Annotated in this window: 55 protein-coding genes and 1 pseudogene; 29 read left to right on the plus strand and 27 right to left on the minus strand. The window is 66.2% G+C overall.

Translation table 11 applies throughout. From position 1 onward, the window contains the following. Positions 1 to 11: 11 nt before the first annotated feature. The 7 genes from whiA to CI785_RS03415 form a co-directional block, all read right to left on the minus strand. On the minus strand, positions 12 to 992 hold the full coding sequence (whiA, locus tag CI785_RS03385; protein ID WP_105030694.1) for a DNA-binding protein WhiA: 981 nt from the start codon (positions 990 to 992) through the stop codon (positions 12 to 14). A gap of 10 nt (positions 993 to 1002) precedes the next feature. Further along, positions 1003 to 2028, minus strand: a complete 1026-nt coding sequence (locus CI785_RS03390; protein WP_105030695.1) for a gluconeogenesis factor YvcK family protein — start codon at positions 2026 to 2028, stop codon at positions 1003 to 1005. Next, positions 2028 to 2927 carry an RNase adapter RapZ gene (rapZ, locus tag CI785_RS03395; protein ID WP_105030696.1) on the minus strand — a complete coding sequence of 300 codons (900 nt, stop codon included), beginning with the start codon at positions 2925 to 2927 and terminating at the stop codon, positions 2028 to 2030. The genes CI785_RS03390 and rapZ overlap by 1 nt, the downstream gene beginning before the upstream one ends. A 94-nt stretch (positions 2928 to 3021) precedes the next feature. Further along, entirely contained in the window at positions 3022 to 5073 is a 2052-nt protein-coding gene (uvrC, locus tag CI785_RS03400; RefSeq protein ID WP_105030697.1) for an excinuclease ABC subunit UvrC, read from the minus strand. Positions 5074 to 5159: 86 nt separating this feature from the next. Further along, a complete protein-coding gene (locus CI785_RS03405) occupies positions 5160 to 5828 on the minus strand; it encodes a lysophospholipid acyltransferase family protein (RefSeq protein ID WP_105030698.1) in 669 nt (222 codons plus the stop codon). Positions 5829 to 5976: 148 nt separating this feature from the next. Continuing rightward, complete coding sequence (gene uvrA, locus CI785_RS03410; protein WP_105030699.1) at positions 5977 to 8886, minus strand: excinuclease ABC subunit UvrA; 2910 nt, start codon at positions 8884 to 8886, stop codon at positions 5977 to 5979. An 85-nt stretch (positions 8887 to 8971) separates the two neighbouring features. After that, on the minus strand, positions 8972 to 9349 hold the full coding sequence (locus tag CI785_RS03415; protein WP_205753550.1) for a GntR family transcriptional regulator: 378 nt from the start codon (positions 9347 to 9349) through the stop codon (positions 8972 to 8974). A gap of 108 nt (positions 9350 to 9457) precedes the next feature. On the opposite strand from CI785_RS03415, the gene CI785_RS03420 reads away from it, so the two are divergent. Next, a complete protein-coding gene (locus CI785_RS03420; RefSeq protein WP_105030700.1) occupies positions 9458 to 10108 on the plus strand; it encodes an MBL fold metallo-hydrolase in 651 nt (216 codons plus the stop codon). Positions 10109 to 10116: 8 nt separating this feature from the next. Here the strand turns inward: CI785_RS03420 and CI785_RS03425 are convergent, their stop codons facing one another. Beyond that, positions 10117 to 10890 carry a trans-aconitate 2-methyltransferase gene (locus CI785_RS03425; RefSeq protein WP_105030701.1) on the minus strand — a complete coding sequence of 258 codons (774 nt, stop codon included), beginning with the start codon at positions 10888 to 10890 and terminating at the stop codon, positions 10117 to 10119. A gap of 39 nt (positions 10891 to 10929) precedes the next feature. Here CI785_RS03425 and CI785_RS03430 point away from each other — a divergent pair, with 39 nt between their 5' ends. From CI785_RS03430 to CI785_RS03440, 3 genes are all read left to right on the plus strand, one after another. Further along, on the plus strand, positions 10930 to 13473 hold the full coding sequence (locus CI785_RS03430; protein ID WP_105030702.1) for a DEAD/DEAH box helicase: 2544 nt from the start codon (positions 10930 to 10932) through the stop codon (positions 13471 to 13473). Between the two features lie 40 nt (positions 13474 to 13513). Continuing rightward, positions 13514 to 13990: a GNAT family N-acetyltransferase gene (locus CI785_RS03435; protein WP_105030703.1), complete on the plus strand. Its 477-nt coding sequence runs from the start codon at positions 13514 to 13516 to the stop codon at positions 13988 to 13990. Positions 13991 to 14058: 68 nt separating this feature from the next. Then, positions 14059 to 15324: an alpha/beta fold hydrolase gene (locus CI785_RS03440; RefSeq protein WP_105030796.1), complete on the plus strand. Its 1266-nt coding sequence runs from the start codon at positions 14059 to 14061 to the stop codon at positions 15322 to 15324. Positions 15325 to 15416: 92 nt separating this feature from the next. Here CI785_RS03440 and CI785_RS03445 read toward each other — a convergent pair whose 3' ends face one another. The 3 genes from CI785_RS03445 to coaE all read right to left on the minus strand — a co-directional run bounded on the left by CI785_RS03445 (position 15417) and on the right by coaE (position 19908). Further along, positions 15417 to 16499, minus strand: a complete 1083-nt coding sequence (locus CI785_RS03445) for a TerC family protein (protein ID WP_105030704.1) — start codon at positions 16497 to 16499, stop codon at positions 15417 to 15419. Between the two features lie 270 nt (positions 16500 to 16769). Next, on the minus strand, positions 16770 to 18845 hold the full coding sequence (gene uvrB, locus CI785_RS03450) for an excinuclease ABC subunit UvrB (RefSeq protein ID WP_105030705.1): 2076 nt from the start codon (positions 18843 to 18845) through the stop codon (positions 16770 to 16772). Between the two features lie 82 nt (positions 18846 to 18927). After that, on the minus strand, positions 18928 to 19908 hold the full coding sequence (coaE, locus tag CI785_RS03455) for a dephospho-CoA kinase (protein WP_105030706.1): 981 nt from the start codon (positions 19906 to 19908) through the stop codon (positions 18928 to 18930). A 121-nt stretch (positions 19909 to 20029) separates the two neighbouring features. Between coaE and CI785_RS03460 the strand changes: the two genes are divergently transcribed. From CI785_RS03460 to CI785_RS03470, 3 genes are all read left to right on the plus strand, one after another. Next, complete coding sequence (locus CI785_RS03460; RefSeq protein WP_105030707.1) at positions 20030 to 21697, plus strand: RecQ family ATP-dependent DNA helicase; 1668 nt, start codon at positions 20030 to 20032, stop codon at positions 21695 to 21697. A gap of 67 nt (positions 21698 to 21764) precedes the next feature. Next, positions 21765 to 22007 (plus strand): hypothetical protein, encoded by a 243-nt coding sequence (locus tag CI785_RS03465; RefSeq protein ID WP_105030708.1) that lies wholly within the window; start codon positions 21765 to 21767, stop codon positions 22005 to 22007. 31 nt (positions 22008 to 22038) lie between these two features. Then, positions 22039 to 23187 (plus strand): class I SAM-dependent methyltransferase, encoded by a 1149-nt coding sequence (locus tag CI785_RS03470; RefSeq protein WP_105030709.1) that lies wholly within the window; start codon positions 22039 to 22041, stop codon positions 23185 to 23187. Between the two features lie 132 nt (positions 23188 to 23319). Here the strand turns inward: CI785_RS03470 and rpsA are convergent, their stop codons facing one another. The 3 genes from rpsA to polA form a co-directional block, all read right to left on the minus strand. Further along, positions 23320 to 24792, minus strand: a complete 1473-nt coding sequence (gene rpsA / locus CI785_RS03475; protein WP_105030710.1) for a 30S ribosomal protein S1 — start codon at positions 24790 to 24792, stop codon at positions 23320 to 23322. A gap of 256 nt (positions 24793 to 25048) precedes the next feature. After that, complete coding sequence (locus tag CI785_RS03480; RefSeq protein WP_105030711.1) at positions 25049 to 26347, minus strand: GNAT family N-acetyltransferase; 1299 nt, start codon at positions 26345 to 26347, stop codon at positions 25049 to 25051. 56 nt (positions 26348 to 26403) lie between these two features. Beyond that, positions 26404 to 29052: a DNA polymerase I gene (polA, locus tag CI785_RS03485; protein WP_240614988.1), complete on the minus strand. Its 2649-nt coding sequence runs from the start codon at positions 29050 to 29052 to the stop codon at positions 26404 to 26406. A 154-nt stretch (positions 29053 to 29206) separates the two neighbouring features. Here polA and CI785_RS03490 point away from each other — a divergent pair, with 154 nt between their 5' ends. The 3 genes from CI785_RS03490 (at position 29207) to CI785_RS03500 (ending at position 30654) form a co-directional block, all read left to right on the plus strand. Continuing rightward, positions 29207 to 29695, plus strand: coding sequence for a hotdog fold thioesterase (locus tag CI785_RS03490; RefSeq protein ID WP_205753552.1), 489 nt, complete (start codon positions 29207 to 29209; stop codon positions 29693 to 29695). A 288-nt stretch (positions 29696 to 29983) separates the two neighbouring features. Further along, positions 29984 to 30163 carry a hypothetical protein gene (locus CI785_RS03495; protein ID WP_105030714.1) on the plus strand — a complete coding sequence of 60 codons (180 nt, stop codon included), beginning with the start codon at positions 29984 to 29986 and terminating at the stop codon, positions 30161 to 30163. After that, on the plus strand, positions 30163 to 30654 hold the full coding sequence (locus tag CI785_RS03500) for a hypothetical protein (RefSeq protein WP_105030715.1): 492 nt from the start codon (positions 30163 to 30165) through the stop codon (positions 30652 to 30654). The genes CI785_RS03495 and CI785_RS03500 overlap by 1 nt, the downstream gene beginning before the upstream one ends. Positions 30655 to 30678: 24 nt before the next feature. Here CI785_RS03500 and CI785_RS03505 read toward each other — a convergent pair whose 3' ends face one another. The 4 genes from CI785_RS03505 to CI785_RS03520 form a co-directional block, all read right to left on the minus strand. Then, entirely contained in the window at positions 30679 to 31062 is a 384-nt protein-coding gene (locus CI785_RS03505) for a response regulator (RefSeq protein WP_105030716.1), read from the minus strand. A gap of 47 nt (positions 31063 to 31109) precedes the next feature. Next, complete coding sequence (locus CI785_RS03510; RefSeq protein WP_105030717.1) at positions 31110 to 31730, minus strand: hypothetical protein; 621 nt, start codon at positions 31728 to 31730, stop codon at positions 31110 to 31112. Positions 31731 to 31909: 179 nt separating this feature from the next. Then, positions 31910 to 32932 carry a non-homologous end-joining DNA ligase gene (gene ligD, locus CI785_RS03515; protein WP_105030718.1) on the minus strand — a complete coding sequence of 341 codons (1023 nt, stop codon included), beginning with the start codon at positions 32930 to 32932 and terminating at the stop codon, positions 31910 to 31912. Between the two features lie 326 nt (positions 32933 to 33258). After that, positions 33259 to 34218: a DMT family transporter gene (locus CI785_RS03520; protein ID WP_105030719.1), complete on the minus strand. Its 960-nt coding sequence runs from the start codon at positions 34216 to 34218 to the stop codon at positions 33259 to 33261. A 31-nt stretch (positions 34219 to 34249) separates the two neighbouring features. On the opposite strand from CI785_RS03520, the gene CI785_RS03525 reads away from it, so the two are divergent. Further along, positions 34250 to 34801, plus strand: a complete 552-nt coding sequence (locus CI785_RS03525) for a helix-turn-helix domain-containing protein (protein ID WP_240614979.1) — start codon at positions 34250 to 34252, stop codon at positions 34799 to 34801. Between the two features lie 544 nt (positions 34802 to 35345). Continuing rightward, entirely contained in the window at positions 35346 to 35699 is a 354-nt protein-coding gene (locus tag CI785_RS03530) for an iron chaperone (protein ID WP_105030721.1), read from the plus strand. 198 nt (positions 35700 to 35897) lie between these two features. Here the strand turns inward: CI785_RS03530 and CI785_RS03535 are convergent, their stop codons facing one another. Beyond that, entirely contained in the window at positions 35898 to 36824 is a 927-nt protein-coding gene (locus tag CI785_RS03535) for a DMT family transporter (protein WP_105030722.1), read from the minus strand. Positions 36825 to 36968: 144 nt separating this feature from the next. Here CI785_RS03535 and CI785_RS17440 point away from each other — a divergent pair. Together CI785_RS17440 and CI785_RS03540 are read left to right on the plus strand one after the other, a co-directional pair. After that, positions 36969 to 37142, plus strand: a pseudogene (locus tag CI785_RS17440) (LysR family transcriptional regulator); the annotation flags it as partial. 48 nt (positions 37143 to 37190) lie between these two features. Then, positions 37191 to 37871 carry a LysR family transcriptional regulator substrate-binding protein gene (locus CI785_RS03540; protein ID WP_240614989.1) on the plus strand — a complete coding sequence of 227 codons (681 nt, stop codon included), beginning with the start codon at positions 37191 to 37193 and terminating at the stop codon, positions 37869 to 37871. A gap of 146 nt (positions 37872 to 38017) precedes the next feature. Here CI785_RS03540 and CI785_RS03545 read toward each other — a convergent pair whose 3' ends face one another. Beyond that, positions 38018 to 38758 (minus strand): hypothetical protein, encoded by a 741-nt coding sequence (locus CI785_RS03545; protein ID WP_170068208.1) that lies wholly within the window; start codon positions 38756 to 38758, stop codon positions 38018 to 38020. 83 nt (positions 38759 to 38841) lie between these two features. Then, entirely contained in the window at positions 38842 to 39240 is a 399-nt protein-coding gene (locus tag CI785_RS03550) for a hypothetical protein (RefSeq protein WP_105030725.1), read from the minus strand. Between the two features lie 362 nt (positions 39241 to 39602). On the opposite strand from CI785_RS03550, the gene CI785_RS03555 reads away from it, so the two are divergent. The 4 genes from CI785_RS03555 (at position 39603) to CI785_RS03565 (ending at position 42603) form a co-directional block, all read left to right on the plus strand. Then, the gene (locus tag CI785_RS03555; protein WP_240614980.1) at positions 39603 to 40766 is read left to right on the plus strand and encodes a glycoside hydrolase family 26 protein; all 1164 of its coding nucleotides are present in this window, start codon (positions 39603 to 39605) and stop codon (positions 40764 to 40766) included. 485 nt (positions 40767 to 41251) lie between these two features. Next, the gene (locus CI785_RS03560; RefSeq protein ID WP_105030726.1) at positions 41252 to 41584 is read left to right on the plus strand and encodes a hypothetical protein; all 333 of its coding nucleotides are present in this window, start codon (positions 41252 to 41254) and stop codon (positions 41582 to 41584) included. A gap of 228 nt (positions 41585 to 41812) precedes the next feature. Then, on the plus strand, positions 41813 to 42193 hold the full coding sequence (locus CI785_RS16955; protein WP_157940139.1) for a hypothetical protein: 381 nt from the start codon (positions 41813 to 41815) through the stop codon (positions 42191 to 42193). A 173-nt stretch (positions 42194 to 42366) separates the two neighbouring features. Then, positions 42367 to 42603, plus strand: coding sequence for a hypothetical protein (locus tag CI785_RS03565; protein WP_157940140.1), 237 nt, complete (start codon positions 42367 to 42369; stop codon positions 42601 to 42603). 163 nt (positions 42604 to 42766) lie between these two features. Here the strand turns inward: CI785_RS03565 and CI785_RS16960 are convergent, their stop codons facing one another. Further along, a complete protein-coding gene (locus CI785_RS16960; protein ID WP_157940141.1) occupies positions 42767 to 42967 on the minus strand; it encodes a hypothetical protein in 201 nt (66 codons plus the stop codon). A 256-nt stretch (positions 42968 to 43223) separates the two neighbouring features. Here CI785_RS16960 and CI785_RS03570 point away from each other — a divergent pair, with 256 nt between their 5' ends. Beyond that, a complete protein-coding gene (locus CI785_RS03570) occupies positions 43224 to 43688 on the plus strand; it encodes a hypothetical protein (protein WP_105030728.1) in 465 nt (154 codons plus the stop codon). Positions 43689 to 43738: 50 nt separating this feature from the next. Here CI785_RS03570 and CI785_RS03575 read toward each other — a convergent pair whose 3' ends face one another. Beyond that, on the minus strand, positions 43739 to 44008 hold the full coding sequence (locus tag CI785_RS03575; RefSeq protein ID WP_105030729.1) for a ribbon-helix-helix protein, CopG family: 270 nt from the start codon (positions 44006 to 44008) through the stop codon (positions 43739 to 43741). 486 nt (positions 44009 to 44494) lie between these two features. Here CI785_RS03575 and CI785_RS03580 point away from each other — a divergent pair, with 486 nt between their 5' ends. Beyond that, the gene (locus CI785_RS03580; protein ID WP_205753553.1) at positions 44495 to 45430 is read left to right on the plus strand and encodes a 5'-nucleotidase; all 936 of its coding nucleotides are present in this window, start codon (positions 44495 to 44497) and stop codon (positions 45428 to 45430) included. Between the two features lie 70 nt (positions 45431 to 45500). Further along, entirely contained in the window at positions 45501 to 45791 is a 291-nt protein-coding gene (locus CI785_RS16965; RefSeq protein WP_157940142.1) for a hypothetical protein, read from the plus strand. 498 nt (positions 45792 to 46289) lie between these two features. Here CI785_RS16965 and CI785_RS03585 read toward each other — a convergent pair whose 3' ends face one another. Further along, a complete protein-coding gene (locus CI785_RS03585) occupies positions 46290 to 46835 on the minus strand; it encodes a hypothetical protein (protein WP_157940143.1) in 546 nt (181 codons plus the stop codon). Between the two features lie 272 nt (positions 46836 to 47107). On the opposite strand from CI785_RS03585, the gene CI785_RS03590 reads away from it, so the two are divergent. Next, entirely contained in the window at positions 47108 to 47794 is a 687-nt protein-coding gene (locus CI785_RS03590; protein WP_105030731.1) for a hypothetical protein, read from the plus strand. 224 nt (positions 47795 to 48018) lie between these two features. Then, entirely contained in the window at positions 48019 to 48378 is a 360-nt protein-coding gene (locus CI785_RS03595; protein WP_105030732.1) for a hypothetical protein, read from the plus strand. Between the two features lie 59 nt (positions 48379 to 48437). Here the strand turns inward: CI785_RS03595 and CI785_RS03600 are convergent, their stop codons facing one another. After that, positions 48438 to 49184: a hypothetical protein gene (locus CI785_RS03600; RefSeq protein ID WP_157940144.1), complete on the minus strand. Its 747-nt coding sequence runs from the start codon at positions 49182 to 49184 to the stop codon at positions 48438 to 48440. 236 nt (positions 49185 to 49420) lie between these two features. Here CI785_RS03600 and CI785_RS03605 point away from each other — a divergent pair, with 236 nt between their 5' ends. Genes CI785_RS03605 through CI785_RS03620 form a run of 4 tightly spaced genes read left to right on the plus strand, consistent with a single transcriptional unit; the run spans position 49421 to position 53501 of the window. After that, positions 49421 to 49948 (plus strand): PadR family transcriptional regulator, encoded by a 528-nt coding sequence (locus CI785_RS03605; RefSeq protein WP_105030734.1) that lies wholly within the window; start codon positions 49421 to 49423, stop codon positions 49946 to 49948. Then, on the plus strand, positions 49945 to 50652 hold the full coding sequence (locus tag CI785_RS03610; RefSeq protein ID WP_105030735.1) for an ABC transporter ATP-binding protein: 708 nt from the start codon (positions 49945 to 49947) through the stop codon (positions 50650 to 50652). The genes CI785_RS03605 and CI785_RS03610 overlap by 4 nt, the downstream gene beginning before the upstream one ends. Next, positions 50649 to 52919 (plus strand): ABC transporter permease, encoded by a 2271-nt coding sequence (locus CI785_RS03615; RefSeq protein ID WP_105030736.1) that lies wholly within the window; start codon positions 50649 to 50651, stop codon positions 52917 to 52919. Before CI785_RS03610 ends, CI785_RS03615 begins: the two co-directional genes overlap by 4 nt. A 48-nt stretch (positions 52920 to 52967) precedes the next feature. Then, positions 52968 to 53501: a GNAT family N-acetyltransferase gene (locus CI785_RS03620; RefSeq protein WP_105030737.1), complete on the plus strand. Its 534-nt coding sequence runs from the start codon at positions 52968 to 52970 to the stop codon at positions 53499 to 53501. 43 nt (positions 53502 to 53544) lie between these two features. Here CI785_RS03620 and CI785_RS03625 read toward each other — a convergent pair whose 3' ends face one another. Beyond that, complete coding sequence (locus CI785_RS03625) at positions 53545 to 54546, minus strand: hypothetical protein (protein WP_105030738.1); 1002 nt, start codon at positions 54544 to 54546, stop codon at positions 53545 to 53547. Next, entirely contained in the window at positions 54546 to 55334 is a 789-nt protein-coding gene (locus CI785_RS03630; protein ID WP_240614981.1) for an RNA polymerase sigma factor, read from the minus strand. The genes CI785_RS03625 and CI785_RS03630 overlap by 1 nt, the downstream gene beginning before the upstream one ends. A gap of 40 nt (positions 55335 to 55374) precedes the next feature. Here CI785_RS03630 and CI785_RS03635 point away from each other — a divergent pair, with 40 nt between their 5' ends. After that, positions 55375 to 55950 (plus strand): RNA polymerase sigma factor, encoded by a 576-nt coding sequence (locus CI785_RS03635; protein WP_240614982.1) that lies wholly within the window; start codon positions 55375 to 55377, stop codon positions 55948 to 55950. 10 nt (positions 55951 to 55960) lie between these two features. Further along, positions 55961 to 56434, plus strand: coding sequence for a hypothetical protein (locus tag CI785_RS03640; RefSeq protein WP_157940145.1), 474 nt, complete (start codon positions 55961 to 55963; stop codon positions 56432 to 56434). The last annotated feature ends 237 nt before the right edge of the window (positions 56435 to 56671 follow it).

The following is a 56671-nucleotide window of genomic DNA, read 5'->3' on the forward strand; positions in this document are numbered from 1 at the left end:
TATGCACTTCTTCACTCGTCGAGCATGTCCGCGGTCACATTCGCGTCCGTCCCCGGGATCCCGATGTCGGAGGCCCTCTTGTCCGCCATGGCGAGCAGGCGCCGGATGCGTCCGGCGATGGCGTCCTTCGTCATGGGCGGGTCGGCGAGACGGCCGAGTTCGTCCAGGCTCGCCTGCTTGTGCGCCACGCGCAGTTCACCCGCGTAGCGCAGGTGCTCGGGGACGTTCTCGCCCAGGATCTCGAGGGCGCGCTCCACCCGGGCTCCGGCGGCGACCGCCGCCTGTGCGGACCGGCGCAGGTTGGCGTCGTCGAAGTTGGCGAGGCGGTTCGCCGTGGCGCGGACCTCCTTGCGCATCCGCCGTTCCTCCCACACCATCAGTGCGTCATGGGCGCCCATGCGGGTCAGGAGCGCGGCGATGGTGTCACCGTCGCGGATGACCACGCGGTCGATGCCACGGACCTCCCGCGCCTTCGCGGAGATGTCGAGGCGGCGTGCTGCACCGACGAGCGCCAGGGCCGACTCCGGCCCGGGGCAGGTGACCTCCAGGGACGAGGACCGCCCCGGTTCGGTCAGCGAGCCGTGGGCCAGGAACGCGCCCCGCCAGACGGCTTCGGCGTCCGCCGTCGAACCGTTGACGACGGCGGAGGGAAGGCCCCGGACCGGGCGGCCGCGACTGTCGAGAAGCCCGGTCTGCCGGGCCAGGGACTCGCCATCGCGCACCACGCGGACCACGTAGCGGTTGCCGCGCTTCAGTCCCCCGCCGGTGACGACGATGATCTCGCTGTTGTGGCCGTAGACCTCGGCGATGGCCGCGCGGAGCCGCCGGGCGGTGGACGCGAGGTCCACCTCGGCCTCGATGACGATCCTGCCGGAGATGATGTGGAGGCCCCCTGCGAACCTCAGGAGCGCGGACACCTCGGCCTTGCGGACCGAGGACTTCTTGACGTCGAGGTGCGACAGCTCCTCTTTGACGTCGGCGGTCAGGGCCACAGATCCACTCCTAGTTCTCCGCAAACATGTCGTTGTAGGACGTCGCCAGCCGCAGCGGGTCGTGCACAGGCTTACCGGTCGAGACCCCCACTGTACCGAAGACGGCGCGTCCACCCATCTCCGCGACGGCTCGCTCGAACTCGTCCCGGTCGGCTATCACGGCCGGGTCCGCGAGTACGACGTCCACCGTGAAATCGGGCGCGTACCGCGAGATCACATGGAGGTGGTCGACCGCGCTCATGCCCTGGGTCTCCTTGGTGTCGTTGCTCAGGTTCATCGTGAGGCAGCGCCGTGCCGAGGTGCGGCACAGGGCGTCGCGGAGTTCCGGGAGCAGCAGGTGGGGCAGCACCGAGGTGTACCAGGAACCGGGGCCGAGGACCACCCAGTCGGCGAGCTCGATCGCCTCCAGCGCGTCCGCGCAGGCGGGGGCGACGGCCGGCAGCAGCCGGACGCTGCTCACGTTGCCGGACGCGGCGGCGACCGCGAGCTTCGCCTGCCCGGTGACGGTCGTGACCCGGAGGCTGCCGTCCACCTCGCTGAGGACGTCGCCCTCGATGGTCAGGGGCACGCTCGCCATCGGCAGGACACGCCCCCGCGCCCCGAGAAGGGCGCCGGCCCACTGCAGGCCCGCCACCGGGTCCCCGAGCAGTTCCCACAGCGTGACGATCAGCAGGTTGCCGAGGGCGTGGTCGTCGAGCGGGCTCTCGACGCCGTCGCGCGAGGCGAAGCGGTGCTGCATGACGTCGCGCCAGGTCCTCCCCCAGTCCGTGTCGTCGCACAGGGCGGAGAGGGCCATGCGCAGGTCACCGGGCGGCAGCACCCCGAACTCGTGCCGGAGCCGCCCGGAGGAGCCGCCGTCGTCCGCCACCGTGACCACCGCGGTCAGTTCCTGCGTCAGGTGGCGCAGGGCCGCGAGGGACGCCGAGAGGCCGTGGCCGCCACCCAGGGCGACGACGGAGGGCCCGGCGCCCGTCCCGTCGCCCTGCCGTCGGGCGGACGGAGGGACGAGGGGCAGGGGTCCGGAGAACAGTCCCACTACTCACGTCCGAGGTCGCGGTGATGCGCTGCGACCTGCACTCCCGGCAGCTGGGCCAGGCGCTGCGCGATCTCCTCGGTGACGGCCACCGAGCGGTGCTTGCCGCCCGTGCAGCCCACCGCGATGGTGGCGTAGTGCTTGTTCTCGCGGCGGTAGCCGTCGAGCACCGGCACCAGTGCGTTCACGTACCGCTCGATGAAGTCGCCGGCACCCTGGGCGGCGAGCACGTAGTCGCGCACCGGCTCGTCGAGTCCTGTCTGGGGACGCAGGGCGGGCACCCAGTGGGGATTGGGGATGAAGCGGACGTCGGCGACGTAGTTGGCGTCGGCCGGGAGTCCGTACTTGAAGCCGAAGCTCATGACGTTGAGCCGCAGGACGATCGGACCGGACTCGGAGAACAGCTCGGTGACCTTCGTGGCCAGGGCGTGCACGTTGAGGTCGGTCGTGTCGATGACGTCGTCCGAGGAGTGCTTGAGCTCCTTGAGCACCTCGCGCTCGGCGGCGATGCCGTCCAGGATGCGGCCGTCGCCCTGCAGGGGGTGCGGGCGGCGGCCCTGCTCGAACCGGCGGACCAGGACGGCGTCGTCGGCGTCGAGGAACAGCACGCGGTAGTTCACGCCGGCGGACCGGAGGCCGGCGAGGGAGGCCTTGATGTCGCTGAAGAGCTCCTTGCCGCGCACGTCGATCACCACGGCCAGCTTGGGCATCGACTGCGGCGTCCGCGCGACGAGCTCCGTCAGCATGGCGAGCATCTGCGGGGGGAGGTTCTCCACGACGTACCAGCCGTGGTCCTCGAGGGCGTTCGCGGCCGTGCTGCGGCCCGCCCCGGACATGCCGGTGACCACCAGCAGCTCGGATTCGGTGGGTTCGACCGGAGTCAGGCTCGTGGCCTCAGTCATCGTGGTGCATCCGTTCCGGCTCGACGGGGCGACCGGTGTCCCGGCCTGCCCTGGGGTGGTCTGCGCGGCGCCTGCGGCCGCGTCTTCAGCCTAGCTAATCTTCGATGATCTCGCCCGTGGTCATGTTCACGGCAGGAGCCGGGGCGTCCGCGACCGCGAGCGAGGTGCGGATGGTCTCGGCGAGGGCCGGGCCCACCCCCGGCACCTCCATCAGCTCCTCGACGGACGCCGCACGGATCCTCTTCACCGAGCCGAAGTGCTTGAGCAGGGCCTTGCGCTTGGCCGGGCCCAGGCCGGCGACGTCGTCGAGCGCCGAGGCGGTCATCGACTTGCCGCGCTTCTGCCGATGGAACGTGATCGCGAAGCGGTGCGCCTCGTCGCGGATGCGCTGGAGCATGAACAATCCCTCCGAGGCCCGCGGGAGGATGACCGGAAATTCGCTGTCCTGGATCCACACCTCCTCGAGGCGCTTGGCGAGGCCGATCACGAAGACGTCGTCGATCCCGAGGTCCTCGAGCGCGCGGGAGGCCGCTGCGACCTGGGGCGGGCCGCCGTCGACGACGACGAGGCTGGGCGGGTAGGCGAAGCGGTTGCGGGTGATCGCCGTCGTCGTGTCCTTCAGTGGCCCGCCCCCGGCCTCGGGGGCGCCGGGTGAGTCGACGGCGGGGTGCGCGAGGACCGACCCGGCGTCGTCCACCGGGTCCACCTCCGGGTCCGCGGCGGCGTCGACCTGGTTCCCCGCCTTCGCCGCGAGGTAGTTGCGGAAACGGCGGTGGATGACGTCGTACATGGAGGCGGTGTCGTCGCGTGCGGCGTCGCCGGTGATGGAGAACTTGCGGTACTCGGACTTCCGCGGCAGGCCGTCCTCGACGACGACCATGGAGGCCACCACGTTGGTGCCCTGCACGTGGGAGATGTCGAAGCACTCGATGCGCATGAGCGGCTGGGGCAGGTCGAGGGCCTCCTGCAGTTCCTGCAGCGCCGCCGACCGCGTGGTGATGTCACCGGCGCGGCGGCTCTTGTGCAGGCGCAGAGCCTCCGCGGCGTTCTGCTCGACGGTGCCCATGAGGGTCGCCTTGTCGCCGCGCTGCGGCACGCGCACGTCCACGCGGGCGCCCCGGAGCCCGCGCAGCCATTCGAGGATCTGCTCGGAGTTGCTGGGCAGGACCGGCACGAGGACCTCGCGGGGGATCTGCTCGTTGTTGCTGCTGCCCTCGCCGTAGACCTGCTGCAGCAGGTGCTCCACGAGGTCCGGCGTGTCCATGTCCTCGACCTTCTCGACCACCCAGCCGCGCTGCCCGCGGATCCGGCCGCCGCGCACGTGGAAGACCTGCGCCGCGGCCTCGAGCTCGTCCTCCTTGATGGCGAAGATGTCCGCGTCGGTGTCCTCGCTGAGCACGACGGTGTTGCGCTCGAAGACGCGGCGGAGCGCGGAGATGTCGTCGCGCAGGCGTGCCGCCGACTCGTAGTCGAGTTCGGCGACGGCCTCGGCCATCTTCTTCTCGAGCCCGGAGATGAACTTCTTCGCCTCACCGGACATGAAGTCGCAGAAGTCGCCGGCGAGGGCCCGGTGGTCCTCCGCGCTGATGCGTCCCACGCACGGCGCCGAGCACTTGTCGATGTAGCCGAGGAGGCAGGGTCTGCCGGTCCGCTCGGCGCGCTTGAACACGCCGGCGCTGCACGTGCGTACGGGGAAGACGCGAATCATCGTGTCCACCGTCTCGCGGATGGCCTTCGCCGGGTAGAACGGGCCGAAGTACCGCGTGTCCTTCTTCTTGTCGCCGCGCAGAACCTGGACGCGGGGGTACTTCTCCCCCATCGTCACTGCGAGGTACGGGTACGTCTTGTCGTCCCGGAACATGATGTTGAACCGCGGGTCGAATTCCTTGATCCACGTGTACTCGAGCTGCAGCGCCTCGAGCTCGCTGCCCACCACGGTCCATTCGACGCTCGCGGCGGTGAACACCATGCTGCGGGTCTTGGCGAGCAGGCCCTGCGGGTTCGCGAAGTATGAGTTCAGGCGCGAGCGGAGGTTCTTCGCCTTGCCGACGTAGATCACCCGGCCGTGCTCGTCCCGGAACCGGTAGACCCCCGGGTCTACCGGGATCTCGCCGGTCTTCGGCCGGTACGTTACTGGGTTCACCACGCCCTCAATCCTAGGGCTGGGCGGTGACGGAGCCCGACGCCGAGCACCGCTTTCCGCTGACCGCTGACGGCGCCCGTGCGGCGGCGCTACTCGGCGGCGGGGCTCTGGTTGTAGGAGGGCACCCGTTCCTGGCCCGTGAGGGCCGCAATGCCGTCCATGATCGCGTCCGTGGCCTGACGCCGCGCCGGCAGCGGGTGCCCGGGGCCGGTCTTCTCGAAGACGAGGGGTTCGCCGATCCGCACCGTGAAGTGCTGCGGCCGGATGCCCTTCTTCCCCGCCGGCTGCAGTGCGTCGGTGCCGACGAGCCCCACCGGCACCACGGGCGCCCCGGTGGTGAGCGCGAGCCAGCCGACGCCGGTCCTGCCACGGTAGAGCCTGCCGTCGCGCGAGCGGGTGCCTTCCGGGTAGATGCCGACGCCGTCGCCCTGCTCCAGCAGGCCCAGGAGCGTCCGGAGGGCCTGTACGCTCGCGGCCTGCTGGCCCCGCTCGACGGGGATCGAGCCGACGCCCTCGAAGAACTGCTTCATGAGGGCGCCCTTGACGCCGGTGCCCGTGAAGTACTCGGCCTTCGCGAAGAAGGCGACCGGCCGGGGCATGAGGGCCTGCACTAGGACGCTGTCGAGGAAGGAGAGGTGGTTCGGCGCGACGATGAACGGGCCGTCCGCGGGCACGTTGTGCAGCCCCTCCACGGTCGGACGGCAGAGACCCGCGATGAGCCCGCGGGTCGTGCTGCGTGTCAGGTCATAGACGCCCACGGATCACACCTGCGGGGTCGACGCGCGTGCGGTCGGGCTGGAGGAGTATCGGCGAATGCATGGGGGACACCGAGCAAGCTTGCCATAGCACCGCGAGGGCATGCATCATGCATGCCCTCGCGGGTATATCCGGTCCGCTTCCGGCGGGCTACACGGCCTTGTCGAAGATCTCCTTCAGGAACGTGCCCGTGTAGCTCTCCTCGTTGCGGGCCACCTGCTCGGGCGTGCCCGTCGCGATGATCTGCCCGCCGCCCGAACCGCCGTCCGGACCGAGGTCGATCACCCAGTCGGCGCTCTTGATGACGTCGAGGTTGTGCTCGATCGTGATCACGGTGTTGCCCTTGTCCACGAGGCCCTGCAGGACGAGCAGGAGCTTGCGGATGTCCTCGAAGTGCAGGCCGGTGGTCGGCTCGTCGAGCACGTAGATGCTGCGCCCGTTCGACCGCTTCTGCAGTTCACTCGCGAGCTTCACGCGCTGTGCCTCGCCGCCGGAGAGCGTGGTGGCGGGCTGCCCGAGGCGGACATAGCCCAGACCCACCTCGACGAGCGTGTTCAGGTGCCGGGCGATCGGGCTGAAGGCCGCGAAGAACTCGGCGCCCTCCTCGATCGGCATGTCCAGCACGTCGGCGATCGTCTTGCCCTTGTAGTGGACCTCCAGGGTCTCGCGGTTGTACCGCGCCCCGTGGCACACCTCGCAGGGGACGTAGACGTCCGGCAGGAAGTTCATCTCGATCTTCAGCGTGCCGTCGCCGGAGCACGCCTCGCAGCGGCCGCCCTTGACGTTGAAGGAGAACCGGCCCGGGAGGTAGCCGCGGACCTTCGCCTCGGTGGTCTCCGCGAAGAGCTTGCGGATGTTGTCGAAGACGCCCGTGTAGGTGGCCGGGTTGGACCGCGGCGTGCGACCGATGGGGCTCTGGTCCACGTGGATGACCTTGTCGAGGTGCTCGAGGCCGTCGATCCGCTTGTGCCGTCCGGCGACCTGCTTCGCCCCGTTGAGCTTGTTCGCGAGGACCTTGTACAGGATGTCGTTGACGAGGGTGGACTTGCCGGAGCCGCTCACGCCGGTGACCGCGGTCAGCACCCCGAGGGGGATGGTCGCGTCGACGTTCACGAGGTTGTGTTCCCGCGCGCCGACGACCTTGAGCTGCCGGGACCGGTCGATCTTGCGGCGCTTCGCGGGGATCTCGATCCTGCGGCGCCCCGAGAGGTAGTCACCGGTGAGCGACTCCTCGTTGGTCAGCAGGTCCTCGAGGAGGCCCGAGTGCACCACCTGGCCGCCGTGCTCCCCCGCGCCCGGTCCGATGTCCACGATCCAGTCGGCCTCGGCGATGGTGTCCTCGTCGTGCTCGACGACGATCAGCGTGTTGCCGAGGTTGCGCAGGCGCGTGAGCGTCTCGATCAGGCGGCGGTTGTCGCGCTGGTGCAGTCCGATGGACGGCTCGTCGAGGACGTAGAGCACGCCCACGAGCCCCGAGCCGATCTGCGTGGCCAGGCGGATGCGCTGGGCCTCGCCGCCCGAGAGCGTGCCGGAGGCGCGCTCGAGGTTCAGGTACTCGAGGCCCACGTCGAGGAGGAATGTCAGGCGCGCCTGGATCTCCTTGAGGACCTGGTTGGCGATCTGGGCCTCTCGGCCGGTCAGCACGAGATTGTCGAGGAACTCGGCGCAGTCGCGCATCGGCATCGCGGAGACCTCGGCGATGGAGCGGCCGTTGATGAGCACCGAGAGTGACGCCGGGTTGAGCCGTGCGCCGCCGCAGGTGGGACACGGGATCTCCCGCATGTACTCCTCGTAGCGGTCGCGCGCGTTGTCGGACTCCGTCTCCGCGTGCTTGCGCTGGATGTACTGGATGGCTCCCTCGAAGCCGGTGCTGTACTTGCGCTCGCGACCGAAGCGGTTCTTGTACTGCACCACCACCTTGTGGTCCTTGCCGTACAGCGCGGCCTCGCGGGCACGGTCCGGCAGCTTCCGCCAGGGGGTGGTGATGTCAAACTTCAGCTCGGACGCGAGCCCCTCGAGCAGGCGCGTCCAGTACTCCAGCGTCGCCGTGCCGAGCGACCACGGGGCGATCGCACCCTCGGCGAGGCTCAGGTCCTGGTTGGGGACCACGAGCTCCTCGTCGACCTCTAGCTTGCTGCCGATCCCGGTGCAGGCCGGGCAGGCGCCGAACGGGTTGTTGAAGGAGAAGGACCGCGGCTCGATCTCGTCGATGGCCAGCGGGTGCTCGTTGGGGCAGGCGAGGTGCTCGGAGAAGGCGTGGAGGCGCTTGGCGTCGTCCTCGGGGAGGTCGACGAACTCGGCGAGCACCCGGCCGTCGGCGAGCTTGAGCGCGGTCTCGACGGAGTCGGTGAGGCGCTGCTGGATGCCTCCCTTCACCACGAGGCGGTCGATGATGACCTCGATGGTGTGCTTGTACTGCTTGCCGAGCTTGGGCGGGTCGCTGAGCTGGATGAGTTTGCCGTCCACGCGGGCACGCGAGTAGCCCTTGGCCGTGAGTTCCTGGAAGAGGTCCACGAACTCGCCCTTGCGGGCGCGGACCACCGGGGCGAGGATCTGGAAGCGCGTGCCCTCGTCGAGCTCGAGGAGCTGGTCCACGATCTGCTGGGGTGTCTGCTTCGCGACGGGCTCGCCGCAGACGGGGCAGTGGGGGCGGCCCACGCGCGCCCAGAGCAGGCGCATGTAGTCGTAGATCTCGGTGATGGTGCCCACGGTGGAGCGCGGGTTCTTGCTCGTGGACTTCTGGTCGATCGAGACCGCGGGTGAGAGCCCCTCGATGAAATCGACGTCGGGCTTGTCCACCTGGCCGAGGAACTGCCGGGCATAGGCCGAGAGCGACTCGACGTAGCGGCGCTGGCCCTCCGCGAAGATGGTGTCGAAGGCCAGCGACGACTTCCCCGAGCCCGAGAGGCCCGTGAAGACGATCATGGCGTCGCGCGGCAGGTCCAGGTCGACATTGCGCAGGTTGTGCTCACGCGCGCCCTTGACGATCAGCCGGGACAGGTCCTGGGGAGCCGGCTCCGGATTGTGGGCATGCTGCTCGAGGGAATTTGCTATAGACACTCATCCACTGTAGGGGAAAAGGGCTTCGAAGACATATTCGAATTACGCCTCTTCCGCGTGGTTTCCGCGCCCCGCAGCGCGTCGTTCACGCTCGGCGCAATGCCGCCCGGATGATGGCGACAGCCTCGCCCTCAGCCACTCCCGTAGAACGCACGACGGCGGCAAAGTCACCCGCCGCTTCTGCGACGCGGCGACGGGCCTCGTCCCCTCCTGCCGTGATGATTGTCCCAGCTCGGCCCTTGGTCTCCACCGCTCCTGCCTGCTCCAGTTCGCGGTACGCGCGGGCTACGGTGTTAGTCGCGATACCGAGGTGCACTGCGAGCGCCCGCACCGGGGGTAGCCGAGTACCTACTGCAGCCTCACCGGAGTTGGCTGCCTCGAGAATCGCCTGCTTGATCTGCTCGAAGGGCGGCGTCTTACTTGCAGGATCTATTTGCAACCACCACTTGATGTCCTGCTCCACGCCCTGTTCCTTCCGGGATCCGACGCCGGGACCGGCGGGTCGCGGCGTACACGAACCCTACCTGCCGGGTCCGAGTCCCCGTCGGGCGCGCACGCCTACACTGTGCTCATGACCAGCCCCCTGCACAGCCTCACCGAGATCACGATCCGCCGTATCTCCGTGTCCGAGATGGACAACAACGTATACGTGCTCACCTCGAAGTCGACCGGCGCGCAGGTCCTCGTCGACGCCGCTGACGACGCCCCGGCGATCCTCGCGCTGCTTGCCGACGCGCAGGAGGACACCGACGCCGAGGCCCGCGTGGCGCTGATCGTCACCACGCACTCGCATTGGGACCACGTGCGGGCGCTGGCCGAGGTGAAGGACGTTACGGGGGCGCGCACGGCCGCCGGGGCCGACGACGTCCCGGACATCGCGGTCGCCACGGACGTGCCGCTGCAGCACGGCGACACGGGCTCCTTCGAGGGCTTCGAGCTCGAGGCGATCCACCTGCGCGGGCACACCCCCGGCTCCGTCGCACTGCTCTACGAGGATCCTCACGGGCCGGCGCACCTGTTCACGGGCGACTCCCTGTTCCCCGGGGGCATCGGTAACACGCAGGGTGATCCGGCGCGTTTCGCCTCCCTGTACGACGACGTCGTGACACGCCTCTTCGACCGCCTGCCGGACGACACCGTGGTCCACCCGGGGCACGGGAAGGGCACGACGCTCGGCGCCGAGCGGGGCTCCCTCGAGGAGTGGAAGCAGCGCGGCTGGTAGGGCGCCGGCTACGGGGACCGGTGGCCGACGGCGAAGATGCGCCGGAAGCCGAAGACGGTGCCCTGCCCGCCCCGGGGGTACGCCGTCCGCAGCAGCTCGCCGTACCCGGCCTCGAACTCGTCGGCCTCCTCCGCGGACAGTACCTCCAGGACCGGCCGCAGGGCCGTGCCGCGCACCCAGCCGAGGACGGCGTCCTCCCCCGGCAGCACCTGCTGGTACGTGGTCTCCCAGACGTCGGCCTCGAGCCCGGCGGACAGCAGCAGCTCGGCGTAGTCCGCCGGTTCGGCCACGGCGTCGTCGTGCCGCAGCACGCCGCGGAGCGTCTCCGCCCAGCGGGGGCTCGCCGCGTGCTCGCGCATCAGCGCGTGGGACGGCGCCGAGAAGTTGCCGGGCACCTGCAGTGCGAGCCACCCTCCCGCGGGCAGCGCTCTGGCCCATGCGGCCACGAGGTCCTGGTGCCCGGGGACCCACTGGAGCGCCGCGTTCGTGACGACGACGTCGTCGGAGCCGGGGCGGTAGGCGCGGAGGTCGCCCACCTCGAAGGCCAGGTTCGGCGGTGCGGGACGGCGCCGGGCGGCGTCGATCATGTCCGTGCTGGAGTCGATGCCCCGCACCGTCGCCCCTGGCCATCGCAGCGCGAGCGCCTCCGTCAGCTCACCGGGTCCGCACCCGAGGTCGACGACCGTGCGCGGCGCGTCGTGGCCGACGCGTCCCACGAGGTCGAAGAACGGACGGCCGCGGTGACCGGCGTGACGGGCGTAGAGTCCAGGGTCCCAGCGCATGATCCACCCTAAGGTCCCCACCGGTACGCTGGAAGGACCATGAGGATCCAAGAACACCTGCCCCGGCACGACGACGGCGAACTCCCCGCGGACGCGGTCTACGAAGCCTTCACGGGATGGGCGACGGCGCGCGGGCTGGCGCTCTACCCGGCGCAGGACGAGGCCGCGATGGAGCTCGTCTCGGGCAACAACGTGATCCTCGCGACGCCCACCGGGTCCGGGAAGTCGCTGGTGGCCGTCGCGGCGCACCTGAAGTCCTTCGCCGAGGGCCGGACCAGCTACTACACCGCGCCGATCAAGGCGCTGGTGTCCGAGAAGTTCTTCGCCCTGTGCGAGATCTTCGGCGCGGAGAACGTCGGCATGATCACGGGCGACTCCGGCGTGAACCAGGACGCGCCGATCATCTGCTGCACCGCCGAGATCCTCGCGAACCTCGCCCTGCGCGAGGGCGCGCAGGCCGACGTCGACACCGTGGTGATGGACGAGTTCCACTTCTACTCGGACCCGCAGCGCGGCTGGGCCTGGCAGGTGCCCCTGCTCGAACTGCCCCAGGCGCAGTTCCTGCTGATGTCCGCGACGCTCGGCGACGTGACGCGGTTCGAGAAGGACCTCACCGACCGCACCGGTCGCGCGACGGCGACGGTCACGTCCGTGGAACGGCCCATCCCGCTGCACTACTACTACGTCGAGACACCCGTACAGGAATCCCTCGAGGAACTGCTCTCCACCCGCCAGGCGCCCGTGTACGTGGTGCACTTCAGCCAGGCCGAGGCCATCGAACGGGCGCAGAACCTCATGAGCGTCAACGTCTGCACGCGTGAGGAGAAGGACAGGATCGCCGAGCTCATCGCGACGTTCCGGTTCTCCGCGGGCTTCGGCAAGACCCTCAACCGGCTCGTACGCCACGGCATCGGCGTGCACCACGCCGGCATGCTGCCCAAGTACCGCAGGCTCGTCGAGCAGCTCGCCCAGGCCGGCCTGCTCAAGGTCATCTGCGGCACCGACACGCTCGGCGTGGGCATCAACGTGCCCATCCGCACCGTGCTCCTCACCGCGCTGAGCAAGTACGACGGCGTGCGCACGCGGCTGCTCAACGCGCGGGAGTTCCACCAGATCTCCGGGCGCGCCGGGCGCGCCGGATACGACACCGCGGGCACCGTCGTCGTGCAGGCGCCCGACCACGTGGTCGAGAACACCAAGGCCATGGCGAAGGCGGTCTCCAAGTTCGGCGACGACCAGAAGAAGCTGCGCCAGGTGGTGCGCAAGAAGCCGCCGCAGGGCTTCGTGTCCTGGGGCAAGCCCACGTACGAGCGGCTCGTCGAGAGCGTTCCGGACCCCCTGACGTCGTCGTTCTCCGTCAGCCACTCGATGCTGCTGAACCTCCTCGAGCGGCCCGGCGACCCGTTCACCGCGGTGAAGCGGCTGCTCACCGAGAACCACGAGACGCGGGCATCCCAGCTGCGGCTCATGCGCCGCGCCATCGGCATCTACCGCGAACTCGTCACGGCCGGGATCGTCGAGCGGCTGCCCGTCCCCGAGCCGGACGGGCGGCAGGTCCGGCTCCGCGTGCATCTGCAGGCCAACTTCGCCCTCAACCAGCCCCTCTCCCCCTTCGCCCTCGCGAGCCTGGAACTGTTGGACCCCGAGGCGCCGGGTTACGCGCTCGACGTCGTCTCGGTCATCGAGGCCACGCTCGAGAAGCCCCGGCAGGTCCTCAACGCGCAGGAGAAGAAGGCGCGCGGCGAGGCCGTGGCCGCCATGAAGGCCGAGGGGATCGACTACGACGCGCGGATGGCACGGCTCGAGGAGGTCACCTACCCGAAGCCGCTCGAGGAGCTGCTGCAGCAGGCCTTCGACGTGTACCGTGCATCAGCGCCATGGCTCGGTGACTTCGAGCTCGCCCCCAAGTCCGTGGTCCGCGACATGTACGAGCGAGCGATGAGCTTCGGCGAGTACGTGGCGTTCTACTCGCTCACGCGCTCCGAGGGCATCCTCCTGCGCTACCTCGCCGACTGCTACAAGGCGCTGCGCCACACGGTGCCGGTCGAGGCCCTTCGCGAGGACCTCAGCGACATCCTCGAATGGCTCGGCGAGCTAGTCCGGCAGGTGGACAGCAGTCTCCTCGACGAGTGGACCCAGCTGACCGCCGGGATCGTTCCGGGGGCGCCCGCGGATACCGTGGAACTCCCGGAGAAGCCGCCGTCCGTCACCTCCAACGAGCGCGCCTTCCGCGTGATGGTGCGCAACGAGATGTTCCAGCGCGTGAAGCTCTTCGCCGACGAGCGCGACGAGGCACTCGGCGCCCTGGACGCGGACTCCGGGTGGACCGCCGACCGCTGGGCGGAGGCCCTCGACGGGTACTTCGCGGACTACGAGGACATCGACGACGGCCCCGAGGCCCGCGGACCGGCGCTGCTGATCATCGTGAAAGTCCCTGGCCTCTGGAAGGTGCGGCAGATCCTGAAGGACCCCGAGGGCAACAACGACTGGGGCATCAACGCGGAGATCGACCTGCCGGCGTCGGACGAGGCGGGCAGCCCCGTGGTGCGGATCCTGAGCGTCGGAGCCCCCGTCGCGGCCTGACCGCGCCGTTCGACGGCGGGAGCTTGGCTACGCTGGGGACATGTCGACTCTTCGCGAAGCACGGCCGGCGGACGTCCCGGTCATCCTCCAGCTCATCCACGACCTGGCCCTCTACGAGCGTGAGCCGGACGCCGTGAAGAACACCGCGGAGTCCCTCGAGGCCGCCCTGTTCGGCGACTCCCCCGCGATCTACGCGCACGTCGTCGAGGCCGAGGGGCAGATCCAGGGATTCGCCCTGTGGTTCCTCAACTACTCCACCTGGGAGGGCGTTCACGGCATCTATCTCGAGGACCTGTACGTGCGCCCCGAGGCGCGCGGCGCCGGACACGGCAAGGCCCTGCTCACCAACCTGGCCAGGATCGCCGTCGAGCGCGGCTACGCCCGGGTCGAATGGTCGGTGCTCGACTGGAACGAGCCGTCCATCCGCTTCTACGAGCAGCTCGGCGCCCGACCGCAGTCCGGTTGGAGCACCTTCCGGCTCACGGGGAGCGCCCTCACCGACGCCGCCGCGCTGTGACCGCCGTGTCGCCCGCACCGGTGCCCCTTCCCCACGCCGACCTGCATGAAATCGGCCGGACCGTCGTCATGCGCGGACTGCGCGCCACCGGCCACACCTTCAACGTGCCCCTCGACCACCGGGACACGACCTCGGAGCGGATCGAGGTGTTCGCCCGCGAGTACTCGTCCCTCGAGCACGACGACGATGCCGTCGCCCGCCTGCCGTGGCTGCTGTTCCTGCAGGGCGGGCCCGGTGGCCGGGGCGTGCGGACCACGCAGCTCTCGGGCTGGATGAAGGCCGCCGCCCGTGACTTCCGTATCCTCATGCTGGACCAGCGCGGCACGGGGCGCTCCACCCCCGCCGACGCCGCCACACTCGCGGCGCTGCCGACGCCGCAGGCCCAGGCGGACTACCTGTCCCACTTCCGCGCGGACGCGATCGTGGCCGACGCCGAGCTGATCCGCGCGCGTCTCGGCAGCGCGCCCTGGACGGTGTTCGGGCAGAGCTACGGAGGCTTCTGCACACTCACCTACCTGTCGAACGCACCCGCGGGCATCGAGCGCGCCCTGATCACCGGTGGCCTCGCCCCCCTCGCGGGAGCGCCGGACGAGGTGTACCGGGCCACGTTCGCCCGGGTGGAGGAACGCAACCGCGAGTACTTCTCCTGGTACCCGGAGGACCGGGAGCTGGTCACGCGCATCGCCCGCCACCTCCGGGAGGTGGAGGAGCACCTGCCCGACGGGGAACGGCTCACGGTGCGGCGCTTCCAGATGGTCGGCTCGTTCCTGGGCGGGAACACCCGGGTCCACGCCCTCCACTACCTCCTCGAAGACGCGTTCACCACCACGCCCGACGGCCCCCGGCTGTCCGCGACGTTCCTCGAGCAGGTCCAGGGGATCGTCAGCAGGGCCTCGCAGCCGCTGTACGCGCTGATGCACGAGTCCATCTACTGCCAGGGCGGCGCGTCCTCGTGGGCCGCCCGGCGCGTGCTCGACGAGTACCCGCAGTTCCGCGACGACGCCGCTGAGATCCTGTTCACGGGCGAGATGGTGTACCCCTGGTACTTCGAGGAGGATCCCGCGCTGCGGCCGCTCCGTGCGGTCGCGGACGTGCTCGCGGCGAAGGAGGACTGGGGTCCGCTGTACGACGCGGACGTCCTGGCGACGAACGTCGTGCCGGCCGCCGCCGCCGTCTACCGTCACGACATCTACGTCGACCGGAATCTCTCCCTCACCACGGCCGCCGGCATCAGGAACCTCGCCGTGTGGGAGACGGACGAGTTCCACCACGACGGGATCGCGGATGACGGCGAGGCGATCTTCGAGCGGCTGCTCGGCATGACCCGCCCCTGACCCGGTGCCGCCGGCTCGACCGGACGACAGAGGGACCCCGCACACTGTGCGGGGTCCCTCTTCTGCTGTCGGTCCTGGCGTGCCGGCGGAGCCTAGTGGCGGGGGTTCTTGGTGCCGGCCTCGTCCGCGGCCTCGTCGAGCCCGTCGGTGACGGCGGGAGAGGACGCCTTGTGGTCGGCGCCGCCCGAGCGCACCGCTGACTTCTCGACGGCCTTCGACTTGATGAGGCTGGCGACGACCGCGATGACGATCGTCGCGACGATCACCGCGAGGGACAGGAACGTCGGGATCTCCGGAGCCCACTCGATGTGCTCGCCGCCGTTGATGAACGGCAGCTCGTTGACGTGCATCGCGTGGAGGATGAGCTTCACGCCGATGAAGGCGAGGATGACGGAGAGGGCGTGCTTCAGGTAGATGAGGCGCGTCATGAGGCCGCCGAGCAGGAAGTAGAGCTGGCGCAGGCCCATCAGGGCGAAGATGTTCGCGGTGAAGACGATGAACGCGCTCTGCGTGAGTCCGAAGATTGCGGGGATGGAGTCGACGGCAAAGAGGAGATCGGTGAGCCCGATCGTCACGAAGACGATGAGCATGGGAGTGAACACCTTCTTGCCGTCGACGACGGTCCGCACCTTGTTGCCGTCGTAGGACTCGGACATCGGCAGGACCGAGCGCAGCTTCGCGATCAGCTTGTTGTCGCCGGCGTCCTCCTCGTCCTCACCCGAGTCCTTGGCCTGCTTGTACGCCGTGTACAGGAGGAAGGCACCGAAGATGTAGAAGATCCAGCTGAAGTTCTCGATCACGGCGGCACCGAGCGCGATGAAGATGCCGCGCAGGATCAGCGCGATGATGATGCCCACCATCAGCACCTCCTGCTGGTACTTCCTCGGGACCGAGAAGCGCGCCATGATGATGATGAAGACGAACAGGTTGTCGATGCTCAGGCTGTACTCGGTGATCCAGCCGGCGATGAACTGGCCGCCGTACTCGGGCCCCGTGAACACGAACATCAGCGCTGCGAACGCGAGCGCGAGTCCCACGTAGAAGGCGACCCACAGGCCCGCCTCCTTCATGGACGGCTCGTGTGGCCGCTTGACGACGAGGAGCAGGTCGAAGAGCAGGATGATCCCGAGCACGACGAACGTGCCGATCTCGAACGCCAGGGGCAATGTGGGCATGAAGGGCCTTCCGCAGGGTGGAATGGATCGCCGTAAGTCTCTCCGCCGCGGCATGGTGCCGACCGACCGCTATGCCCGGCGGAGCAACAATGCCCTGCGTGCTGACGTCCATAGCGCTTGGGATACTCCCCTACGTCCGCCCAATGCTACCCGAGCCGCGGAGCACCCGTTGAAGTCACGTTCCCCGGATGCGGAGCGCGGACCTCCTTGACGTGGCGGCCGTCGTCCCTCCCGGAGGTTTCACCGGTCATGGAGGTCATGGCGCGACCCTCAGGCGTGGCCGGCCGACTGCATCTGCCGCAGCTCCTTCTTGAGGTCGCCGACCTCGTCGCGCAGCCGTCCGGCCAGCTCGAACTGCAGCTCGGCGGCCGCCGCGTGCATCTGGTCCGTCAGCTGCTGGATGAGGTCGGTCAGGTCCTCGGCCGGGACGGACGCCAGTCCCTCGTGGCGCCCGGCACCCTTCTTCGGCTTCCGGCCCTTCGCGGCTTCCTCCAGGAGTGCGCGCGTATCGGCGTCCTCCCGGTTGATGGTGTCCGTGATGTCGGCGATCCGCTTGCGCAGTGGAGTGGGATCGATACCGTGCTCGAGGTTGTGCGCCACCTGGATGGCACGGCGCCGGTTGGTCTCGTCGATCGCGCGTTCCATGGAGTCCGTGATGCGGTCCGCGTACATGTGCACCTCGCCCGAGACGTTGCGGGCCGCACGCCCGATGGTCTGGATCAGCGAGGTGGTGCTCCTGAGGAAGCCCTCCTTGTCGGCGTCCAGGATGCTCACGAGGGACACCTCCGGAAGGTCGAGGCCCTCACGGAGCAGGTTGATGCCCACCAGCACGTCGAACGTGCCCATGCGCAGTTCGCGCAGGAGTTCCACGCGCCGCAGCGTGTCCACGTCCGAGTGGAGGTACTCCACCTTGACCCCGTGCTCGAGGAGGTATCCGGTGAGGTCCTCGGCCATGCGCTTGGTGAGCGTGGTGACGAGGACGCGCTCGTTGACGGCGGTGCGCTTGCGGATCTCACCGAGGAGGTCGTCGATCTGCCCCTTGGTCGGCTTGACCACCACTTCGGGGTCGACGAGTCCGGTGGGCCTGATGATCTGCTGGACGAACCCGTCGGCCTTGCCCAGCTCGTACTTGCCCGGCGTCGCCGACAGGTAGACCGTCTGCCCGATGCGGTCCTGGAACTCGTCCCACTTCAGCGGCCGGTTGTCCATCGCTGACGGGAGCCGGAACCCGTGGTCCACGAGGGTCCGCTTCCGCGAGGAGTCGCCCTCGTACATGGCGCCGATCTGCGGGATGGTCACGTGCGATTCGTCGACGACGAGCAGGAAGTCGTCGGGGAAGTAGTCGAGCAGGCAGTGCGGTGCCGAGGCCGGATCGCGTCCGTCGATGTGCCGCGAGTAGTTCTCGATGCCGTTGCAGAACCCCATCTGTTGCATCATCTCGAGGTCGTAGGTGACGCGCATGCGCAGGCGCTGCGCCTCGACCAGCTTGTTCTGCGCCTCGAATTCCGCCAGGCGCTGCTGCAGCTCGTCCTCGATGTCCTTGATCGCGCGCGTCATCCGATCCTCGCCGGCGACGTAGTGGGAGGCGGGGAAGACGTACATCTCCTCCTCCTCGCGGATGACGTTCCCGGTGAGCGGGTCGAGCGTGTAGATGTTCTCCACCTCGTCGCCGAAGAACTCGATGCGCAGCGCGTGCTCCTCGTACATGGGGATGATCTCCACGGTGTCACCGCGGACGCGGAACGTCCCCCGGTGGAAGTCCATGTCGTTGCGCGTGTACTGCATCCCCACGAACTGGCGCAGCAGCGCGTCGCGGTTCATCTGGTCGCCCCGGCGCAGCGTGACCATCTTGTTGATGTACTCCTCGGGCGTCCCCAGCCCGTAGATGCAGGACACGGTGGCGACCACGATGACGTCGCGACGCGTGAGGAGCGCATTGGTGGCCGAGTGGCGCAGGCGCTCCACCTCCTCGTTGATGGAGGAGTCCTTCTCGATGAAGGTGTCCGTCTGCGGGACGTAGGCCTCGGGCTGGTAGTAGTCGTAGTACGAGACGAAGTACTCGACGGCGTTGTTGGGCAGCAGCTCCCGGAACTCGTTCGCGAGCTGCGCCGCGAGGGTCTTGTTCTGCACCATCACCAGGGTGGGGCGCTGCACCTGCTCGATGAGCCAGGCCGTGGTGGCGCTCTTGCCCGTACCGGTGGCACCGAGCAGGACGACGTCCTTCTCGCCCGCATTGATCCGCTCGGCCAGCTCCTTGATCGCGGTGGGCTGGTCGCCCGCGGGCGTGTACTCGCTGATGACCTCGAAAGGGGCCACGACACGCTTGATATCCTGCGCAAGACTCATGTCTTAACGGTAGACCCTGCCGCTGACACTCCTGCCCTGATCTGCTGGCGGCTGAACGCCGCGGGAACCGCCCCTGCCGGGCTCAGGACGGTGCCGGCGCGGACGCCACCGTCACCGTGACGTCGAGTGCGGGATCGGCCGCGCGATGCACGGCGGGAAGGCCGGCGTGCGCCTCCCCCCGACCCCTCCCGCTGTCCCGGTCACGGGGGTATCCTGCGGCTGCGAGGGCGCTCGTCACGGGCGCTGGATCCGTGTCCTCCTCGACCGTCACCCGCACGCTCGCGACGACGACGTCGTCCTCGTCCCGAGCGGCGCCCGGGGCGCCCCCCGACCCGACGGAGGCTCCGGGTGGGAGTGCCGCGGCGAGCCTGGCGCGGGTGCGCCGGGCGAGCCCGACCGTGCCCGGCAGTCCTGCCGCCGACGGGCTGGAGAGCAGGCCGCTGCCAGGTGCGCCAGCCACCAGGTTGTCGCGGAACGGGACGATGCGCCGGTCCCACAGGGCGTCGGCCGCCGCGAGGAGGTCCTCGAGGGCCCGGTCGTTGGGGAGTACGGCGTCGGCCTCCCGCAACCGGTCCGCCCGCGGAGCCTGCGCCGCGATGCGCCGTCCGGCCTCCCCGGGATCCATGCCGCGCTGCCGGACCATACGGTCGACGCGGACCTCGTCCGGCGCGTCGACGACGACGACGAGGTGGAAGCGGGCTGCCTGCCCGCTCTCCACCAGCAGGGGGATGTCCTCGACGACGATGGCGTCCTCGGGGGCGCCGTCGACGAGTGCCGCTGCCCGTTCCCGCACACGAGGATGGACGATGGCGTTGAGGCGCTCGCGCGCTGCCGTGTCCGCGAAGACCAGTCGTCCCAGGGCAGGCCGGTCCAGGGCACCGTCGACTCCCACGAGGTCCGCACCGAATGCCGCGACGATCTCGTGCAGCGCCGGCGAGCCGGGCTGGACCACCTCGCGTGCCAGGACGTCGGCATCGACGAGAACGGCGCCGAGTTCGGCGAAGCGGCGGGCCACTGCGGACTTCCCCGCGGCGATGCCCCCTGTCAGTCCTATGCGCAGCATGGGCCAACCCTAACGCGGGCTCGTCCGCCGGCTGTCAAGCGGCACCCCTCCCAGCGGCTGCCCGGAGGAACTGTCAGTGGCCCTGAATACCCTAAGGGGACTTATCGTTTTGAGGAGCACCGTGACCATCACATTGCAGGACCTTCGATCGACTGCCGCGTCGACATTCGGCTGGGACACCCTGCGTCCCGGCCAGGAGCTCGCCATGGAAGCGGTACTGGAGGGCCGCAGCACCCTCTGCGTCATGCCTACCGGTTCCGGCAAATCGGCGATCTACCAGGTGCCGGCGATGGCACTGCCCGGCGTCGCCGTGGTCATCTCACCGCTGATCGCGCTCCAGCACGACCAGGCCGAGTCGATCAACGAGAGCGCGGGCTCCCCGCGTGCCCATGTCATCAACTCCGGGATGAAGAAGAGCGAGCTCGCCGCGGCGTGGGAGGCGGCAGCGGGTGAGGACGAGTCCACCCGTGCGAAGTTCCTCTTCCTCGCACCCGAGCAGATCGCGCGCGACGACGTCGCCGCCCGCCTGCGGTCCCTCGACGTCTCGCTCGTGGTCGTCGACGAAGCTCACTGCGTCTCCTCCTGGGGCCACGACTTCCGGCCCGACTACCTGCAGCTGGGCCACCTCCTGAAGGACCTCGACGTGCCCGTGATCGCCCTGACAGCGACCGCCTCACACCCCGTGCAGAACGAGATCGTGGAACGGCTACGCCTGACGGACCCGACCGTCATCGTGGAGGGCTTCGACCGCCCGAACCTGTCCCTCGAGGTCGTCCATCACGTCGAGAGCGCCGACAAGGAACGAGCCGTCCGCGATCAGGTCCTCTCCCTGCAGGGTCCGGGACTGGTCTACGTCGCCACGAAGAAGGCAGCGAATGCCCTCGCCTCCGAACTGCAGGAGCGCGGACGCAGCGCCGACGTCTATCACGCCGGCAGGCTCAGGAACGAGCGCCAGGCGGTGCACGACGGTTTCCTCGACGGCACGATCGACGTCGTCATCGCGACCACGGCGTTCGGCATGGGCATCGACAAGCCGGACGTGCGCTTCGTGCTGCACGCGGACATCTCGGACTCCCTCGACAGCTACTACCAGGAGATCGGCCGGGGAGGACGTGACGGGCTCGTGTCGCAGGCAATCCTGCACTACCGGCCCGAGGACCTCTCCCTGCGCCGGTTCTTCGCCGCGAAGTCCGTCAACCGCACGCAGCTGAGGCAGCTGTTCGTGCTCCTCATGGTCGCGGGCAGGCCCGTCAAGACCAAGAAGCTCAGGGAGCTGTCCGGCCTCTCCCCGCGGAAGCTGACGGGGCTCCTCAACCTCCTCGAGGCCTCCGGCAGCGTGGGCGACAGCGTGAAGGGTTACCGGGCCAGGAAGATCTCCCCTGCCGATGCCGTGGAGCGGGCTGTCGAGCAGGCGGAGACCCGTGAACGCATCGACCAGTCGCGCGTGGAGATGGCCCGGCGCTACGCGGAGACGAGAGGCTGCCGGCGACAGTTCCTGCTCTCGTACTTCGGCGAGGAGCTGCCCGGGGCCTGCGGGAACTGCGACAACTGCAGCCGGGAGGAAGCGACCGCGTCCTTCGAGGACGCCGTCGCGGCAGGCACCCCTGACGCGGACCAGCCCTTCGACGTCGAGACCCTGGTCGAGCATCCGGAGTGGGGACGCGGAACGGTGATGGGCTACGAGGAAGGGATCATCACTGTGCTGTTCGACTCCGTGGGCTACAAGACGCTCTCCACCGAAGTGGTGGAGGCGAAGGAGCTGCTGGCGCCCGTGCCGGCCGTCGGCTGACGCGGACGGAACGGACGGCACGGACGGCACGGACGGCTGTCGCCGGGCAGGGTAGGACCAGCGCGGCATGGCCGGATTCGTCGGATTCCTCGAATCGCCGTGTGACGGCGGATCAAGGGGCGGGCCGGAGGTCGCGGATGTCACGGAACGGCACGGCCTCGATGCGGACGAGGCCATGCGGCGCATGCTGTCAGCGGCGTCCGGACCCGGACCGCGCGGCACCGGGGACGGACCCGTCACGCCCGGACGCCCGGAGGACACCGACGGCCACGACAGCGACGGCATCCGTCCCGACCCCGCGGCGACCTGAGCGCACGCGCGACGCCACCTAGGATGTGCAGATGAGCCCGTTCGACCTCGATCTCCTGCGCCGCCGTCCCGACGTCGAGGCCCGGGAGCTGGTGGCCGTCGATGCCGCCGACCGTCTGCTCCTCGACACGGCCGCCGATCGCCTGCGGTCCTCGGACGCGATCGCCACTGTCAACGACGCCTACGGAGCCCTCACGCTCGGAGCTGCCCACCTGTCCGGCCGGGACCACATCCGCGCCTTCCAGGACGGCATCGTGCACGAGCGGGCCCTCGCGCTGAATGCCGCCGACCAGGGACTGCAGGGGGCCTACCGGTCGTGCCGCCTCAATGCCGACCTCCTGACCGGCGCCACCACCGTCCTGATCCGGCTGCCGCGTTCCCTGGACGAGCTCGATGAGGTCGCGTGGACGATCGCCACCCATGCCCGCCCCGACGTCCAGGTGCTGGCAGCGGGGCGGATCAAGCACATGTCCCTGTCGATGAACGAGGTGTTGAGTCGCTACTTCACGGACGTCACAGCGACCCTGGCCCGGCAGAAGGCCCGCGTCCTCGTGGCGTCGGGACCACGTCCCCCCGCCGCGTCGGCCTTCCCGCGGAGCGCCCGGCACGATGTCGGCCTCGACCGGCCCCTGGAGTTGCGCGCCTACGGCGCGACCTTCGGCGGCGCAGCGCTCGATCCCGGGACCCGACTGCTGCTTCCCCACCTGCGAGGGCTGACCGACCCGCCGGCGGGCCCTGCCCGGCAGCCCCGGGTCATCGACCTGGGGTGCGGGAACGGAGCCATCGCCGCGTACCTCGCGCTCGCGGACCCCCGGCTGGCCGTCCACGCGACGGACCAGTCGGCGTCGGCGGTGGCCTCCACCATGGCGACCGCGACGGCCAACGGCGTCGCCGACCGGATCAAGGTCACCAGGGACGACGCCCTGGCGGCGGTACCCGACGCCTCGGCGGGCGTGATCGTCCTGAACCCTCCGTTCCACATCGGCAGCACCGTGCATGCAGGGATTGCCCACCGGCTCTTCGAGGACTGCGCCCGCGTCCTTGCACCAGGCGGCGAGCTGTGGACGGTGTGGAACAGCCATCTCCGCTACCGCCCGGTACTCGAACGGCTCGTCGGTCCCACGCGTCAGCTCGACCGTTCTCCGCGCTTCACGGTGACGGTCTCGTCGAGGCGGCGGTAGCGCCGCCGTCGCGCGCCCCGGCCGCCCTCCCTCGCCGGCTGCCCGGCGCCCCACCCGGTCAGAGGCCGCACACGCCAAGGACCCCCGCCGAATCGACGGGGGTCCTCCGTGTACCTGCTGGAGTGCTGGAGCCTACGCTCCGGTCAGCTTCTCGCGCAGTGCGGCGAGTGCCTCGTCGGAAGCGAGCGTGCCGGAACCGGAGTCCGTGGCGACGGGCTCGGACGAGTAGCTCGTGGCGTTCGACTCGACAGGCTCGTTCGCTGCAGCGGCGTCGTCGGACGCGTGCTGCACGACCTGCTTCTTGTGCGACTCCCAGCGTGACTGGGCCTCGGCGTACTGGGCCTCCCACGCGGCGCGCTGGGTCTCGTAGCCCTCGAGCCATTCGTTCGACTCGGGGTCGAAGCCCTCGGGGTACTTGTAGTTGCCCTCGTCGTCGTACTCGGCGGCCATGCCGTAGAGCGCGGGATCGAACTCGGTGCTGTCGGCGTCGACGCCCTCGTTGGCCTGCTTGAGGCTGAGGGAGATGCGGCGGCGCTCGAGGTCGATGTCGATGACCTTGACGAAGAGCTCGTCACCCACGGAGACGACCTGCTCGGCCAGTTCCACGTGGCGGACTGCGAGCTCCGAGATGTGCACGAGGCCCTCGATGCCGTCCTCGACGCGGACGAACGCACCGAAGGGAACGAGCTTCGTGACCTTGCCGGGGACGACCTGGCCCAGCGCGTGCGTGCGGGCGAAGGTCTGCCAGGGGTCTTCCTGCGTGGCCTTCAGCGAGAGGGAGACGCGCTCGCGGTCGAGATCGACCTCGAGGACCTCCACGGTGACTTCCTGGCCGACCTCGACAACCTCGGACGGGTGGTCGATGTGCTTCCAGGAGAGCTCGGAGACGTGCACGAGGCCGTCGACGCCGCCGAGGTCCACGAACGCACCGAAGTTGACGATCGAGGAGACGACGCCCGGACGGACCTGGCCCTTCTCGAGCTTGTTGAGGAACGTGGAACGCACCTCGGACTGGGTCTGCTCGAGCCATGCACGACGCGACAGAACGACGTTGTTGCGATTCTTGTCGAGCTCGATGATCTTCGCTTCGATCTGCTGGCCGATGTACGGAGCCAGGTCGCGGACGCGACGCATCTCGACGAGGGACGCGGGCAGGAAGCCGCGCAGGCCGATGTCCAGGATGAGGCCACCCTTGACGACCTCGATGACGGTGCCGGTGACGACGCCGTCCTCTTCCTTGACCTTCTCGATGTCGCCCCAGGCACGCTCGTACTGAGCACGCTTCTTGGAGAGGATCAGTCGGCCTTCTTTGTCTTCCTTGGTGAGGACCAGAGCCTCGACCTGATCGCCCACGGAGACGACGTCCCCGGGATCGACGTCGTGCTTGATGGAAAGCTCGCGGGAAGGAATGACACCCTCGGTCTTGTAACCGATGTCGAGCAGGACCTCGTCGCGGTCGACCTTGACGACGGTACCCTCGACGAGATCCCCGTCGTTGAAGTACTTGATGGTCGCGTCGATCGCTGCGAGGAAGTCCTCAGCGGTGCCGATGTCGTTGATGGCGACGACGGGGGCACCTTGCTTCTCGGTGGTGGTGATGGTCATGTAGTTGGGGCTCCGTTGTGGATGATGACTTGCTCCGGTCATGACGGACACCACGATTCCAGCTGGGCCGGGAGCGGTTCCGATGTCCGGATGTGGACGAATGGGAAAGAACCTCGAGAGGTTCAGGAGTGGTACGGCTCAGGGGTTGCCGGTTGCACCGGATACCACCAGAGCGCACCACGCGCCCGTTCAGTCTAGCCGCGGGGTCCAACACCGTCAAAGCAGAGCGGCACCTCCGCGGCGCAGGAGCCCGGGCCTAGAAGTGGGTGATGCAGTACGGCTCCTGTGCACGCCCGAAGAGCGCATCGAGCACGCCGACGGCGTCGTCGGCGTGGGCGGTCAGGCCTCCGGCCGCAGCGAGCGTGGACGCCTGCACTCCCCCGAGGTACAGGGATCCGAGCGCGTTGACGGTGAGCGTGGCGTCGGGTGCGGCCGTCGCGTCCACCCGGTCGATCTGTGCGGCGCCGTCGACGACGGTGAGGGCGTAACGTCCGCCGCTGATCCCGAGGTCGTCCAGGACCTCCAGCACGATCCTGCCGCTGCCCCGGTACGAGCGCTTCCCGAGGGCCGCCGGCACGTCGAGCAGTCGGACCCAGAGGACGTCGTCGGTGCCCTTGACCTCGTAGCAGCGCCGGTCGCGGAGCGCCCAGGGCAGGGCGTCGTCACGTCGTGCCCCGTCCCACGTGATGCGCTCCACGAGATCGAGGGATCCGAGGTAGCGCCAGAGCTCGAGGTATGCGGACGGTGTGGCGGCGACGAGGTCCACGATCTTCATCGTGTACGGCGTGGTCTCCCAGCCGGCGAACCGGTAGCTGACGTAGCCTGCCGGCTCTCCGGCGGCGTCGTAGTGCACCGCCAGGCGGACGGCGCGGTCGACCACCGGGCGCTCACGGCCCCATTCGCCCGATGCGCGGCGGGGATAGGCGTACTGCCGGCCCACGGAGCCGAAGGTCGACGCCTGGAAGCGCTCGAAGATCGTCTCGGCGAGGGCCACGGCGTGGTCGCGTGCCACGAGCGTCGTCGTCCCCGCCTGCGGAGCAGTGACCTCGAAGCGCTCCCGCACGTCGACCTCGATGCTCTGCGTGAAGGTCGCGCACCCGAACCCGAAGCGGCCGTAGATGGTGGCCTCCGACGCGGTCAGGATGGCCAGCGGACGTCCGCACTGCGCCGCCTCGCGCAGATCCCGCACCATCGTCGCGCGGAGGATGCCCCGACGCCGGTGGCTGGTGCGGACGGTGACCGCGGTGATCTGGTGGGCGTCGATCTGCGCTGCACCGACGTTGAGCGGGTGGACCATGGTGCCGTAGGTGGCTACGGGGTGGTCGGCGCCGAGGGCCTCGGCGGGCTGGGCGCTGTCATGGACGCCCCACAGCACGCGCTCGTCCGCCCGGTAGGCCGCCAGGTAGCGCGGGAGGTCCTCGGGGTCGAACGTGCCCTCATGGAAGCCGATCCCCTCGGCGTCGAGCCATTTCGCGAAGCGGCCCTCGGTCGAGGCGTCCTCGTCGGCGCCCGGGGTGAAGGTCTCGGTACTCAGTTCGGTTGTGTAGTGGCTCACGTCTCACCACCCTAGCGGCGGTGCCCCTGCCCGGCCAGCGGAACAGGGGCCCCGACCTAGTGCGCGGCGTCGTGCCAGCTGATTCCCGTTCCCACCGATACGTCGAGCGGGACGGAGAGGTCCGCGGCACTGCCCATCTGCTCGCGGACCAGCGCCTCCACCTCGGCCGACTCGCCCTCGGCGATCTCGAGGACGAGTTCGTCGTGGACCTGCAGCAGCATGCGGGAGGCCAGCCCGCGGCGCGTCAGGGCGTCATCCACCCCGAGCATCGCCTTCTTGATGATGTCGGCGGCCGATCCCTGGATGGGGGCGTTCAGGGCTGCACGCTCGGCCATCTCCCGGAGCTGGCGGTTGTCGCTGGAGAGGTCCGGCAGGTAGCGGCGTCGGCCCTCGATCGTGGAGGTGAAGCCGTCCTTGCGGGCCTGCTCCACGATGCCGCGCAGGTAGTCACGCACCGCGCCGAAGCGCTCGAAGTAGTCGCGCATCAGGGTGCGTGCCTCGTCCACGGAGATGTTCAGCTGCTTCGAGAGACCGAAGGAGCTCAGCCCGTAGACGAGGCCGTAGGACATGGCCTTGACCTTGGATCGCATGGCGTTCGTGACCTCCTCGGGGGCGACCCCGAAGATGTGCGAGCCGACGAAGCGGTGGAGGTCCTCGCCCTCCTGGAACGCGGAGATGAGGCCCTCGTCGCCGGACAGGTGCGCCATGATGCGCATCTCGATCTGCGAGTAGTCGGCCGTCATGAGACTCTCGTACCTCTCGCCGTTGCGGCCCTGCCCGACGACGAACACTTCGCGGATGCGGCGCCCCTCGTCGGAGCGGACGGGGATGTTCTGGAGGTTCGGGTTGGTGGAGGATAGGCGCCCGGTCGCCGCGATGGTCTGCAGGTACGTGGTGTGGATGCGGCCGTCGTCGCCCACGGCCTTGCGGAGCCCCTCGACGGTCTGGCGCAGCTTGGTCGCGTCACGGTACGCGAGAAGCTGCTCGAGGAAGGGGTGGCCCGTCTTGGTGATGAGGTCGGTCAGGGCATCCGCGTCCGTGGAGTAGCCCGTCTTGATCTTCTTGGTCTTCGGCAGCTCGAGCTCGTCGAACAGGACGGTCTGGAGCTGCTTGGGGCTGCCGAGGTTGATCTCCTTGCCGATGATCCGGAACGCCTCGGAGCCAGCGGCGCTGATGGTCTTCGAGAAGTCGTCGTAGAGCCGGTCGAGTCCGTCTAGGTCGACGGCCACCCCCGTGAGCTCCATGCGGGCGAGCACCTCGGCGAGCGGCAGTTCGAGGCCGCCGAGCAGCTGGTTGGCGCCCTTCTCGACGAGCTGGCCCGCGAAGTGCTCGCTGAGCTGCAGCGCGGCGTAGGCGGCCACCACCGCGGGGGACGCGACGTCGTTGCCGCCGAGGTCCAGCGCCTGCTGGCCGGAGGAGTCGTTCGCCGACGCGGTGATGGACAGGCGCAGGTGGTACTGCGCGAGGTCCGCCAGTTCGTAGCTGCGGCGGTCCGGCTGGATGAGATAGCCGGAGATCGCGGTGTCGTCCACCTCGCCCGCGAGCGGGAAACCGCGCGCGGACAGGAGCTTGGACACCGCCTTGAAGTCGTGGACGATCTTCGGTGCGTCCGGGGCGGCCAGCCAGTCCCCCAGGACCTTCTCGGCCTCCGCGTCGAGCGGCTCGAGCGGGATGAACGCGGCGTGGAGACTAGTCACGACGGCGATGCCGACGACGTCGGTGGTGCCGGCTGTCGTCTCGGTCGCCAGGGCCACGGAGGCGGAGGCCTGGTTCGTGGAGCGGAACCACTGCGTCAGCCCCTCGGCGTCGTCGAGCAGCACGTGTGCGGGCGCGCTCTGCTCGTCGCCCTCGTCCTCGATCTCCTCCTCGCCGAACAGGTCGAACAGGCGCTTGCGGAGTGTGTTGAACTGCAGCGAGTCGAAGAGGTCCTCCACGGCCGGGCGGTCCGGGTGCTGGGACACCATCGCTTCGAGGTCCACCGGCAGGTCCAGATCGGTCAGGAGGCGGTTGAGGCGGCGGTTCCGCTTCACGTCGTCGATGTTGGCGCGCAGCGAGTCCCCGACCTTGCCGCCGATCTTGTCGAGGTTCTCGAGGATGCCCTCGAGGCCGCCGTACTGCTTGATCCACTTGGCCGCGGTCTTCGGACCCACGCCGGGCACGCCGGGCAGGTTGTCGGCGCTCTCGCCCACCAGAGCGGCGAGGTCGGAGTACTGGTGCGGGGGCACGAAGTACTTCTCCTCGATGGCCTGGGCGTCCATCTGCGGGATGTTGGTCACGCCCTGCTTCGGGTAGAGGACAGTCACGCGGTCGTTGACGAGCTGGAACGCGTCGCGGTCACCGCTGACCACCTGCACGTCCCAGTCGGCCGCGGCGGCCTGGTGCGCGAGGGTCGCCAGGATGTCGTCGGCCTCGTAGCCGTCGAGGGAGATCGTCGGGATCCGCATCGCCTCCATGACCTTGATGATCAGGTCCACCTGACCGTGGAACTCCTCGGGCGTCTTGTTACGGCCGCCCTTGTACTCCGTGTACTCCTCCGAGCGGAACGTCGGGGTGTCGAGGTCGAAGGCCACGGCGACGTGGCTGGGCTTCTGGTCCTTGATGAGGTTGATCAGCATGGCCGTGAAGCCGTACACCGCGTTGGTGTGCTGCCCGGTGTCGGTGGAGAAGTTCTCGGCCGGCAGGGCGTAGAAGGCACGGAACGCCATGGAATGCCCGTCGATCACGAGGAGCCTGTTGCGGGAGCCGTCGCTGCGCCGCGCCGGTGCCGGGGACGCCTCGGAGCCGGCATCGGTCGGAGGGGTCATGGTCAGGGTGGCGGCTGGCTTGGCTGATTCACTCACAGGTGCCAGCCTAGTTCCCATGACAGACGACCGCACCCGCTCCGACGCCCCCTCCGCCCCATCCGAGGAGCGGCTCGCCGAACTCGTGGCGGCCGGCGTCCCCGCCGAGATGCACGCCTGGCTGGGACGCTACGGCGTGGGTGCGCTGGCCGTGAAGATGGGCATCGTGTTCTCCGAGATGAGCGCCGAGCGCATGGTCGCGACCATGCCGGTGGAGGGCAACCAGCAGGTCGCGGGGATCCTCCACGGCGGCGCGCACGTGGTGCTCGCGGAGACCCTCGGTTCGTTCGCGGCCGGCATCCACGCCGGGCCCGGACGGCAGGCCGTGGGGATCGAGGTGGGAGCCACCCATCACCGCAGTGCGGACGCGGGCCTGGTGACCGGCACCGCCACGGCCATCCACCTCGGACGCACGCTGACCACGCACGAGGTGGTGATGACCGATGATCAGGGCCGTCGGCTCTCGACGGCGCGGATCACGAACATGATCCGGGACGTCCGCGGCTGAACGGTCGGCCGACGGATCCCACGAGCCCTGGGCGCGTCGGTGGACTCCGCGGACATCCCGGATCGCGGGCCTGCGCGCGCAGGCCGCCGCGGTGGGACGCCGCGCTCCTGTGCCCAGGAGGGGTGGCACCGACCCGATCCGCGCTGGACCGGGCGAGAACCGACGGGGCGGGGATTGCAAGCCCTGGCGCCGATCCGCGCACCGGTTGCCCGCGCCCGAGCCCCCTGCCTACCGTGAGAATGGACGCCGGCACCGGCGTGCGCATGCTCTCCACCGGACGGAACCGCCTTGGCCGACAAGAAACTGAAGATCATCGCCTCCCTCGCTGCCGCCAGCGCCCTCTTCCTCGGCGGCTGCGACCTCGGCAACAAGGACAGCGACAACTCCGGGACCGACACCGGGAACTACGACGACAACAACGGGATCGACACCGACCTCGACGACGACGCACGAGGGGACGACGACTGATGGCAGGTCGTGGGTCCGGTCTCGCACGGGCAGCCCTGCGTGGCATGGCCGCAGGTCTTCTGGGGACGGCCGCCATGACGGTCGGCGAACTCGTGGAGCAGCGGCTCACGCATCGGCCCGACTCGCACATCCCCGGACGGACGCTGCGGACACTTTTCGGCCGGCCCACCAGCAACACCGCCCTGTATCCCGGCTGGAACCATGCAATGCACTGGGCCACCGGCGCGAGCCTCGGTGCACTCCGCGGCATCTGGTCCGTGACGGGTATCCGCGGCCCCTCCGCAACGGCCGCGCACGGTGTGGTCCGCCTCGCCTTCGACCAGACCCTCGAGAACGCGACCGGGGCCGGCGCCGCGCCGGCTCTATGGCCGGCGAGTGAGAAGGCGATCGACTACCTGCATAAAGGCACCTACGCCGTCGTGACGGGGCTGGTGTCCGATGCCTTCAACCCGCCGGTGCTCACGACCCGCGCAGGAGCGCGCTCGCACTGAGGTCCTGGCCCGACCGACCCGACGTCAGGCGTCCGCCGTCGCCGTCCCCTCCAGGATGAAGCGGCGTAGCTCGGCAGGCCGGAAGGGCTTGCGCAGGTAGCGGTCCGCCCCGGCAGCGAGTCCCCGCTGCTCGTCGGACAGGTCGGCCCGCGCTGTCAGCATCACGATGAACGTGGTCGAGAAGCGGCGGATCCGCTCCGCCACCTCGAAACCGTCGATATCGGGGAGACCGACGTCGAGGGTGACGACGTCGGGCATCAGGCGCCGGACCATCTCCACACCCGCGAGTCCTGCCGGCGCCGTGTGCACCCGGAACCCGGTACCGGTCAGCACGGCGTGCAGCAGATCCCGCACATCGTCATCGTCCTCGATGACCACCGCGGTGCGGGTGTGCTGGGTGCTCGGCATGCGCCCAAGTTTACTCCGCGGCAGGGGCCCGAGCGCCGGGCCGGAGACTACGACTCGGGCCTGACCGTGGCCTCCACCGGCTCGCCGCCGCCGGCCGGCTGCAACATGACCCGCTGCACCGTCTCGGGCACCTGGGGGAAGGCCCCGATCATCAGCAGCTCGCTCGTCTGCCCCGGCAGCGCACTCCCGCTGTACTGCTCGACGAGCCCGACGACCTCGGGTGAGGACTGCCCGCCGTTCGCGGCGACTCCCCACTCCTCGATCACGCTCGATGCCGGCCGGAACTCGATGTCCTGGCCCTCGGGCGTCGAGACGGTGACGGTCTCGAGTTCGAGGGGCCTACTCCCTTCCGGGTTCTGGACGGTGACGAGCGCGTAGGTCACCGTGTCCTGGCCCAGCTGCGTGCGCAGTCCCTCGACGTCCTCCGGAGCCTCGGCCGGCAGGAGGATGTCACCCCTCGCGGAGTCGATCAGGAACGCGAAGGACCCGCTGTTCGCATCCCGGAGGCCTTCCACGGACGGCGCGCCCGACGGCGCGGCAGCCTGCCCGGTGCCGGTCTGAGCGGGATCCGGGGTGGGACCCGCCGACTCCGGGCCGGTGGCAGGATTGCCTCCGCAGCCCGTCACGAACAGCAGCACGAGGGTGGCGGACAGGACGGTCTTCTTCATAGGTCTCCCGGGGGCCGGCAGCGGGGCCGACCCGGAGTCAGGACCGGCGTCGGCCGGATCGTGGCGAGGTTCCCTCCTGTTGTACCAGTGCGGACAGGAGCACCGGCAGGATGCTTCCCCCGCAGCCGACGGATTGACAGGGCGGGCCCTCAGCGGGGCTGGTTCGTCGTCGGTACGCCTCAGGCGCGGTTGCGCGCGCGGCTCGGCTGCACCCTCATCGGTTCGCCGGGCATCTTCGGGAAGTCCGGCGGGAAGGGCAGCTCCCCGAGGCCGTTCTGGACGTCGCGGTCCCACCACTCGCGCAGCACCTCGATGGTCCCGGGCTTCGCGTGGAGGTCCTCCCATGGATCGCCCACCGTCCGCAGCCGCTCCGGCACCGTGACGATGGTGAAGGCGGCCGGGTCCACGCCGTCGAGCTCCTCCCACGTGACGGGGCAGGACACCGGGGCGTGCGGCAGCGCCCTCGGGCTGTAGGCGCCGGCCATCGTACGGTCGCGGTTCGCCTGGTTGTAGTCCACGAAGATGCGCGCCCCGCGTTCCTCCTTCCACCACGCCGTCGTCACCCGCTCCGGCATGCGGCGTTCGAGCTCACGGGCGGCGGCGATGACGGCGCGGCGGACCTCGAGGAACTCGTGGGCCGGCTCGATGGGTGCGAAGACGTGCAGGCCGCGGTTGCCGGACGTCTTCACGAAGCACTCCAGACCGGCCTCGACCAGGACGGCTCGAAGCTCGTGCGCGGCTGCGACGACGTCGGCGAAGGTGGTGCCCGGCTGGGGGTCGAGGTCGATCCGCAGTTCGTCGGGCAGGTCGTGCGCTTCCGCCCGGGACGCCCAGGGGTGGAAGACGATGGTGTTCATCTGGATCGCCCAGACGGCCGCGGCGGGTTCGTCCAGCACGAGCTGGGGGTGCGAGCGACCGCTGGGATAGGTGACGGGCACACTGCGCAGGTAGTCCGGCGCCCCCTTGGGCGGATTCTTGCTGAAGAAGAACTCGCCCTCCACGTCCCCGCCGAAGCGCTGCAGCGACACCGGCCGGTCGCCGTTGGCGCGCAGGAATGCGGGGGCGACGTCGAGCAGGTACCTGGCGAAGTCCAGCTTCGTCAGGCCCACCTGGGGCCAGAGGACGCGGGACGGGCTGGAGAGGCGGACCGCCCGGGGTCCGTCCGGTCCGTCGACATCGAGGATCATCGCTTCGCTGGCCATGGGCTCAATGTACCCCGGCGGTGCGGGACCGCGACGGCGCGGCGGCCACACGCACCCAGTGGGTGATGGACCTGCCTCGGTACGGTGTTACTCCGCGGGGCGTGCTGCTCGAACATCGCTGCTGCGAGGTATATCGACAAGCTGTAGTTTTCTGAGACACCCAAAACAGGTAGGCAATCAGGATCGACGGTTCACGTGTGGCACCCGTGAGCGCACTTTCACCATCTACGGTCAGCGCCCCTCCCGCGATTTGACGCGGTTGGCAGTTCCGTAGCTCCTGCACAGGGTCGGTGGACGACCGTCTTACGGGAGCTGCCTGCGCTTCGCTAGTCCGTTCGCTCAAACTGAGGGGTCAAGGCCGCTGTGTCGGCGGCGTCGCGTGTGCGGTCGTCGGGTGCGATGGCGTCGGTGCCTTTGCGGGGGTTCAGTTCGCTGATCAGGGCACCGGCGACGATGAACCCGGCGCCGACGATCGCGATCGGGGGGAGGCGTTCACCGGCGACGCGGCCGATGAGGGCGGCCCACACGGGTTCCGCGGCGTAGATGATCGTGGCTCGGGTCGGCGAGACCGACTTCTGCGCCCAGTTCATGGTGAGCTGAATGAGGCAACTCGCCGCACCGAGGGCCACGGCTGCAGCCACCCACACCCAGGAGAACGCCGGCGGCTGCTCTCCTACGACAGGCATCGTCAGGAAACCGAGGAGCCCGGCGACGAGAAGCTGCACGACGGTGACCCGGCCGAGGTTGACCTTGCCGGCGAACCAGCCGATGAGGATGATCTCCGCAGCGATCGGGAGGGTGCTGACGACCGTCGCGATCTCCCCCGACCCGAAGGAGAAACTGGCGCTACCAGGATCAGCGAGCAGCATGAGTCCGATGAAAGCGAGCACAACACCGCCCCACGTGAGAAGTCTGGGTGGCTTCTTGAACACGATCCACTGCAGCACGGGGACGAGGGGGACGTAGAGCGCGGTGATGAACGCGGAAGTGCTGCTGGTGATCGTCTGCAACCCGACGGTCTGCAACCCGTAACCGAGGAAGATCATCACCCCGATCGCAGCTCCAGCCACCATCTCCTTCCGGGTGATGCCGCGCAGGACGCGCGCGAAGATCACCGCGCTGATGAGGCCCGCGGTGATGAAGCGCATGCCGACGAAGAACCAGGGACCGCTGTACTGCACGGCGATGTGCACAACCAGGAACGTCGCCCCCCACACTGCGGTGACGAGGACGAGGGCAAGTTCTTGACGGGAGAGCAAACGTCCCCCGGACTGCATGTGCAACATGATGCACACCTTATGGTGCAGAATAATGCACATGCAAACGGGAGAACCTTCGCAGGTCCTGATTCATGTGGGGGCGAATGTGCACCGTTTCCGGACTGCGGCGAACCTCAGCCAGGTCGCCCTCGCGAATCGGGCCGGTGTCAGCCGAAGGACGATCATCAAGCTCGAATCCGGTGAGGCGAATATCAGCCTGACGGGCTTGGACCACCTGGCCGACGCGCTGGGCGTCACCTTCGTCGACCTGGTCGCTGCCCCGGCCGCGGCCCACGCCGACATCCGCGAGCTCGCGTGGAGGGGCCGGCCCGGCAGCTCCGCGGTGCTGCTGGCCTCAGTCCCTGCGGCGAAGGACGCCCAGCTGTGGGCGTGGGTGCTGGAACCCGGGGACCGCTACGACGCTGAACCCGACCCCGAAGGCTGGTCCGAACTGCTCATGGTCTCCGAAGGATCCATCCGTGTGGAACAGGAACGCGGTGACGTCGTACTGACTGCGGGTGAGCACCTCGCCTTCGGGACTGCGCAGCACTACTCCTACGTCAACGACGGCGACGGCCGCGCCCGTTTCACACGGGTTGTCGTCAGCTGAGCGCGCACACACTCTCCGGCACATATCCTGTACATCCCCGACGGCACATCACCTCTGGGGACGGGCGTCGTCGAGGGTGAGTTGTTACCTGTAGCGGAACCCGTCCCTGGCACACAGAAGTAAGGCATCGACAATGGCACGGACTAGCGCCACAGAAAATCGGGCTCATGGGCCACCAGCAGCGTTCGAGTAAGTCTGCAGCGGAAACGTTGATATTTGACACTCTGGTCCGGAGCAACGAAGACGTCCCAAACTGGTGAAGCCTGTCCCAGTGAGGGCATTGTCACCGGGCATTTTCTCGGGCGAGTCCTAGGGGACTCGACCTCGTCCGCACCTGAATGGGCTGTCCCTCCTCGCTCATGCGAGCGAAAGGTGCCCCAACGGAGGACCGACTTGCGGGCGCGTGACACGAGTTGGGGTATGCGAGAAGGCGCCGATGGATTGGCCGTCGAGCCGTACCCGAGCGCTGCCATCACCGAACCGGCGCTCACCCCACGAGACGCCGCTCTTGAGAGACGAATCCGCATTGCTGAAGAATGGCGGGATGACGATTTCCGACCACGACGCGTACATCGCTGCGGCTCCGGAACGGTTCCGCCCCTTGCTGGCCACGTTGCGCGCACAGCTCGCTCGCACCCTGCCGGACGCGGAGGAAGTTATCGAGTACAACATGCCGGGGTTCCGGATCGGACGATCGATCATTGCCAGTTATGCCGCGTTCAGCAGGCAGTGCGGCCTTTACCTCTCCCCCGGCACCATCACCGCTCATGCCGATGACATCGCCACCGCCGGGCTGAAGGCCACCAAGACCGGCATCACATTCCCTGCGAACAACCCCATCCCTGACCACCTTGTCGAACAGCTCGCGCTCACCTCGCGGAAGGACGTCGGGCTGTAACCGGGGTCGGCGTTGCCACAAGCACTGCATCGCTCGACGTCGCCCTGTGCAGGCCCTGGACTCCGGGAGCGTGATCCTGGCGGAAACTCACGAAACGCTGCGGTGGGCCAGGATCAACGCGACGGAAGAGTGCGGAGGCAGTGCGCAGTCTGCTCCCCTACATCTCGTAACCGCCTAATGGACCAACCCGCTGCACAACTAAGCCCCAACAGTCCGTTGATCGATGGTAGTTGGTTCTTTCGGTGTGGATGGTGTTCGGTGGAGGGTTTCGGCGCGGAGTCCGAGGTAGGTGCCGACGATGATCAGGCCCGCTCCGATGATGCCGAGGAGGTGCAGTGTTTCCTGGCCGATGCTGAGTCCGATGAGGACCGCCCAAATGGGTTCGGTGCCCATGAGGAGGCTTGCCCTGGATGCTGAGGTTTGTTGGATGGCCCAGGTTTGGACGAGGAACGCGAAAACGCTGCACGCGAGTCCGAGGTAGAGGACGCCGATCCATTCACCCGTGTTGAAGTGCTGGACGGCGTGGAGTACGCCTTGGTAGTCGGCGAGGGTATAGATGATCGCGCAGACTGCGCTTTGGGTCAGGGTCAGCGTGAGCGCGCTGAATCCGCGGCCTCGGGTGAGGGCTGAGACTGCGGTGACGTGGACGGCGCGCACGAGTGCGGCGGCGAGGACGAGCATGTCCCCGATGGTCGGGGCCACGAATCCGTTTCCGGAAACGAGGAGGCACACGCCGACGACCGCGACGATCCCGGCGATGAGCACCATGCGAGGCAGCGGGACGCGGAAGGCAATGCTCTCGGTCACGGGGGTGAACACGATGACGAGACTGATGATCAGTCCTGCGTTCGTGGCACTGGTACCGGCGATCCCGTGGGTTTCCAGGATGAGCACGGCGGCCTGGGTGGAACCCAGGACAACCCCGACCAGTGTTTCGCGGCGTGTGGTCCGGCGGCGGTTCCAGATCAGCCAGATCACCACCAAGGCCACCGTAGTAATCAGGAACCGCAAGGAAAGGAGGACCGTCACCCCGACGGTATCGGTGAGGGTTTTCGCCGCCAGATAGCTGCTGCCCCACACGAGCGCGACCAGCAGCAGGAGCAGATCCACCCTACGCGCAGCCACGAACTCGCCAAGGGCGCTGAGGTATCGGACGGAAGAGGACCCCGGTGTCCGGGACGGTGAAGGGGAAGGCACGACTCGAGTCTGCGGGTGATTGACTCGTAAGACGAGAGGGCACTTAATGAACTGGTGGTTTAGTGTTCGCTTATGGATCTTCACCAGTTACACCTACTCCGCGAGTTGGGTGAACGGGGTAGTCTCGCCGCAGTGGCACGATCTCACTACGTTTCGGCGTCAGCGGTTTCGCAGCAACTCACGGCGTTGCAGCGCACGGTCGAAGTCCCCCTGACGGAACGCCGGGGGCGGAATCTCGTTCTCACCGGCGCCGGCCAGGCCCTGGCATCAGCTGCGGTCGATATCAGTGTCGCGATGAGCTCCGCGGAGCAGGCCGTCAGCCGGTACGTGCAGGACCCCACCGCGACGGTGAGTATCTCTGCGTTCACCAGTGCCGGTCTGACCTGGTTCGGGCCTCTCCTCCACGCCCTCTCCAGCGGAGGGAATCCGCGGCTGGTCCTCCACGACCGGGACGTCGGACAGGACGCTTTTCCCGCCCTGACCGCCGACTACGACCTTGTTATCGCACACCGCCTTGAGCACAGCCGGCTGTGGCCGGACACGATCACTGCCCTTCCGCTGGTGCGTGAGCCCCTGGACATCGCCATGTCGGACCGGCACCGGCTCGCCCAGGCCCCGAGCGTCAGTGTCACCGACCTTCTCGAGGAGGAATGGGTGTCCGTCCAGGACGGCTTCCCGCTCGAATCAGCACTGCAAGCCATCGCCGTTCACGCCGGAAAACCCCTCGCCGTCACACACCGCATCAACGAGTTCTTCATCGCAGCTGCGATCGTCTCCGCCGGTTCTGCCATCGCACTGATGCCCCGCCACACCGCACCCCCACGATCCGACAGTGGAATCATCCTCAAACCCATTCATGACCTACCACTAGCAAGGCACGTCGACATCCTCTGCCGACCCGAAGCCCTCCACCGCACCGCCGTCCAAAAAGTAGTCACCACCCTCCAACACCACGCAAGCAGCGATGAACGCTGAGGGATCGCCTTACATGCGGCCCGTGCTGCGCAGGGTGTACCCAGATGCAACATCGTGCCGTCCTTTGGTGGTCGAGGTTCGATCGAGTACGGAATGGCCGTCCAATACGTGCATCCCTCATTGATCTCTCTGAGATATGCGAGACGTCACGCGTTACCTCGTGCGATTCGCTCCTGCCACCAAGCAGGTACTGACGGTATAGCGCGCGGAAAGCGCCGCAGCTCGAGCTCGTAGTCGTCGGTGCTTACATCGATGTCGAGTTCTGGTCTGGAGTCGAAGTTGTAGTCGACGTCGAGCTTTCCCGACGACGTGATGTGCATGGTCAGGGAAAGCCATGTGCCTGACTCCGGCGCATAACAAGCGGTCTTCAGGACATCGAGCGGCTCGTAGATGGCTATGCCGGGGAGGCTCCTGTCCTCTTCACCGTCTCGGACGGTGAAGAGCTCATACGACATGACGTCACCGATAGACCAGACCTCGAATCGAAGGAATTGCCACCCTGGTGCGACACCACCAGCCAATGCGTGAGCGATGGAAGGTAGGAGGTTGGTCTGGCCCTCAACGACTTCTGATTCCCGGCTCGGTAACGGGATGCCGTCCGCGATGCCCGCGATCCGGGCCTGCACCTGCACTGGGTCCACCTGAATGTCAGGGAAGCCCGACTGCTTCTGGTGGCCGACCTCATCCTCGAGCTGCCGAATCGGGGCCGTCAGCCGGAAGTCGCCGGAGTGTGCGGCGTGCATTCCTCGCTGGTAAATCAACGAACTGAGCTCACGGGCGAGGGTCTTCGAGAGCTGACGAGTATCACGCAGGCGGAGAATCTCGCCGGCCACCAGTTCCGCTTCCGGGGCAAAAGGACCCCTGTCCTCCAGTACCCGTTCGACCACTCGCCACAGGTGAGCAGCCGGTAGTCCGACAAGCCTACTATCAGGTGCGAGCTCAGCGCTTGTGTTCGAATCCACGGGGCCGATTACGCTGTGCCGGTTCGCAGACGCGGCGGACTCAACGACAGGGCGCCGTAGCGGTCCAACTCGGGGCCGAGCTCGAAGCGCATGGAAGCGATGTTCTGCGCTACCTGATAGACGGTCTCGAATTGCCACAGGTCGCTCAGATCCCCCATGGGGGTGTCTGCGAACGCCGTCGAGCAGAGGTAGACCTCCGCGCCCAAGCCGGGCCGTGCAGCAGGATCATCAAGGTAGGGGTCGGCAAGACCGTCGGACGCCACAATCGCGAGGCCGTCTGCACGTGTGATCTTCCGAAAGGCCTGCCGGAGCCCAGGCCACTGCGCGCCACCTGTGAACGCGGGATTGATCAGGTGGGACACGACATACGGATCGACCGTCCCCACCGACGACCACGCAGCGTCCATGGCCGCAGTCACTGCCGCCAACTCAGGGGCCGCTCGTCACCATGCAGATCGTTGGCGCTGACCTAGGCCTCCACGTCCTTCTTATTCCGACCAAACCCGAACATCCGGGATCCCCCTCGACTGGAACCGTCACGGATCGACCACTCTATCGACAGGGCGGTAACCACACGTGGACGTCATAGCGGGTAGGTCATCCACCTGCGGTTGATGGAGCACGGAGAGTAGAGCTCGAAGCCGCCTACCTGTGGGTGAACGACCCGGGCGTGGGTGAAGGCAGACCGTTGCCGGCGGTAATCGCAGGAGTGTGTGAAGTTCGGGTCCTGTCTCGTCCTTGGGAGGAGTGCCGCCTGTAGGTTGGGGTGGTGGTCTCAACCTTCGTGCGCCTGGTCATGGCGTTATTGCTTCTGTCCCTGTGTGCCTGCAACATCAACCCTGAAGCTGTCCCCTGTGAGCCTGTCGATGGCCGGAACCTGGCTCCGGCGGACGGCACGCTCATGGGGGTCAACCTGGAATGGGGCCGGGAAACCCTCGCCGAGTACTCCGACAAGTTGGGCGAGCGTCCTGCGGTCGCGGTGTCCTTCGCCGACTTCCCGTTCAACGAGGAGGATCCGGGTCTGATCGCCTCGGCCGCAGAGCAGTTGCGGCAGAACGGTGGGATGCTGCTGCTCACTCTCGAGCCGATGGAGGGCCTCGAGGCGGTGACCGAGCAACATGCGGGCGATCTCGCGGGAATGCTCGCCGGTTTCAACACCAACGGTGTGCCGGTCATCGTGCGGTTCGCCCATGAGATGAACGGCTCCTGGTATCCGTGGGGGCAGCAGCCGGCCGAGTACATCTCCGCCTTCCGTCGCGTCGCGGACGCCGTGCACGAACACGCGCCTGGGTCGGCGATGATGTGGGCCCCGAACTACGCCGGCGGGTACCCCTTTGCGGGTGGCGAGTACGAGTCCTTGCCGGCAACACCCGGGTTCGTGGATCTGGACACGACCGGCAACGGGACCCTGACAGCCTTCGATGACCCGTATGCGCCCTACTACCCGGGCGACGACGTCGTCGACTGGGTTGGTATGTCTCTCTACCACTGGGGCAATACGTACCCGTGGTCGGAGAGCGAGATGCCGGAGGAGGGCAAGTTCATCGACCAGCTCACCGGCACCTATAACGGCACCAACGGCAACGACTCGATGCTGCCTGACTTCTACGCCGCGTACGGAGTGGGGCACGGCAAGCCCGTGGCCATCCCGGAAACGGCGTCCCTGGTCCAGGATGACATCGGCGAGCTCCGGAGTCTGAACATCAAGCGTGCCTGGTGGGAGCAGGTCTTCGACCCGACGGTGCACGAGCGGTTCCCGCAACTGCAGATGGTCAACTGGTTCGAGTGGAACAAGATGGAACCGGAGGTCGGCGCAGCCGTCGACTGGACAGTACTGAGCGACCCCGCCATCCGCTCCGAGTTCACAGCCGCCGTCCCGGACTGGTACCACTTCGCCCCGAAGCCGGAGGCCTGCGGAGAGCCCCTCGCCTGACCGAGACACACCAGCGACTGGCGAGGAACGTGCGCCGGCTCCGCGATGACTCCTACCCTGTACCGAGACTCGCTACCCAGCCCTCACCGTGGTCTTGGTACGGAAGCCGAGAGGGCCGATCCTGCCACTGCCTTAGCGGATGAGTCATGGTTCATGCTCAAGGCGCACTTACTGGCTGGTTACTGGTCTGCAACGTGTACTTCACTAGGCTACTCGGAATGCGCTGCCATACGGCCTTCGCCCGCTCGTTGCGGCGTCCGATGAAGGATCCTCTATGGGACCGCGCCTGTGAGCCGAATCTAACTTGATACTTCCCCTAGTGACCGGACTCTGGCAAAGTGCTTTCACTAGCCACTGGGGTAAGGACTATGGAACATCGACGTTTCCTATGCACAGCAGTAGTCGCCGTTCTCACGATGGGGTCACTCGCTGGCTGCGGCACTCCTGAACAAAGGGAGACCGAAGCTTTACCGGCGTTTACCTCGATGGACGAGGCGTACGCCGCAGTCGATGGGGTGTTGGGGTGCGATGCCGATCCGGTAGGTGAGCCCATCGTCCCGGCCGACGGCAGCGCACTAACATCCGAACAGAAGCTGTGTTCGGAGAACGTGCAGATTGATCTGTACTCCGACGAGGACGCCCTTCGGAAGGCCCTCGAGATTTGGACAGGTTCGGATCAGGGCGAGGTGCAACTCGCCCGCGGCAGCAACTGGATGGTGGTCGACCTGACTGACGTGGCCACCGGTGAGTCCACGACCTGGGATATCGAAGGACTAGCCGACAAACTCAACGCGGAGTACTCGGCAACCGACGCGTGAGTTCGTTCGACGGGCGTGAAGGGACCGGTTTGCGGGCGCCTTCTGAGATGCGTAGAGGAGGATTGCCGGTGAGTTGCTCTGACCAGAACCGCCCTCACCGCTGGTTCGCAAGGATACGGGGTTCGTTGGGTTGACTGGTGAGCAACTCGTCGTGTGGGCGTGTGAAGGTTTGCCTGTCGATTTTGTCCACATCCGGTTGAGCAGCATTCAGTCCCGTAGGTTCATTGCATGACTACGCCCGCCGTGTTGGATCAAGCACCGGCCGTGAAGCGGCCTTATCGCGTCAGTAACACCACGATCGTCATACTCGGTATCTGGGTAATCCCGTTTGTGCTGTCTGCCGCTTTTAGTAGCTACGGGCCCGTCACCGTCGACAGTGCGCTCCGGATGGCGGCTGCGACAGTTGCCGGTCAAACAATCGCCATGTTGAGTGTCATTACAGCCACAGTCCTAGCAATCGAACGACGTTATAGCGTTATGAAGGTTCTTGCGACTGTCGTGATAGCTGTTTTGGTCACCTCATCCGCGGTCTCGACCATGGCTACGGCTGGCGATGACCTCCTCACACGTATTGACCTTGCTACTGAGGTCGATGCGATCAATCGGTAGACACTCATCGAGCGGTGTAGCCGTTCGCTGATGGATCGGTCTACGGAAACCTATCTCATAACGATTCATCAGCTGTGATAGTGGTGCCTGGGACCAAGTGTTTAGCTGAAATACCGTACGTAACAGCGACTCCTGGAGAACCGATGACTGTGTCTAATTTGCCAAAGATGTGCATGCGCGCAGGGATGATCCTCGGTATTTTCGCCGTCCTACTACCCGTCCTCCCGATCTTGAACCGAAACTTCGGGACTGAATTCGTCGTCGAGGGAGCGCCGATCGCGATGATCTTCACGACCCTCTACGTTTTCCTCGCCGCAGCCTGCTTGCTGTTCTCCGCAGTTCTCATCGGTGCGTCGCTCATCATGCGCCACGCAGAATCGCTAGTCTCCAGAGACAATTCAATCCGCTAGTTCCCTAGGCGAGAACCAGCAGCTGAATACCTCGCAAGCTCCTTTGACACGCGCGCTGGCAGTGGGTCCGCGTCTAGAGGTTTGACAGCATGAGTCAAAGAGTCCGCTGGGGGATCGGCTTGTGGCACAGACCCGCAAGCATCTGGGTCACCACTGCTTTAGCTCACGACTGCGAGGCCGGTCTTGATCCGTAGGTTCTCCTGTAGTTGATGATTAGAAGCGTTGCCACGATGCTGCAGACGATTCCGGTGATCATGGCACCCCATTCCGATCGCTCAGGAAGGGAAAGAAGGAAGAAGCCGAGACCACCGATAGCGTTGATGAGAAGAAGAGCGATGGCCGCTAACCACGTATTTTTCGGCATGCAGACCACCGTAGTACTGCGGTGAGGTAACGCCCGTAGGCCGGTGGATAATCGGATATGTCGAACGGCGGGAACCGGCGGAGCACGTTATTCTTCGGCCATGGGGAATTGGGGTTTCAAGGGTGTTCCGGTCGCCGTCGTTCTGAGCGTTGCCGTTATAACAGGTGGTTGTGCTGCGCCTCCTGCCGCGCACCAACCTACTGGCGGACTAACGCAGGCCGCGCCAACCAGTGAGTCAACGCAGGCCGCGCGAAGCATGTTGCCGGGTTTCGTCGGTACGAGCGAGATGTCGGGATTGACGCGCAAAGCGATCGACGAGTTCCCGGAGTCTCTCCCCAAGGGCGCTTCCTGGTCGAATGCGCCACTTCACCAGTGGAAGGATGACGACGCCGCCATCGAGGACGGCGTGCCGGAGGTGGCTATCGCCGAGTACTGGTCGTGCGCCTGGATGGGGGACTACATCGGCGCGGTGGACGCGGACGATCAACCGCGTGCAGACCACGCGATGTCTCAACTCGAGAAGTACCCTTCCCTGCCGGCCATCCTTGCTCACCATCAAGACCCAGAGATCTTCTCCTCTTCTGTCGTTCAACCGGCCAAGAAGGGCGACACGCGGCTCCTCCGTGAATTCTTCACGACGTGTAGAAGCCTGACCGTCACGGCCGACGGCAAGCCGACACTGACAAAGATGATTCCGACGTCGCCCGCTTCTGCAGGGTGAGCAATCGTTCACCGTCCCGCTACGGGATCCTCCTGCGGGTACCCAGTGGGCTAAGGGCGAAGCTTCGGGTCTTCCATGAGACACGTCGTGATCTGCGCGAAATTACGATCGAAGCCGTCCCGCTCGTAGCGAACCGTCTTTTGGTTCCAGTGATCTTCCTCGAGCTGCGTCAAGAACGCGCTCAGCGCCAGCCGGATATAGAGTCCCCGGCTGCGTCCCGTGTGCTCGGCCAGCGCATCAATCCGCTTGATGACGTCCGGTGGCAGTCGCACGGAAACGACCTGCCCGGACGGATGTGGCTGCTGATTCTTCGTTGCCATGTCGACCTCTCCACCATCGCTAGGTAAACAAGGTGTACAACCGACCACTGACCTTTGACGTAGCGCTACTCAGACTGGTAGCCCCGGACGGTCCCACCCCCCCCGTTGTCGTTGCACGACGTCTAGACCCTTGAACACTTCTGTTGCAGAAGCCGCAGAAGGACCCTAGATCAACACAATCCGAACCGATCTGCGCTCTGGAGTTGGGGTGTACCCCAACGCAACACGTCCAGCGGCGGAGAGACGCACGTATAAGGCACCCTTGCGCCCGTTTTCATCGTCCCGGTCAAACGCCCGCTTTCCGCCATGGCGGGGCCAACCGATCCTGTCGATTCTCGAAGTCACCTGCACGGGCGCAGAACGACCGGCTTACGGGCGCCAGAAAGGCACCTATATCCCACTGACTCTGGTCGCATCCGATAGCGTGACCGGAAGAAGTTCGCGGAAGAAGTTCGCGGAAGAAGTTCGCGGAAGATCAGGAGCAACGTGGCATACGATTTGGAAAACATGCTCGTGGTAGGCGTAGCTTCGAGTGCACTTTTCGATCTGACAGATGCTGACGCTATATTCCGCGAGCACGGGGAAGCGCGCTATCGCGAGTACCAGGAAACCCATATCGCGAATGCGCTCAAGCCAGGGGTGGCCTTCCCTTTTATCAAGCGCCTCCTATCGCTAAATGACCTCTCCCAAGATGGAGTGCCGTTGGTTGAGGTCATCGTGCTCTCAAGCAATGACCCGGAAACGGGTCTTCGAGTCATGCGATCCATCGCCCACCATGGGCTGCCCATCTCGCGCGCCGTCTTCATGCAGGGCCGGTCGCCCTTCAAGTTCATGGGTGCTCTCAACATGTCCTTGTTCTTGTCACAAAACGAGAAGGATGTCCGCATCGCACTATCCATGGGCTTTGCCGCCGGCCAGGTACTTGGGCTGCCCGCAGCTGACCCAAAGGGCACAGACCTTCGGATTGCGTTCGACTTCGACGGAGTACTGGCTGACGACTCGTCTGAACGCGTCATGCAGGCCGAAGGCCTGCCGGCCTTCCATGCACACGAAACTGAACATCTCGAAGTACCGCTACCTGAAGGCCGATTGTCCGAGTTCCTCCGCGGCATCAACCGCATCCAGGACATCGAGGAGAAGCTTGTAGACGCCCAGCCTGACTACAACCGCCGGGTCCACGTAGCCATTGTCACAGCTCGCAACGCCCCCTCTCACGAGCGAGTTGTCAGAACCCTTAAGTCATGGGGTGTCCGCGTGAATGACGCGTTCTTCTTAGGCGGGGTTGAGAAGGCGAAAGTCCTGCGCGTGCTCAAACCCCACCTATTTTTCGACGATCAACTGGGCCATCTTCAGACTGCGGCCGATGAAATCCCGAGCGTACATGTCCCGTTCGGGGTGGTTAATGAGGTGAAGGGCGCCTAGGAGGATCCGCTAGCCAACATTGACCAGCTGGTCGTGCTGCCAAGTTGATGGCCGCCTATAGGCTCAGGTCATGAGTGATGAGAGCCCTACTAAGAGGGCGAACCCGAAGATGAACCGTGGAAGCTTCCGCCTACAGTTCACCATTTGGTCGGTGTGGGTTGCTCTTCAACTACTCCTTATTACTGGCAACATTCTGAGCGGCGAGGCTTGGGCGTTCGGGGAGTACCTCAACGTGTTCATGCTGGTCTTAGGTTTGGCTATGCTTGGACACCTCCTTTACGTCCGGCGTCGTGACGAGCACTTCTGGAGAGCTGAAGAAGAACGACGGGCTGACTGGGAGCGACGAGGTCGAGCTCTTTAGGTGCTCAGCGGGGCGTCCGGTGGAGGATCTTGGAGCGGGGCACCTTGTTCCAAGTGGCGCGATTGCGTCTTGACCCTGCCCGTAGGCTCAAGTCATGAGGTCCAAAGCTAGAAAGTGGCCGACGAAAAGCCAAGCGGTGGCAATGGGGGTTCTTGCGCTGCTATGGATGGCCAGCAATTGGGTGTCCGTGTTGTACGAAGGTCGCTCTGCGACTGGCTTCTACTGGGCAGTACAGGGTTTAAATCTCGTTCTCTTGGCAGTGTGCGTATGGTTGTACCGCAGAGCTGCAAGGAAGCCATTGAAGCCGACGCAATGATTTCAGCGGTAGGACGTCAATCCGGACTTCCATAGTGACTTCGCTTAGTACCCATGGCCCGTCACTTGGTGCGGCACCTTCGGCCCCCGTCGCTGTTCGTGAGGCATTGTCCGCAAGCGGATCCGCTTACGCATTGGGCAGGACAACTATTCCTCGTCATTGCGGAACCCCGGAGGGGCCGCCTAGGCAGGACCGGACGCTACGACCTCGGTGAGCTTGTCCAGTGCGTCAGGGCTTGCAGCAAGCTCAACCTTGCCACCATCAGTTAGCAAGGTCACGGCTAGGTATCCAAACGCCGGCAGGTATTTGCGTTCTTTGCCAATGATCTTTCGGCGGTCCGGAAGAACTCTCTGCACCTTCAAGTCAGTCGGTCGTCCTGACGGCTCCAAGCTGTCGTAGACAGCGGGCTGGAACCGGATCGACCCGGCGTCGGGAGTTGCAACGCCCTGGTTCCAAATTTCGCTGAGCGAACCTGCACGAGATTCCGGGTAGCGAATGAAGGCCTTGAATTGTCCATGTTCGTCGAGCCTCCGTTTGGTCTTGCGCACATTCCGTAACTGGAACATCGCGAAGAGCCAGTAGATCAAGGTGTACATAAAGCCACTGATCAGGGCATCGACCAAGCTACGTTGGCTGACGACGAGCCAAACAGCAGTTGCAAACACGAAAAAGATGACATAGCCGAACGCCAGTGCCATGTAGGGGTGCCGCCGGACCCAGTTCTTCATTCCGACAACCCGCCGTGGGACAGATCAGTGGTGCGGCTCATCGGACCCGCGCCTTGATCTCAGGTGCATCATTTTCTGCTGGAAGTTCCGTCTTCAAGGCGCTCCTCCTGTTTGGCAAAGCGCAGAACGCCAAGCGCGATCATGCTTCCGGCGAAGACACTACCTAACTTCCATAGGTGCAGAGGATCCCGCTGAGGGATCGTCCTGCGGACGGCGAACTCGGGTATCGTCGGGGCCTTTCTCTGATCGTTGTCCGGTGACAGAGTGAGCCCATGGACTTCGACCGCAGCCAGCAACCCATGGACTTTCCTCCACCACCGACGGTGGACGAAATCACTGCACAGATGAACAGGCCGCTATGGGTCCTGGCTGACCAAGAGAGCATCGAAGAGGCGGGTGCAGGCCACGGTAGCCAGACCGTGGACGGAGTTCTGCAAGTCGAGACAGTGGCTCTCTCCTATGTCCTATGGCGATACCCCGCTGACCGGGCCGATCCTCGGAACCTTAGAGAACTCACACCGGAGGAGAGAGCCGGCCTCGAGATGGAACCGGTTGGTCCGCTGCCCGAGTGGATAATCGAAGCGCGCGACAGGATGAGATACCCGCTCCTATGGGAAGGCGTTCGCACCACGCACTTCGTCGAAGGCACCCCACGACCTGTGGAAGACGTTCTGGCGGAGCACATGAACCACATCCTCATGAACGTCTTTCAAGATGAACGCGTAGTCGGTGGTTTTCCGGGTGAGCTCACCAACCGGGTCGAAACAGGTAGTTCCAGTACTGGGCGCCGTATTTTGCTCGACGGCGAGGAGATCGAAGGAATGTGTGTTGATACTGACCCGCATGTTCTAGGGCTCGGGGCCGTCATCGGAACGGGCATACTTACCGCAGCGATCCCACGGGACTACCTGCCATACCTTCGGTTGGAGTTCATCACCCGACCCGTGCCCTCCGCCTGACTGCATCCCGCATTACCGCCACAGGCGTTGTCCCGCAGGCCGATCCCCAGGCCGATCCTTATGCGGGCGGGTTAGGGCGCGGAGTGCAGGGTCCTACCTCTGGAGCTCGAAGACATGTTGTGTTGAGATGAGCCATGCCTACTCCGCGTAGGGCCCTCTTCGCGATCCTTCTGGTGACGAGTGTTCATCTAACTAGTGGCTGCTCAACGCCAAAGGAGTCCGCCGTGCATGACATTCGATTCACAGCCATTGCCGGGATCAACGAGTCTGGGGAGCTGTCTTGGCTCGAGACCAACCGTGTTACTTGGTGGATCACTGACCGAGGTGCCGGTCAGGTAGTCGTCGTCGGCACACCGTGCGTCGGGTTCGAGGCAGCTGTCACCGTCACTGAGGAACAAATCGTTCTTGACCGGTCAAAGATGCAGGTTGCCGCCATCTTCTGCGAGCCTCCGCGGAGCGACTACGACCGATGGGTTCACCGATTTACTGAGCTGCCGCTGAACTACTCGTGGGATGAAGAGACACTCACCATCTCGAATAAGAGAGGGTCCCTGACGATGACACCCGACAGCAGTTCCACCTGATGCTCAGAACCACCCATGCTGCATAATCCACATACGAGAACAGAGGTGCATGTACGACTTCATGGCTCGTTCCTGAGCGAGCCGGGAACATCGAACCCCTCGGGAAGCGGTTCGACGTAATAGTGCCGGTTCCCAACACCACGCAGCTCAAGGCTGCCCTCGGTCGTGCGTTCGTAGGCGTAGTACCTGCCCTCTGGCAGTTCACCCAAGTCCGCGTCTGCTGGGATCTGCTGAGTGAGCTGTTGGCCATCGTGCTCATAACGCCACTCAACAGGCCCGCACAGGGCAAAAGTTTGATTCGGCATCACGATCCCGAGTTCCATCACCGTCTGACTCTCGGCATCCGTCGTGGTCAGAATCCGCTGCCCACTCGGAAGCGCCGGGCGCTGCTCCAATAGGGTCGGATACTCACCCTCACGCCAGGCGGTGACGTGACCGCCAACGGCATCACACGCTGACACCGGATCGATGACGGCTCCTGCAGGAGGGCGTGCCGCGACCGTACAAGCACCTAAGGGCGGCTCGACGTCGACGTTCTCGTAGTGCTGGTTATCCGCTACGAAGAAGGTCAAGTCCTCACACTTCACGCTGGCAGGAACGTTCTGAATGACCTCTGGTTCGGGCACCACTGGAACAGGCGGGGACGACGTCATGGCCGTGTAGAGCACGATGTACCCGAAGGCCACTATCCCTGCGCCGGCCGCAATCGTTCCCCTCCGGTCAGAACCGCCAGTAGCCGGCTGCTGTGGCAGGCCGACAGGTAAAAGGTCCCCTAAGTCGTTGCGCGAACCGATGTCCTCAACCACTGGCCCGTCACTTCCCGCCCCCATGGCACTATCCCCCTCTAAAGCTCTCCAAAGCTCTGACGGTATGGGATGCCAGGTGGCCCATCGACATGCCTCACCGAAGGCCGGGTGAATCAGACACTCGACCGTTTCACTACGCATCCCTACTCGAGAGCGCTTCCCCTCGCATCCGACTCACCCTGACCCGTAGAACTGCTTGCTGGCCTTAACTATAAACCGAGTGTATAGATAGGTCTGTGAACAACTCACTGACCCTGCTGGGCCTCCTGGGCCGCGAGCCGAGCTACGGCTATGACCTGAAACATTCCTATGACCGGTACTTCGGGATCGAGAAGGCCCTGGCCTTCGGGCAGGTCTACGCGACCCTGGCCCGCATGGTCCGGGATGAGCTGATCCGTGCGGTCGGCGAGGAGACAGGCGGCGGCCCAGACCGCAAAAAGTACGAGATCACCGCCACGGGGCAGGACAAGGTCAGGTCCTGGTTGTTCACCCCGGACACACCGTCCGAAACCCTACAGAGCGATCTGTTCGCCAAGACCGTGATCGCTCTGCTCCTCGAGGATGACGCCGACCGGTTGCTGGATCTGCAGCGCGCAGAGCACATGGCGCGGATGCGTGAGCTGACCCGGGCAAAGAAGGACGCGCAGCTGCTGCAGGTCCTGATGTGCGACCACGGGCTGTTCCACATCGAGGCAGATCTGCGGTGGATCGACCTGACCACCGCCCGGCTGACCCAGCTCAAGAAGGAGTTGCAGCACGCATGAACACCACCAACACCCCGATCCTCAGTGCTCGCGACCTCCGCCACTCCTTCGGCCCGACCGACGCGCTGCGCGGGATCGACCTCGACGTGCAAGCCGGTGAAGTCCTGGCCGTCATGGGCCCCTCCGGCTCCGGTAAGTCCACCCTCCTGCATTGCCTCGCCGGCGTCCTCACACCTGACAGCGGCACCGTCACCTACTCACCGGCCAACCAGGCTCCTCGCGATGTCGGCGGGCTGAATGAGCAGGAACGTTCCCGCCTGCGACTGACCGACTTCGGGTTCGTGTTCCAGTTCGGGCAACTACTGCCGGAACTCAACGCGCTGGACAACGTGAGCATCCCCCTGCTCCTCGCGGGGATCAAGAGGCCCGAAGCCCTCCGGCGATCGACCGTGCTCCTCGAGCGACTCGACCTGGGAAGCATGTCCGGGAAGCTGCCCGGTGAGCTCTCCGGCGGGCAGGCCCAACGGGTGGCTGTTGCACGCGCCCTGGTCACCGCACCTACCGTCTTGTTCGCCGATGAGCCGACAGGATCACTGGATTCACTCGCGTCGGAGAACGTCCTGACACTGATGCTCGAACTCGTCCGCGAAGCAGGGACGACCGTCGTGATGGTCACCCACGACCCCCGCTCCGCGGCGTACGCGGACCGGGAAGTCATCGTCCGCGACGGAGCCATCAGCGCCGGCTACCGGATACCGGCATGAACAGTGTCCTGCTCAAACTCACCATTACTGGCAGCAGGTCAGCCTACGGACGCCTGGCAGGAATAGCTGCCGGCGTCGCCGTCGGCGTATGCATGCTCCTACTGCTCTGGGGCGGCGCGAACGGCCTCAACGCCCGCGACGACCGCGGCGCCTGGCTACGCGAAACAGGCACACCATCAGCGACCTACCCCACACCACCATCAGCAGCGGCAGACCCAGACATAGACCCGGACACAGACCCGGCCGCCACATCGGAGGCTCCGACGCCGATCCCATTGACCACCGACGCGGTCCTAATGCGCTCCAATCCTGTGGAAGTGTTCCGCGACCAGCTCATCAACCGCCGGGACTTCGCCGCCCTCGACACGACAACCGTCAGCATCCCGGGGGTCGGGGCACCGCCTGCACCGGGCGAGTACTACGCCTCCCCCGCCCTTCAACAGTTGATCGATTCCACACCGCGCGATGAGCTCGGAGACCGGTACGGCACCTTTGCCGGCACCATCGACGACTCGGCCCTGCCCGGACCGGACTCCCTGGTCATCGTGACCGGCGCCCCGGAAGCCGAGATCCGGAACAGTGGGCTCAACTTCCTAGTGACCGGTTTCACCACCGACCCCTACGGCGGTAACGCCGCCACCTACACAACGGTGCTGAGCATCGGTGCGATCGCCGTGTTCTTCCCCGTGCTGCTGCTGATCAGTATCGTCACCGGACTTGGTGCCGCCGAGCGGCGCGAACGCTTCAGTACGCTGCGCCTGATCGGGGCCTCGCCCCGCGTCGTTGCACGGATCGCCGCTGCTGAAACAGCGATCCCAAGCCTCATCGGCGCCGTCGCCGGCGTGGTGTTGGCGGTCCTGCTCAGGCCGGTCGCCGCGCAACTGCCGGTCAATGGCACCCGCATGTTCATCTCCGACCTGACCACCGGGTGGGTCGCGGGCCTCATCGTCGTCACGGTCGTCGTCGCCGCAGCGGCCGTCACAGCCGCGTATCGCACCAGCAGGGCAGGCATCGGCCCCCTGGGCGTCACCCAGTCCGCACCCGAAACACTGCCACGCACCAGAAGGCTCCTTCCGCTCCTGGGCGGGCTTGCCGCCCTAGTTCTCGCCGCACTACTCAGCCGCACAGCCAACGACCTCTCAGCCCAGCTGCAGACACCACTACTCCTTGGCGGGTTCGCCTTCACCCTCGTAGGTATCATCGCAGCCGGCCCGTGGCTGACACTGCTCGTCAGCAGGATCGGAGCACGACGGGCCCACAGTGCCGCTGCGGTCATCGCCCTCACCCGCATCCAACGAACGCCCGCGGCCACATTCCGCTCCGTCTCGGGACTGGTCATTGCCGTATTCGTCGTCTCCGTCTTCGCCGGCGCCTCCAGCGTCATCGAAACACGCCCCACACCAACAGCGACGCCCGGATTACCCCAGCCCACCAGCGTCACCTCGACCATCAGCACCGGGACCACCACCACTGACACCACCTCGATGAAGGACCGCCTGGAGCAACTCCCCGGTATTCGGCACGCGACCATCGGGTACGGCGCGGCGGCCTTCACTGAGATTGGGGCTGAGCGCGAGATCTACCTTCGGGCCGAAGACGCTCCAAGTCTCGGCTTTACCAGCATCCCCACAACAGATGTCGTCACCCTCGACATGTCCTTCCTGGATACATGGACCACGACCCCGGTCCCACTGTTGCCGACCCCCACCACCACCTTCGATCGCTTCGTACCGGTGGTGATCATGGTCGACACCGACGGCACACCGGGGGCCGTCGACCGGGCCCGGACAGCGCTGAACACCTCCGGGATCACCGGCACCCCCGGAACGACGCCCACTGACCTCGAGCTGCAGTCCTCTGCGCGCCTCGTTCAGGGCCTCGCCGTCCTCGCCTACCTGGGGATGGTCATCGCCGTCGTCATCGCCGGGGTCTCCCTCGCCGTCGGCACTGCATCCGCGATCCTCGACCGGAAGAAAGTCCTCGGCCTCATGCGACTCATGGGCATGCCAACATCGACACTTCGCAGGATCATCCTCCAGGAAGCCGCGGTACCCCTCCTGACCGTCCTCACGCTCTCCATCGGACTCGGGTTCCTCGTAGCCTGGCTCATGATCACCGGTATCGACGACTCCTACACACTCACCTGGCCCGGAACCGACTACTTCATAGCCCTCGTCATCAGCCTCACCCTCGCCCTCGCCGCCGTCGTAGCGACCTTCGGACTCATTCAACGCAACACCACACCCACAACCACGCGCTTCGCCTGACGATGCACGCTGCGGGATCGACAATCGCGCGTTCGGCACAATGAGGATATGACCGTTCAGCTGCGTCCGTGGACGCCGGAAGATGCTCCCGCCCTACTGGCCGCTTACGAGGAGAACCCGGATCTACATACGCAATTCGGCGGTGCTAACCTCTCCACCGTCGACAAAGCACGCGAGCTCATCAGCCAACGACTCCCGCTCACGGACTCTTTACGCAACTGGGCCATAACGATCGACCATGTAGTTGCTGGCAACGTCGGGCTATCAGCCATCGAACGCACCCACGGCACCGCCTGGGTTTACTACTGGCTCACGTCAGCAGCCCGCGGTCACGGCTACGCCTCCCGAGCCCTGGCCACAGTGGCCACTAAGGCATTTACAGACGGTCTCTTCCGCCTCGAGCTCGGTCACCGCGTCAACAACCCCGCATCCTGCTCAGTAGCCCGGCGGGCTGGCTTCATCGTAGAGGGCCTTGAGCGCCAGAAGCTGCAATACGGTGCGGAGCGGTTCGATGTGGAAACACATGCTCGACTTCGCACTGATCCAGTCCCGAACCTCGAAGCAATCCCAACCGTCCGCTGAACGATCGGCTGTCGAAATACGCTTTCCAGGTTCCGCACCTCAATCAGTCTTCTGGTGCCGCATCCACGACGGAGTAGTTGATGGCGGTGTGACCGGTTACTTCGTCGGCACCAAACCCATAAACCGCGTAGGTGGCAACGGTGCGTTCTCCAATCACAAGTCCGGTAGCTGGGTCGATAATGATCTCCTGTCGGATGCCGGCGCGTAGAGGTTCGGTGCGTCCGATGGCGGTGCCTTCAACTCCGTCGAGGTTCACCTGTTCGCTGGCGTCTACACCGGGGATCAGAGCCAGGGCGTCGTAGAGCCCTGCCCTGAGGTCGGCGGGCACGAGGCCGATCTTGAGGAGATCGGTGATTTGCACGAAGTTGTCTTCGTCGCGAGACGCGGAACCGCCGGTGTAGCGGGAGTTCACCCAGTCCAACAGGGCCCGCCCGTCCCGAGGTAGCGCATCCATTTCTTCTTCGCTGAGCAATCCCCACGGGTTCCCGTAGAAGTTCCCGTCCGGTGCCCTTTCGACGTCGATCTGCCCAGGCACAGGGGCTGCAATGCCCCAGTCACGTTCCAGGACCCAGTCCTCGGACTCGTCCCCCGGAACATAGACGCCGATGATCTGCTGGTAGGTCGAGGTCTGACTGGGATCTGACGCATCACTGCTGTTCTGCCACTGCCCGCGCTTACTGACAAGCAGGTACTGCCCGGGTGCCGGCTGCAGGTCCGTGTACGCGGCGGTCGTCGCCACGACATCGCGGAGCACCCCGGCCGCGTGCGCGCTCTGAGCGGTGAGGCTCATCTGCCCCAGCGCTACTGCCCCGACCGCTACAGCGGCGGTTGCCAGTACAGCCGTCCGGCCCCAGTGCGATCGCGGCTGACCCTGCCCTGCCGAGTGGTTGGAATCGCTCGTTCGCGGTGTCGATTGGAGACGGTCGATCCTGGTTTGTGCAGGGCGGTAGCGGGTGGGATCGTCTGCCCCTTGAAGGGTCGGCAGGGACACGAGCTGGTGGCGTAGGGCTTCCCGCCGGTCCGCCTGGAACTGATCTGTGCTCATCAGGTGCTCCTTCCGTTCATCGTCTGGCCTGCGCTGGTGTGATCATCATCTTCGGTAGCCGTAGTCGGCGCGGTAGGTGCGGGTGTTGGCGGTAAGCGGCCCGGCCTGCCTAAGAGGGCGGCCTCTTCGTAGAGCGATCCAAGACTCTGCTTGGCCCTGCTGAGCCGAGACTTCACCGTCCCCTCCGCTACCGCCAGGACACTGGCGGCCTCCCTGATACTCACGCCCTCCACCACGCCCAAAGTCAGAACATCCCGATCCAAAGGCCGCAGCCGGCGGAACGCCTCACGTAATGACGCGAGCTCCCCCAGACGTTCATCAGCGTCACTGACCTCCTCGGCCACATCACCCGCCGGTGCGGGAGGAGGAAGCTGCGACAGGAAATGCCGGTATCGGCGCTGCTGACGCACATGGTTGCGGATCAGGTTGTTCGCTGTCACCAGCAGCCACGGAAGGATCGATTCATCGACCATCCGCACGTGCATCCGACGCCGCCACGCCTCATAGAACACCATCGCCGTGATGTCCTCCGCGGCCGGGTGCATGCTCAGCAGCCGCAACGCGTGGCGCAGCACCCGCTCGTGATGACGATCGAACACCACCCCGAATGCGTCCCCGTCACCATTGACGACCTGACGCCACAACATCCCATCCGAGGCGATCATCTGTGCACCCATACCCCTTAGTGTCCGATCACCACCCAAGGTTCCACCCACACAGCAGAAAGTTTCGACCCCTTCGAACAATCGACGATCCTCAGTAGCAACTAGTTGCAGGTTGACTGTCACAACTCCTCACTCCGAGACACTTACTGGGTGGAGGTGTGAAGTGAACACACGCGATACGAAGACGTTGGTAACCACCGACGAGGATCTGGTTAACCGACTGATCCGTGGAAATGACAGAGCTTTCTCTGCCCTGTTCGATAAATACTCAACAACGGTCTACCGCTACGCCTGGGGTTTAGCTGACTCCCGCAACGAGGTGCCCGACATCGTGCAGGAGACATTCCTGCTCCTCTGGCGCCGCCGCAAAGACGTCCGCATGGCAGAGCAATCTGTCCTTCCTTGGCTCCTGCTGTGTTGCCGGAACACCGCTTACAACCTCAATAGGGCTCGTCGCCGCACCGATGCTGACGAGCTCACCGACCCCTCACCCGGCTCCTCAGCCTGGCATCGCCGCACAGACCAGGACCGGGCCGTGGAAGAACTGGCGTGGATCCTCGAGGAAATCGCCGCGCTACCCGAGGTCGATCGGAAGTTGTGCGAACTCTGCCTCGTCGAGGGGCGCAGCTACGACGAAGCCGCCACTTCTTTGGGCATCAGCCAGCCAGCTGCCCGCAAACGCATCGAACGTGCTCGCCGCAGACTGCGTGCCAGTACCACAACCGACCTCAACGACTAAGGAGCAGACCGTGCCTATCACCTACGAACCACCCACCAACCGGCACATCGGCGAAGAGCTTGCGCCCGTTCGGGCCTCGCTGATGCGCCAGGTCGCTCGCCGGCGAACATTCAAACGAGCATCCATCTCAGCTGCGGTTCTGGCGGCCCTGTCCGTAGGAGGCGTTTCCGTGGCCATCGGCGACGGCCTCGGTTACTACGCCGAAGCCGAGTACATGACCAACCCTCTGTACGTCGAACAGTTCGCGGACTGCATGACCGCCCACGGCTGGGAACCCCTCCCCGGCAACGGCACCGACATACCGAACGACTTCCCTACAGTGCACTTCCTTCTCCGCCCAGAAGACAGTGGCCCCCAAGGCGAGGACGCTCAAGCCTGCCGGGCAAGCATCGCCGAAATAGTGGGAGAACCCATCGACGAGGACTGCGGACCGGCGTGGTACCCATGCGACCCTACCCAGCCGCGAGTTCTCCCCAACAAGTAATCAAGCTCCAACAGACCGGCGTCATTGAAACGCCCCCTCAGCTGGCGGTGCGGAAGTCCAACGAACGGGGGCTTCCGTACCGCCGCCCACTCCTGATCTCAAGCAGGAATTGCCCGTTGTTGACGGACCGATGACCACACAGCAGCGGTTTCCCCCTACGTAGGGTCGCCGTTGCGCAGGGTGTACTCGGCGCAACAGGTCACGAACGATGTCAGTGCAACCAGAGGCAAGACTCCT

It is taken from the genome of Arthrobacter ruber (assembly GCF_002954225.1).
In the GTDB taxonomy this organism is placed as follows: domain Bacteria; phylum Actinomycetota; class Actinomycetes; order Actinomycetales; family Micrococcaceae; genus Arthrobacter_D; species Arthrobacter_D ruber.

Coding starts and splice junctions, on each gene's coding strand:
- rapZ (WP_105030696.1), bottom strand. CDS start 2,927: ATGACTGAGGCCACGAGCCTGACTCCGGTCGAACCCACCGAATCCGAG.
- CI785_RS03420 (WP_105030700.1), top strand. CDS start 9,458: ATGACCAGCCCCCTGCACAGCCTCACCGAGATCACGATCCGCCGTATC.
- CI785_RS03425 (WP_105030701.1), bottom strand. CDS start 10,890: ATGCGCTGGGACCCTGGACTCTACGCCCGTCACGCCGGTCACCGCGGC.
- CI785_RS03430 (WP_105030702.1), top strand. CDS start 10,930: ATGAGGATCCAAGAACACCTGCCCCGGCACGACGACGGCGAACTCCCC.
- CI785_RS03435 (WP_105030703.1), top strand. CDS start 13,514: ATGTCGACTCTTCGCGAAGCACGGCCGGCGGACGTCCCGGTCATCCTC.
- CI785_RS03440 (WP_105030796.1), top strand. CDS start 14,059: ATGCGCGGACTGCGCGCCACCGGCCACACCTTCAACGTGCCCCTCGAC.
- CI785_RS03445 (WP_105030704.1), bottom strand. CDS start 16,499: ATGCCCACATTGCCCCTGGCGTTCGAGATCGGCACGTTCGTCGTGCTC.
- uvrB (WP_105030705.1), bottom strand. CDS start 18,845: ATGAGTCTTGCGCAGGATATCAAGCGTGTCGTGGCCCCTTTCGAGGTC.
- coaE (WP_105030706.1), bottom strand. CDS start 19,908: ATGCTGCGCATAGGACTGACAGGGGGCATCGCCGCGGGGAAGTCCGCA.
- CI785_RS03465 (WP_105030708.1), top strand. CDS start 21,765: ATGGCCGGATTCGTCGGATTCCTCGAATCGCCGTGTGACGGCGGATCA.
- CI785_RS03470 (WP_105030709.1), top strand. CDS start 22,039: ATGAGCCCGTTCGACCTCGATCTCCTGCGCCGCCGTCCCGACGTCGAG.
- rpsA (WP_105030710.1), bottom strand. CDS start 24,792: ATGACCATCACCACCACCGAGAAGCAAGGTGCCCCCGTCGTCGCCATC.
- polA (WP_240614988.1), bottom strand. CDS start 29,052: ATGGCGTTCCGTGCCTTCTACGCCCTGCCGGCCGAGAACTTCTCCACC.
- CI785_RS03490 (WP_205753552.1), top strand. CDS start 29,207: ATGACAGACGACCGCACCCGCTCCGACGCCCCCTCCGCCCCATCCGAG.
- CI785_RS03500 (WP_105030715.1), top strand. CDS start 30,163: ATGGCAGGTCGTGGGTCCGGTCTCGCACGGGCAGCCCTGCGTGGCATG.
- CI785_RS03505 (WP_105030716.1), bottom strand. CDS start 31,062: ATGCCGAGCACCCAGCACACCCGCACCGCGGTGGTCATCGAGGACGAT.
- CI785_RS03510 (WP_105030717.1), bottom strand. CDS start 31,730: ATGAAGAAGACCGTCCTGTCCGCCACCCTCGTGCTGCTGTTCGTGACG.
- ligD (WP_105030718.1), bottom strand. CDS start 32,932: ATGGCCAGCGAAGCGATGATCCTCGATGTCGACGGACCGGACGGACCC.
- CI785_RS03520 (WP_105030719.1), bottom strand. CDS start 34,218: ATGTTGCACATGCAGTCCGGGGGACGTTTGCTCTCCCGTCAAGAACTT.
- CI785_RS03525 (WP_240614979.1), top strand. CDS start 34,250: ATGCAAACGGGAGAACCTTCGCAGGTCCTGATTCATGTGGGGGCGAAT.
- CI785_RS03530 (WP_105030721.1), top strand. CDS start 35,346: ATGACGATTTCCGACCACGACGCGTACATCGCTGCGGCTCCGGAACGG.
- CI785_RS03540 (WP_240614989.1), top strand. CDS start 37,191: ATGAGCTCCGCGGAGCAGGCCGTCAGCCGGTACGTGCAGGACCCCACC.
- CI785_RS03550 (WP_105030725.1), bottom strand. CDS start 39,240: ATGGACGCTGCGTGGTCGTCGGTGGGGACGGTCGATCCGTATGTCGTG.
- CI785_RS03560 (WP_105030726.1), top strand. CDS start 41,252: ATGGACGAGGCGTACGCCGCAGTCGATGGGGTGTTGGGGTGCGATGCC.
- CI785_RS16955 (WP_157940139.1), top strand. CDS start 41,813: ATGACTACGCCCGCCGTGTTGGATCAAGCACCGGCCGTGAAGCGGCCT.
- CI785_RS03565 (WP_157940140.1), top strand. CDS start 42,367: ATGCGCGCAGGGATGATCCTCGGTATTTTCGCCGTCCTACTACCCGTC.
- CI785_RS16960 (WP_157940141.1), bottom strand. CDS start 42,967: ATGCCGAAAAATACGTGGTTAGCGGCCATCGCTCTTCTTCTCATCAAC.
- CI785_RS03570 (WP_105030728.1), top strand. CDS start 43,224: ATGTTGCCGGGTTTCGTCGGTACGAGCGAGATGTCGGGATTGACGCGC.
- CI785_RS03575 (WP_105030729.1), bottom strand. CDS start 44,008: ATGGCAACGAAGAATCAGCAGCCACATCCGTCCGGGCAGGTCGTTTCC.
- CI785_RS16965 (WP_157940142.1), top strand. CDS start 45,501: ATGAGTGATGAGAGCCCTACTAAGAGGGCGAACCCGAAGATGAACCGT.
- CI785_RS03585 (WP_157940143.1), bottom strand. CDS start 46,835: ATGAAGAACTGGGTCCGGCGGCACCCCTACATGGCACTGGCGTTCGGC.
- CI785_RS03590 (WP_105030731.1), top strand. CDS start 47,108: ATGGACTTCGACCGCAGCCAGCAACCCATGGACTTTCCTCCACCACCG.
- CI785_RS03610 (WP_105030735.1), top strand. CDS start 49,945: ATGAACACCACCAACACCCCGATCCTCAGTGCTCGCGACCTCCGCCAC.
- CI785_RS03615 (WP_105030736.1), top strand. CDS start 50,649: ATGAACAGTGTCCTGCTCAAACTCACCATTACTGGCAGCAGGTCAGCC.
- CI785_RS03620 (WP_105030737.1), top strand. CDS start 52,968: ATGACCGTTCAGCTGCGTCCGTGGACGCCGGAAGATGCTCCCGCCCTA.
- CI785_RS03625 (WP_105030738.1), bottom strand. CDS start 54,546: ATGAGCACAGATCAGTTCCAGGCGGACCGGCGGGAAGCCCTACGCCAC.